Annotated in this window: 59 protein-coding genes (1 of these 59 running past the window's edge); 48 read left to right on the top strand and 11 right to left on the bottom strand. The window is 68.8% G+C overall.

The features are described 5' to 3' along the window. The 20 genes from FK531_RS15675 to FK531_RS15580 all read left to right on the top strand — a co-directional run. Positions 1–558: the 3' end of a cytochrome P450 gene (locus FK531_RS15675; RefSeq protein WP_142100965.1), read on the top strand. It extends 894 nt beyond the left edge of the window; 558 of the gene's 1,452 nt are visible here — the last part of the coding sequence; its start codon lies off the left edge, out of view; the stop codon is at positions 556–558. 3 nt (positions 559–561) lie between these two features. After that, the gene (locus FK531_RS15670) at positions 562–756 is read left to right on the top strand and encodes a ferredoxin (protein ID WP_142100963.1); all 195 of its coding nucleotides are present in this window, start codon (positions 562–564) and stop codon (positions 754–756) included. Positions 757–802: 46 nt separating this feature from the next. Beyond that, complete coding sequence (locus FK531_RS15665) at positions 803–1,354, top strand: Cif family virulence factor (protein ID WP_142100961.1); 552 nt, start codon at positions 803–805, stop codon at positions 1,352–1,354. Beyond that, positions 1,348–2,622, top strand: a complete 1,275-nt coding sequence (locus FK531_RS15660) for a hypothetical protein (protein ID WP_142100959.1) — start codon at positions 1,348–1,350, stop codon at positions 2,620–2,622. The genes FK531_RS15665 and FK531_RS15660 overlap by 7 nt, the downstream gene beginning before the upstream one ends. Before the next feature lie 31 nt (positions 2,623–2,653). Next, positions 2,654–4,285: an acyl-CoA synthetase gene (locus FK531_RS15655; protein WP_142100957.1), complete on the top strand. Its 1,632-nt coding sequence runs from the start codon at positions 2,654–2,656 to the stop codon at positions 4,283–4,285. A 23-nt stretch (positions 4,286–4,308) separates the two neighbouring features. Beyond that, positions 4,309–5,589, top strand: a complete 1,281-nt coding sequence (locus FK531_RS15650) for a cytochrome P450 (protein ID WP_142100956.1) — start codon at positions 4,309–4,311, stop codon at positions 5,587–5,589. 64 nt (positions 5,590–5,653) lie between these two features. Further along, positions 5,654–6,394: an MlaE family ABC transporter permease gene (locus FK531_RS15645; protein ID WP_142101381.1), complete on the top strand. Its 741-nt coding sequence runs from the start codon at positions 5,654–5,656 to the stop codon at positions 6,392–6,394. A 4-nt stretch (positions 6,395–6,398) separates the two neighbouring features. Continuing rightward, a complete protein-coding gene (locus tag FK531_RS15640; protein ID WP_142100954.1) occupies positions 6,399–7,250 on the top strand; it encodes an MlaE family ABC transporter permease in 852 nt (283 codons plus the stop codon). Between the two features lie 9 nt (positions 7,251–7,259). Continuing rightward, positions 7,260–8,429 carry an MCE family protein gene (locus FK531_RS15635; protein ID WP_142100952.1) on the top strand — a complete coding sequence of 390 codons (1,170 nt, stop codon included), beginning with the start codon at positions 7,260–7,262 and terminating at the stop codon, positions 8,427–8,429. After that, a complete protein-coding gene (locus FK531_RS15630; RefSeq protein ID WP_142100950.1) occupies positions 8,426–9,448 on the top strand; it encodes an MCE family protein in 1,023 nt (340 codons plus the stop codon). The genes FK531_RS15635 and FK531_RS15630 overlap by 4 nt, the downstream gene beginning before the upstream one ends. Beyond that, positions 9,445–10,467: an MCE family protein gene (locus FK531_RS15625; protein ID WP_246098196.1), complete on the top strand. Its 1,023-nt coding sequence runs from the start codon at positions 9,445–9,447 to the stop codon at positions 10,465–10,467. The genes FK531_RS15630 and FK531_RS15625 overlap by 4 nt, the downstream gene beginning before the upstream one ends. Further along, complete coding sequence (locus FK531_RS15620) at positions 10,467–11,726, top strand: MCE family protein (RefSeq protein ID WP_142100949.1); 1,260 nt, start codon at positions 10,467–10,469, stop codon at positions 11,724–11,726. The genes FK531_RS15625 and FK531_RS15620 overlap by 1 nt, the downstream gene beginning before the upstream one ends. Further along, a complete protein-coding gene (locus FK531_RS15615) occupies positions 11,723–12,838 on the top strand; it encodes an MCE family protein (protein ID WP_142100947.1) in 1,116 nt (371 codons plus the stop codon). The genes FK531_RS15620 and FK531_RS15615 overlap by 4 nt, the downstream gene beginning before the upstream one ends. Beyond that, complete coding sequence (locus FK531_RS15610; RefSeq protein ID WP_142100945.1) at positions 12,835–14,154, top strand: MCE family protein; 1,320 nt, start codon at positions 12,835–12,837, stop codon at positions 14,152–14,154. Before FK531_RS15615 ends, FK531_RS15610 begins: the two co-directional genes overlap by 4 nt. Further along, positions 14,121–14,690, top strand: coding sequence for an Rv1363c family protein (locus FK531_RS15605; RefSeq protein ID WP_181762986.1), 570 nt, complete (start codon positions 14,121–14,123; stop codon positions 14,688–14,690). The genes FK531_RS15610 and FK531_RS15605 overlap by 34 nt, the downstream gene beginning before the upstream one ends. Next, a complete protein-coding gene (locus FK531_RS15600) occupies positions 14,687–15,169 on the top strand; it encodes an Rv1363c family protein (protein WP_246098195.1) in 483 nt (160 codons plus the stop codon). The genes FK531_RS15605 and FK531_RS15600 overlap by 4 nt, the downstream gene beginning before the upstream one ends. Positions 15,170–15,294: 125 nt before the next feature. Next, the gene (locus FK531_RS15595; protein WP_142100943.1) at positions 15,295–15,729 is read left to right on the top strand and encodes a hypothetical protein; all 435 of its coding nucleotides are present in this window, start codon (positions 15,295–15,297) and stop codon (positions 15,727–15,729) included. A 231-nt stretch (positions 15,730–15,960) separates the two neighbouring features. Beyond that, entirely contained in the window at positions 15,961–16,395 is a 435-nt protein-coding gene (locus FK531_RS15590) for a hypothetical protein (RefSeq protein ID WP_142100941.1), read from the top strand. A gap of 81 nt (positions 16,396–16,476) precedes the next feature. After that, positions 16,477–16,809, top strand: coding sequence for a hypothetical protein (locus tag FK531_RS15585; protein ID WP_142100939.1), 333 nt, complete (start codon positions 16,477–16,479; stop codon positions 16,807–16,809). A 91-nt stretch (positions 16,810–16,900) separates the two neighbouring features. Beyond that, on the top strand, positions 16,901–17,854 hold the full coding sequence (locus FK531_RS15580) for an alpha/beta fold hydrolase (protein WP_142100937.1): 954 nt from the start codon (positions 16,901–16,903) through the stop codon (positions 17,852–17,854). Positions 17,855–17,927: 73 nt separating this feature from the next. Here the strand turns inward: FK531_RS15580 and FK531_RS15575 are convergent, their stop codons facing one another. From FK531_RS15575 to FK531_RS15560, 4 genes are all read right to left on the bottom strand, one after another. Then, positions 17,928–18,491, bottom strand: coding sequence for an FHA domain-containing protein (locus FK531_RS15575; RefSeq protein WP_142101373.1), 564 nt, complete (start codon positions 18,489–18,491; stop codon positions 17,928–17,930). Between the two features lie 99 nt (positions 18,492–18,590). After that, on the bottom strand, positions 18,591–19,352 hold the full coding sequence (locus tag FK531_RS15570; RefSeq protein WP_181762985.1) for a CPBP family intramembrane glutamic endopeptidase: 762 nt from the start codon (positions 19,350–19,352) through the stop codon (positions 18,591–18,593). 104 nt (positions 19,353–19,456) lie between these two features. Next, on the bottom strand, positions 19,457–20,296 hold the full coding sequence (locus FK531_RS15565; protein ID WP_142100933.1) for an SDR family NAD(P)-dependent oxidoreductase: 840 nt from the start codon (positions 20,294–20,296) through the stop codon (positions 19,457–19,459). Next, positions 20,293–20,826 carry a nuclear transport factor 2 family protein gene (locus FK531_RS15560; protein ID WP_246098194.1) on the bottom strand — a complete coding sequence of 178 codons (534 nt, stop codon included), beginning with the start codon at positions 20,824–20,826 and terminating at the stop codon, positions 20,293–20,295. The genes FK531_RS15565 and FK531_RS15560 overlap by 4 nt, the downstream gene beginning before the upstream one ends. A gap of 140 nt (positions 20,827–20,966) precedes the next feature. Here FK531_RS15560 and FK531_RS15555 point away from each other — a divergent pair, with 140 nt between their 5' ends. Next, positions 20,967–21,635, top strand: coding sequence for an O-methyltransferase (locus FK531_RS15555; protein WP_142100931.1), 669 nt, complete (start codon positions 20,967–20,969; stop codon positions 21,633–21,635). 7 nt (positions 21,636–21,642) lie between these two features. Here FK531_RS15555 and FK531_RS15550 read toward each other — a convergent pair whose 3' ends face one another. Next, positions 21,643–22,302 (bottom strand): TetR/AcrR family transcriptional regulator, encoded by a 660-nt coding sequence (locus FK531_RS15550; RefSeq protein ID WP_246098193.1) that lies wholly within the window; start codon positions 22,300–22,302, stop codon positions 21,643–21,645. Positions 22,303–22,417: 115 nt separating this feature from the next. On the opposite strand from FK531_RS15550, the gene FK531_RS15545 reads away from it, so the two are divergent. Together FK531_RS15545 and FK531_RS15540 are read left to right on the top strand one after the other, a co-directional pair. Further along, a complete protein-coding gene (locus tag FK531_RS15545) occupies positions 22,418–23,842 on the top strand; it encodes a DHA2 family efflux MFS transporter permease subunit (RefSeq protein ID WP_142100929.1) in 1,425 nt (474 codons plus the stop codon). Between the two features lie 173 nt (positions 23,843–24,015). Further along, positions 24,016–25,215: an RtcB family protein gene (locus FK531_RS15540; protein ID WP_142100927.1), complete on the top strand. Its 1,200-nt coding sequence runs from the start codon at positions 24,016–24,018 to the stop codon at positions 25,213–25,215. A 14-nt stretch (positions 25,216–25,229) separates the two neighbouring features. Here FK531_RS15540 and FK531_RS15535 read toward each other — a convergent pair whose 3' ends face one another. Then, positions 25,230–25,694: a ferritin-like domain-containing protein gene (locus FK531_RS15535; RefSeq protein ID WP_142100925.1), complete on the bottom strand. Its 465-nt coding sequence runs from the start codon at positions 25,692–25,694 to the stop codon at positions 25,230–25,232. Next, complete coding sequence (locus FK531_RS15530; RefSeq protein WP_142100923.1) at positions 25,691–26,203, bottom strand: hypothetical protein; 513 nt, start codon at positions 26,201–26,203, stop codon at positions 25,691–25,693. The genes FK531_RS15535 and FK531_RS15530 overlap by 4 nt, the downstream gene beginning before the upstream one ends. A gap of 124 nt (positions 26,204–26,327) precedes the next feature. Here FK531_RS15530 and rimP point away from each other — a divergent pair, with 124 nt between their 5' ends. From rimP to truB, 11 genes are all read left to right on the top strand, one after another. Continuing rightward, complete coding sequence (gene rimP, locus FK531_RS15525; RefSeq protein ID WP_142100921.1) at positions 26,328–26,951, top strand: ribosome maturation factor RimP; 624 nt, start codon at positions 26,328–26,330, stop codon at positions 26,949–26,951. A gap of 4 nt (positions 26,952–26,955) precedes the next feature. After that, entirely contained in the window at positions 26,956–27,987 is a 1,032-nt protein-coding gene (gene nusA, locus FK531_RS15520; RefSeq protein ID WP_142100919.1) for a transcription termination factor NusA, read from the top strand. A 44-nt stretch (positions 27,988–28,031) separates the two neighbouring features. Further along, complete coding sequence (locus FK531_RS15515) at positions 28,032–28,385, top strand: YlxR family protein (RefSeq protein ID WP_142100917.1); 354 nt, start codon at positions 28,032–28,034, stop codon at positions 28,383–28,385. A 157-nt stretch (positions 28,386–28,542) separates the two neighbouring features. After that, on the top strand, positions 28,543–31,437 hold the full coding sequence (gene infB / locus FK531_RS15510; RefSeq protein ID WP_142100915.1) for a translation initiation factor IF-2: 2,895 nt from the start codon (positions 28,543–28,545) through the stop codon (positions 31,435–31,437). Positions 31,438–31,515: 78 nt separating this feature from the next. Beyond that, a complete protein-coding gene (locus FK531_RS15505; RefSeq protein WP_142100914.1) occupies positions 31,516–31,806 on the top strand; it encodes a DUF503 domain-containing protein in 291 nt (96 codons plus the stop codon). 133 nt (positions 31,807–31,939) lie between these two features. Next, positions 31,940–32,422, top strand: coding sequence for a 30S ribosome-binding factor RbfA (gene rbfA, locus FK531_RS15500; protein ID WP_142100912.1), 483 nt, complete (start codon positions 31,940–31,942; stop codon positions 32,420–32,422). An 8-nt stretch (positions 32,423–32,430) separates the two neighbouring features. Continuing rightward, positions 32,431–33,429 (top strand): DHH family phosphoesterase, encoded by a 999-nt coding sequence (locus tag FK531_RS15495; RefSeq protein WP_142100910.1) that lies wholly within the window; start codon positions 32,431–32,433, stop codon positions 33,427–33,429. A 9-nt stretch (positions 33,430–33,438) separates the two neighbouring features. Further along, positions 33,439–34,785, top strand: coding sequence for an MATE family efflux transporter (locus tag FK531_RS15490; RefSeq protein ID WP_142100908.1), 1,347 nt, complete (start codon positions 33,439–33,441; stop codon positions 34,783–34,785). Positions 34,786–34,790: 5 nt separating this feature from the next. Then, positions 34,791–35,717, top strand: a complete 927-nt coding sequence (locus FK531_RS15485; protein ID WP_142100906.1) for a metallophosphoesterase family protein — start codon at positions 34,791–34,793, stop codon at positions 35,715–35,717. Then, entirely contained in the window at positions 35,714–36,379 is a 666-nt protein-coding gene (gene npt / locus FK531_RS15480; protein ID WP_142100904.1) for a 4'-phosphopantetheinyl transferase Npt, read from the top strand. The genes FK531_RS15485 and npt overlap by 4 nt, the downstream gene beginning before the upstream one ends. Positions 36,380–36,390: 11 nt before the next feature. Next, positions 36,391–37,311, top strand: a complete 921-nt coding sequence (truB, locus tag FK531_RS15475) for a tRNA pseudouridine(55) synthase TruB (protein WP_142100902.1) — start codon at positions 36,391–36,393, stop codon at positions 37,309–37,311. Between the two features lie 103 nt (positions 37,312–37,414). Here the strand turns inward: truB and FK531_RS15470 are convergent, their stop codons facing one another. Both FK531_RS15470 and FK531_RS15465 read right to left on the bottom strand, forming a co-directional pair. After that, the gene (locus tag FK531_RS15470; protein ID WP_142100900.1) at positions 37,415–37,609 is read right to left on the bottom strand and encodes a hypothetical protein; all 195 of its coding nucleotides are present in this window, start codon (positions 37,607–37,609) and stop codon (positions 37,415–37,417) included. Further along, positions 37,606–38,295, bottom strand: coding sequence for a metal-dependent transcriptional regulator (locus FK531_RS15465; RefSeq protein ID WP_142100898.1), 690 nt, complete (start codon positions 38,293–38,295; stop codon positions 37,606–37,608). Before FK531_RS15465 ends, FK531_RS15470 begins: the two co-directional genes overlap by 4 nt. Positions 38,296–38,423: 128 nt before the next feature. Between FK531_RS15465 and FK531_RS15460 the strand changes: the two genes are divergently transcribed. From FK531_RS15460 to FK531_RS15415, 10 genes are all read left to right on the top strand, one after another. Next, complete coding sequence (locus FK531_RS15460) at positions 38,424–39,404, top strand: bifunctional riboflavin kinase/FAD synthetase (protein ID WP_142100896.1); 981 nt, start codon at positions 38,424–38,426, stop codon at positions 39,402–39,404. 105 nt (positions 39,405–39,509) lie between these two features. Continuing rightward, positions 39,510–39,779: a 30S ribosomal protein S15 gene (gene rpsO / locus FK531_RS15455; RefSeq protein WP_142100894.1), complete on the top strand. Its 270-nt coding sequence runs from the start codon at positions 39,510–39,512 to the stop codon at positions 39,777–39,779. 329 nt (positions 39,780–40,108) lie between these two features. Next, entirely contained in the window at positions 40,109–42,370 is a 2,262-nt protein-coding gene (locus tag FK531_RS15450) for a polyribonucleotide nucleotidyltransferase (RefSeq protein WP_142100892.1), read from the top strand. A gap of 186 nt (positions 42,371–42,556) precedes the next feature. Continuing rightward, positions 42,557–43,735 (top strand): nitrate/nitrite transporter, encoded by a 1,179-nt coding sequence (locus tag FK531_RS15445; protein WP_290367631.1) that lies wholly within the window; start codon positions 42,557–42,559, stop codon positions 43,733–43,735. 24 nt (positions 43,736–43,759) lie between these two features. After that, the gene (locus FK531_RS15440; RefSeq protein ID WP_142100888.1) at positions 43,760–47,446 is read left to right on the top strand and encodes a nitrate reductase subunit alpha; all 3,687 of its coding nucleotides are present in this window, start codon (positions 43,760–43,762) and stop codon (positions 47,444–47,446) included. Position 47,447: 1 nt separating this feature from the next. Beyond that, positions 47,448–49,106: a nitrate reductase subunit beta gene (gene narH, locus FK531_RS15435; protein WP_142100886.1), complete on the top strand. Its 1,659-nt coding sequence runs from the start codon at positions 47,448–47,450 to the stop codon at positions 49,104–49,106. Further along, positions 49,103–49,783: a nitrate reductase molybdenum cofactor assembly chaperone gene (gene narJ / locus FK531_RS15430; RefSeq protein ID WP_142100884.1), complete on the top strand. Its 681-nt coding sequence runs from the start codon at positions 49,103–49,105 to the stop codon at positions 49,781–49,783. The genes narH and narJ overlap by 4 nt, the downstream gene beginning before the upstream one ends. Before the next feature lies 1 nt (position 49,784). After that, positions 49,785–50,516, top strand: coding sequence for a respiratory nitrate reductase subunit gamma (gene narI, locus FK531_RS15425; RefSeq protein ID WP_142100882.1), 732 nt, complete (start codon positions 49,785–49,787; stop codon positions 50,514–50,516). A 55-nt stretch (positions 50,517–50,571) separates the two neighbouring features. Beyond that, positions 50,572–51,915, top strand: a complete 1,344-nt coding sequence (locus FK531_RS15420; RefSeq protein WP_142100880.1) for a M16 family metallopeptidase — start codon at positions 50,572–50,574, stop codon at positions 51,913–51,915. A gap of 18 nt (positions 51,916–51,933) precedes the next feature. Further along, positions 51,934–53,040, top strand: coding sequence for an alcohol dehydrogenase catalytic domain-containing protein (locus FK531_RS15415; protein ID WP_142100878.1), 1,107 nt, complete (start codon positions 51,934–51,936; stop codon positions 53,038–53,040). A gap of 17 nt (positions 53,041–53,057) precedes the next feature. On the opposite strand, the gene FK531_RS15410 is transcribed toward FK531_RS15415, so the two are convergent. Together FK531_RS15410 and FK531_RS15405 are read right to left on the bottom strand one after the other, a co-directional pair. Continuing rightward, positions 53,058–53,876, bottom strand: coding sequence for an ABC transporter ATP-binding protein (locus FK531_RS15410; protein WP_142100876.1), 819 nt, complete (start codon positions 53,874–53,876; stop codon positions 53,058–53,060). Continuing rightward, the gene (locus FK531_RS15405; RefSeq protein ID WP_142100874.1) at positions 53,873–54,574 is read right to left on the bottom strand and encodes a FadR/GntR family transcriptional regulator; all 702 of its coding nucleotides are present in this window, start codon (positions 54,572–54,574) and stop codon (positions 53,873–53,875) included. The genes FK531_RS15410 and FK531_RS15405 overlap by 4 nt, the downstream gene beginning before the upstream one ends. A gap of 228 nt (positions 54,575–54,802) precedes the next feature. Between FK531_RS15405 and FK531_RS15400 the strand changes: the two genes are divergently transcribed. From FK531_RS15400 to FK531_RS15385, 4 genes are all read left to right on the top strand, one after another. Continuing rightward, positions 54,803–55,687, top strand: coding sequence for an SAM-dependent methyltransferase (locus FK531_RS15400; protein ID WP_142100872.1), 885 nt, complete (start codon positions 54,803–54,805; stop codon positions 55,685–55,687). Between the two features lie 51 nt (positions 55,688–55,738). Continuing rightward, positions 55,739–56,482, top strand: a complete 744-nt coding sequence (gene dapB / locus FK531_RS15395; RefSeq protein ID WP_142101367.1) for a 4-hydroxy-tetrahydrodipicolinate reductase — start codon at positions 55,739–55,741, stop codon at positions 56,480–56,482. Further along, positions 56,479–56,952 (top strand): hypothetical protein, encoded by a 474-nt coding sequence (locus tag FK531_RS15390; RefSeq protein WP_142100870.1) that lies wholly within the window; start codon positions 56,479–56,481, stop codon positions 56,950–56,952. The genes dapB and FK531_RS15390 overlap by 4 nt, the downstream gene beginning before the upstream one ends. 156 nt (positions 56,953–57,108) lie before the next feature. Beyond that, positions 57,109–57,671 (top strand): DUF222 domain-containing protein (locus tag FK531_RS15385; RefSeq protein WP_142100868.1); only part of this gene is annotated, 563 nt, incomplete at its 3' end.

Below are 57,671 nucleotides of genomic sequence, written 5' to 3'. Positions count from 1 at the left end.
TACTCCGACGGTGCGGACATCAGTTTCCATGCGCTGCGCCAGATCCCGGTACTCGAGTCGGTGATCAAGGAGACGCTCCGACTGCACCCGCCACTGATCATCCTGCTGCGGGTGGCCCGCGGCGACTTCGAGGTCGGCGGCTACCAGATTCACGAGGGCAATCTCGTCGCGGCGACCCCGGCGATCTCGAACCGGATCGCCGAGGACTTCCCGCAGCCGGACCAGTTCGATCCCGGGCGCTACATCGACCCGAACCAGGAGGACATCGTCAACCGGTGGACCTGGATCCCGTTCGGGGCGGGCAGGCACCGCTGTGTCGGGGCCGCGTTCGCGCAGATGCAGCTCAAGGCGATCTTCTCGATCCTGTTGCGGGACTACGAGTTCGAGATGTCGCAGCCGTCCGACTCGTACCGCAACGATCACAGCAAGATGGTCGTGCAGCTGCAGCAACCGTGCCGGGTGCGTTACCGCAGGCGGACCTCGCGTGCCGCATCGGTGGGTGCCGGTGCAGCCGCCCCGGCAGGTTGCCCGGTCGCACACACCGACCGCGAGGGGTGAGTCGTGCGTATCGAGGTGGACCTGGACCTGTGCCAGGGCCACGCGGCCTGCGAGATGGAGGCGTCCGAGGTGTTCTCGGTGCCCAGCCGCGGGAAGGTGAACCTGCTCGACCCGTCGCCGCCGGAATCGGCGCGCGCGGACGTGGAGAACGCCGTCCGGTACTGCCCGACGCAGGCCCTGCGGATCGTCGAGGACTGACGCGAACCACACGAAGACTTCACACACTCGAGGGAGACGATTGACGATGACCGGATTCGACCGCGCCGAGCTCGACGAGATGGTTGAGCGCTGGATCGACGCGAACAAGAAGGCCGAGGCGGCCGGCGACTGGAAGCCGTTGGCGGACATGTACACCGAGGACGCGACCTACGGCTGGAACTACGGCCCGAAGCAGGACTTCATGGCGGTCGGACGCGAGGAGATCCGGGAGGTGGCGCTCGGTCTGGAGATGAACGGGCTTGAAGGCTGGGAGTACCCGTACCAGGACTTCGTCGTCGACGAGCGCAGCGGCAACGTGATCGGGCTGTGGAAGCAGATCTCCGACGCGAAGCGCGAGGACGGCAGCAACTACGCCGTGTACGGCATCGGCGGCAGCTGGTTCCGGTACGGCGGGAACTTCCAGTGGTCGTGGCAGCGCGACTTCTTCGACTTCGGCAACGTCTCCGCGCTGTTCATGGAGATGATCCAGAACAACGCGCTGTCGAAGGGCATGCAGTCGCGGATCCAGCGATCGCTCTCCGGCGAGCACCTGCCCGGCTGGTACCCGGTGGGCAAGGCGCCGGTTCCGCTGTGGTGAGTCCGGTGACGCGTCCGCAGCGCTCGTTCGCCGACCTGTCCCGGCACGACCTCGCGACCCTGGTGCCCGAACTGCTGCTGTGCGGCCAACTCATCGACCGGTCCGGGATGGCCCACCTGATCGTGGAATTCGGCCGCGACGGCATGGGGCAGGTCGCGATCGAGGAGTGGCAGGCGTCCAGTCCTTGGTACACGCGCCGGATGCAGAGGGCGTTGAACTACGAGGGCGACGACGTGGTGACCATCTTCAAGGGTCTGCAGCTCGACATCGGGGCGCCGCCGCAGTTCATGGACTTCAGGTACCGGGTCGACGACCCGCAGCACGGCGAGTTCTGGCTCGATCACTGCGGCGCGCTGATGGACGTCGAACCGCTCGGAGACGAGTACGTGAAGACGATGTGCCACGACATCGAGGACCCGACCTTCGATGCGACCGCGCTGGCCACCAATCCGCACGCCCAGGTGCGGCCGATTCACCGGCCACCACGCAGGCCCGCGGACCGCAACCCGCACTGCGCGTGGACGGTGATCATCGACGAGGCGCACGTGCCGCCGGTGATGGAGTCGCACACCGAACAGATCGGCCGAACCGCTGCAGTCGCCGTCGAGTTGAGCCCGATCGACACCGCGGGCGAGGGCAACCACGACTACTCAGGACCGCTGCTCGCCGACGTCAGGTTCTCGGACTTCTCCCAGTCGGCGCTGGTGCGTATCGCCGAGGAGGTGTGCCTGCAGCACCACCTGCTCGCGCTCGGATTCCTCCTGGCGGTGCGCAAGCGAGTCGACGAGGACAAGGCCCTCGAGATCACCCGCAAGCAGCTGACCGGGATCGCGGGCGTGGCCGCGCAGCGCATCCGCGACGCGCTCGGCCTGCCCGCCGATCTCGAAGGACTCGCCACGGTGCTGTCGCTGCACCCGCTGCTGGGCCCGAAGCAGTACGTGGACAGCGAGATCCGATTCGACGGTGACAGTCTCGCGTTGTGGATCGGCCGGCGCGGCCTCGTCGACGCCGACGGCGGTTGGCCGACCCTCCTCGACGGCGAACACCTCGAGCCGCTGCACGCGTTGGTGCGGGGGGTGAACCCGCACTTCACTGTGCGGGTGGTGACCGAGGAGCCGGACGGCCTGCTCGTCGCGGTCGACACCGCCGCCGAGCCGGCACCCGAATGCGTCGAGGTCGCGATCACCAAGGTCAGCACCGGCGCGGGATTTGTGTTCGAAGATCGTGGAATTCCCCTTCCTCTCTACGTAATTCGCCGCTCCACGTAGTCTGAGCGGCCGACCCATGTAAGGACCTCGCATGGCCTACACGTTCGCCGACCTGTTCGAGCATTCGGTCGACGCGATGCCGGACCGTCTTGCCCTGATCGCCTCGGGGGAGGAGGTCACCTACCGCGAGCTCGAGGAGCGCGCCAACCGGTTGGCACACCACCTCGAGACCGCCGGATTCGGTGCGGGTAGCCACATCGGCATCCACATGCACAACTCGATCGAGACGATGGTCGCCGTGCTGGCGGCCTTCAAGATTCGGGCGGTGCCACTCACCGTGAACTACCGGTACACCACGGACGAGTTGGTGTACCTCTACGACAACGCCGACCTGGACGCGCTGGTGTTCCATCGCGGATTCGCCGAGCGGGTGGCCGAGGCGCTGCCCCAGGTCCCGCGGATCCGGCACCTGGTCGACGTCCCGGACGCTCTCGCGACCGGAACCGAGCCCTCACTGCCCGGTTCGGTCCGCTACCAGGACGCGCTCGCGGCGGCCTCTCCGGAACGTGGTTTCGCCGAGCGCAGCGGCGACGACGTCTACATCCTGTACACCGGCGGCACCACAGGCAGGCCCAAGGGCGTCGTCTGGCGTCAGGAGGACATGTGGCGGGTGCTCGCGGGCGGACTGGACTTCTTCACCGGTGAGCCGATCGCCGACGAGTACCAGCAGTCCCGGACGGGGGCGGCCGGGGAGCCGATGCGGATGCTGATCCTGCCGCCGCTGATCCACACCTCGGCGCTGATGCCGACGTTCACCGCGCTGCTCGCCGGCAATGCGGTGATCTACGACCCGAGGTTCGACGCCGCCCGCACGTGGGAGCTGGTGGGCAGGCATCGTCCGACCGCGATGGTCATCACCGGCGATGCAATGGGCAGGCCGCTGGTGGAGGCGCTGCGCGGCGCCGGCGCGGACACCTCCAGCCTGGCCGTGGTGGCCTCCGGCGCCGCACTGTTCTCCGGTTCGGTCAAGGATGCCTTCTTCGAGGCCCTCCCGAACCTGATGATCTCGGATTCGGTCGGATCCTCCGAAACCGGTTTCGGGGGAATCGGGTTCGCGACCAAGGGGCTCGAGCAGCACGGCGGACCGAAGGTGGGTTCGCACCGCCACACCGTCGTCGTGGACGACGAGAACCGGGTGCAGGCACCGGGATCCGGAGCCGAGGGCTGGCTCGCCAAGATCGGACCCGTGCCGCTCGGGTACTACAACGACCCGGTCAAGTCCGCGGAGATCTTCCGTGAGGTGTTCGCAGACGGTCGTTCTCAACGGGCAGTGGTCACCGGGGACCGCGCCCGGATCGAGGACGACGGCTCGGTGACTCTGCTCGGTCGCGGCAACATGGTGATCAACACCGGAGGCGAGAAGGTGTTCGCCGAGGAGGTCGAGGCGGTGGTGAAGGCCCATTCCGACGTCTACGACGCGATCGTGATCGGCGTGCCCGACGAGCGGTGGGGCAACCGGGTGGCCGTCGTGATGCGCGCGCGAGACGGCCTGCCCGACTTCGAGAGCATCGAGAAGCATGCCCGCAGCCAACTGGCCGGCTACAAGATTCCGCGGTCCTTCTGGATCGTGCCGGAGGTCGAGCGGACGCCGAGCGGCAAGCCGGAGTACCGGTGGGCCAAGGACCACACCGCCGCGCACGCACCCGATCACCGAATCGACTGACTTCCCACACGAAAGGTCCAGCCATGACCGAGTTGAACGCACCGACGCTCGACCTGCCGACGGGCTTCGACGTCACCGACCCGAAGCTGTACGGCGAGCGAGTTCCGTTGGCAGAGTTCGCGCAGCTGCGGCGCTGCGCCCCGGTGTGGTGGAACGCCCAGGAACCGGGGACCGGTGGATTCCACGACGGCGGTGCCTGGGTGGTGTCCCGCCACGCCGACGTGCGTGACGTGTCGCGGCGGCCGGAGGACTTCTCCAACAACGTCAACGGGGCGATCCCGCGGCATCAGGACGACATCTCCGCCGAGGAGTTGGAGGTGACCAAGCACGTCCTGATCAACAAGGACGCACCTGAGCACACCCAGCTGCGCAAGCTGGTCTCCCGGCTGTTCACACCGCGATCGGTGGAGTCGATGCGCTCGGCGCTGGACGAGCGCGCCGAGCGGATCGCGTGTGCGGCGGTGGCGAACCCGAGGGGGGACTTCGTCACGGAGGTGGCCAGTGAGCTTCCGATGCAAGCGATCTCGGAGCTGCTCGGAGTTCCGCAGGACGCACGTCGGCAGTTGTTCGACTGGTCGAACCAGATGACCGGTTACGACGACGAGACCCTCGAGGGCGCGTCGCGGATGGCGTCGGCGCAGATCCTCGGCTATGCCTACCAGTTGGCCGAGGCCAGGCGCGAGGACCCGACCGAGGACATCATCTCGCAGCTGGTGCACGCGGACGTGGACGGCGAGGCACTGACGCCGGAGCAGTTCGGCTTCTTCGTCATCATGCTCGCGGTGGCAGGGAACGAAACCACCCGCAACGCGACGACGATGGGGATGATGGCGTTCCTCGAGCACCCCGAGCAGTGGGAGCTCTACAAGCGGGACCGCCCGAAGACCGCCGCCGACGAGATCATCCGCTGGGCGTCCCCGATCACCTCGATGCAGCGGACGGCACTGGTGGACACCGAGATCGGTGAAACCGAGGTCAAGGCGGGACAGCGGGTGGTACTCCTGTACGGGTCGGCGAACTTCGACGAGGAAGTTTTCGAGAATCCGAACGTCTTCGACATCACCCGGGATCCGAACCCGCACCTTGCGTTCGGCGGTACCGGACCGCACTACTGCATCGGCGCCAACCTGGCGCGGATGGAGATCGACCTGATCTTCAACAAGATTGCGGACCACATGCCCGACATCACCAAACTCGGCGATCCCAGTCGACTGCAGTCCGGCTGGATCAACGGGGTCAAGAGTTTCGAGGTCGACTACGGCACCGGAGGGTCCGCCGGCGGCCGCTGTCCCGTGGCGCACTGACCCGCGGGGGAGCGGATCACGAGGAGGGGGAGGGCGCGTGGTGAACACGAAGTTGACGGGGCCGATGCGTGAGCTCGGCCAGTTCTACCGGATGGGTGCCGACGTCGCGGTCGGCTTGGTACGCACACGCTTCCAGCTCCAGGAGTTTCTCGAACAGAGCTGGATGATCGCGCGGGTGTCGATCGTGCCGACGGTCCTGGTGGCGGTGCCGTTCACCGTGCTGGTGAGCTTCACCCTCAACATCCTGCTGCGAGAGATCGGGGCGGCGGACCTCAGTGGTGCGGGGGCTGCGCTCGGCGCCGTCACCCAGGTCGGTCCGGTGGTGACGGTGCTGATCGTCGCCGGCGCCGGGGCCACCGCGATCGCCGCGGATCTGGGCTCGCGAACCATCCGCGAGGAGATCGACGCGATGGAGGTGCTCGGCATCGACCCGGTCAACCGCCTGGTGATCCCGCGGGTGGTCGCCTCGACGGTGGTGGCGCTGCTGCTCAACGGCTTGGTCTGCGTCATCGGGATCGCCGGCGGATTCGTCTTCTCGGTGTTCCTGCAGGGCGTCAATCCTGGCGCGTTCGCGGACGGGATCACCCTGCTCACCGGGCTTCCCGAGGTCGCGCTGTCGATGGTCAAGGCCGCGCTGTTCGGGCTGCTCGCCGGGTTGGTCGCCTGCTATCGCGGACTGTCGGTGCGGGGCGGGCCGAAGGGCGTCGGGGAGGCAGTCAACGAGACGGTGGTCTACGCGTTCATGGCGTTGTTCGTGGTCAACACCATCGTCACGGCGGTGGGTATCCGACTGACGGCGGGGTGAGCAGGTGGCATTGGCACATCTCGGCAAGTTCGGCGCGACGAGGGCGCGGGTGGCGCGGGCCTCGCGGTCGGTCGACGACATCGGTCGCCAGGCGGTCTTCTTCACCCGGGCGATCGCCTACATCCCGTGGGCCGTACGCAAGCACCCCAAGGAGGTGCTGCGCCTGATTGCCGAAATCAGCATGGGGACTGGCGCGCTGGCGCTGATCGGTGGCACGGTGGCGGTCGTCGGGTTCCTGACCCTCGCCTCCGGCGGCACCATCGCGATCCAGGGATTCAGTTCGCTGGGCAACATCGGTGTCGAGGCGCTCACGGGATTCTTCTCCGCATTCATCAACGTGCGGATCGCGGCGCCGGTGATCGCCGGCATCGGACTGTCGGCCACGATCGGCGCGGGCTCGACCGCACAGATCGGGGCGATGCGGATCAGCGAGGAGATCGACGCGCTCGAGTCGATGGCGATCAGTTCCGTGCCGTACGTGGTGAGTACGCGCGTCGTGGCCGGCATGCTCGCGATCCTGCCGCTCTACTCGCTCGCGCTGGTCGCGTCCTTCCTTGCGGGCCGGTTCACCACGGTGGTGATCTTCGGGCAGTCCTCGGGCCTGTACGACCACTACTTCACGACGTTCCTCGATCCGGTCGACGTGGCGTGGTCGTTCGTGCAGGTGCTGGTGATGGCGATGCTGGTGATGTTGATCCACACCTACTACGGCTACAACGCCGCGGGCGGACCGTCCGGGGTGGGCACGGCGGTGGGTCGAGGGGTCCGGCTGTCACTGATCTGTGTGGTCGCGGTGACGTTGCTCGTCTCGTTGGCGATCTACGGCGGTTCCGGCAACTTCAACCTGTCCGGCTAGGGGAGACACGTGCACAGGTACGGATACAAGCTCGCCGCGCTGGCACTGGTGGTCACGGTGGCCGGCGTCGTCGCCTTGTCGGTGGCGCTGTTCAACCAGTCCTTCACCGACCGCGTCCCGGTCACGGTGCTCGCACAGCGGGCCGGCCTGGTGATGGATCCCGGCGCCCGCGTGAAGATGGCGGGCGTCACGGTCGGCACCGTCGAGTCCATCACGCCGACCGACGATGCGACCGCGAAACTTTCCCTGCTCGTCGATCCCGATGCACTGCAGTCGATTCCGGCCAACGTCGACGTGCAGATCACCTCGAACACCGCCTTCGGCGCGAAGTTCGTCAGCATGTCGGCTCCCGCCGCGCCCACTACCGACCGGCTCGCCGCAGGTGCGACGATCGACGCCTCGCACGTGACCGTCGAGCTGAACACGGTGTTCGAGAAGCTGACGTCGGTTCTTCGCACGGTCGATCCGGGGAAGCTCGACTCGACCCTCGGTGCGATCTCGACCGCCTTGCAGGGACGCGGCGAGCGCCTCGGCGACGCGCTGGGGAAGGCGGACTCCTCACTCGCCGAGTTCTCCACCGCGCGCGGCGCTCTCGACCAGGTGCTGACGGCGCTGCCGCCGGTGACCGACACCTACGCCGCCGTGGCACCGAACCTGATGGCGTCGCTCGGCTCGCTCACCACGACAGGCAACACCGTCCTCGACCAACGGAAGAACATGGATCTGTTGCTGCTCAACGTGACCGGGCTGGCGAACACCGGTCGTGAGGTCCTCGGCGCCAACTCCGACGGCGTCGCGAACGTGCTCTCGTTGCTGAAGCCGACGACGGCGTTGCTCCAGGAATACTCGCCGGCAATCCCGTGCATGTTCCACGGACTGCAGGAGAGCAAGAAGATCGGCGACGGTGCGTACAACGGCCAGCCCGGAATCAAGATGTCGATCGGACTGATCGCGGGCACCGAGCCGTACCACTACCCGGACGATCTCCCCAAGGTCGCCGCCACAGGTGGACCGCACTGCATGGGACTGCCGTTGCGTGACTCGAACGTCAACGCGCCCTTCCTCGTGACCGACATCGGTGTCAATCCCTTTGCCCCGGAACGTCAGCCGAACGGCGGGCAGCCGGCCACGTCGGTGCCGAATCTGATGAGCTACCTGTTCGGGACGGCGGTCCGATGAAGATCAAGGGCTATGCGGTCAAGTTCGGGATCTTCGTCGTCGTGATGGTCCTGGTGAATGCCGGCCTGATCCTGGTGTTCGGGCAGATCCGCGGTGGCGGGGCGAACACGTATGCGGCCGAGTTCGTCAACGTGTCGGGTCTGAAGTCGGGCGACAAGGTGCGCATCGCGGGGGTGCCGGTCGGGGCTGTCAGTTCGGTCGCATTCGGCGAGAACCACCGCGCGCAGGTGGAATTCACCGTCGACTCCGGCGACACTCTGACCGTCGCGACCCGGGCCGCGGTCCGGTATCAGGACCTGGTGGGCAACCGGTACCTCGAACTGCTCGACGGGCCGCGGGGCGCTGAGCCGCTGCCCGAGGGTGAGACCATCCCGATCGACCGCACCGCGCCCGCACTCGATCTCGACGCCCTCCTGGGCGGGTTCCGGCCGCTGTTCCAGGCGCTCGATCCGGAGCAGGTCAACGCCCTGTCGATGTCGTTGCTCGAGGTGTTCCAGGGCCAGTCCGGGACCGTCTCGTCGGTGCTCGCACACACCGGTTCGATCACCAACACGCTCGCCGACCGCGACGAACTCATCGGCCGCGTGATCGGCAACCTTGACGGGGTGCTCAGTGAATTGCGCGGTCGCGGTGGACAGTTCAGCGACACCCTCGACCATCTGCAGCAGTTGGTCAGCGGGCTCGCGTCGGACCGGGAGGTGATCGGCACCGCGGTGACCAGCGTGAACACGGCGACCGGCACGCTCGCCGACCTGCTGACCGAGGTCCGGCCGAACCTCGCCGGCACCGTGTCCAGGCTCGACACCAGCCTGGAGCCGCTGATCGAGCAGCAGGGCGAACTCGACCGCATCTTCGCGTCGATGCCGTCGAACTACCGGCAACTGATCCGGGTCGGTGCGTACGGATCGTTCTTCAACTTCTACCTCTGCGGCATTGCACTGAAGGTCGACGGTGCCGACGGAAAGCCGATGACGGTCAACCTGGCCGACCAGAAGACCGGGAGGTGTGCGCCGCGATGAGGAACATGGTGGAGAGCCAGGCGGTTCGGGTGGGCGTGGTCGGCCTCGCCGTCACGGCGGCGGTGGTGCTCACCGCGCTGCAGTACCAGAACCTGCAGTTCTTGAAGTCGGGTGCGGGATACAGCGCGGTGTTCGAGGACGCGAGCGGCTTGGCCGCGGGTGACGAGGTCAACTCCGCCGGGGTGAAGATCGGCACTGTCGAGAGGATCGGTGTCGAGGGCGGCCGCGCCCGGGTGGACTTCACCCTGGACGCCGCGGTGGGGATGGGTGAGAGCACCGCGGCGGCGATCACCACCATGTCGCTGCTCGGCAAGCGCGCCGTCACCCTCGACCTGGAAGGGGACGGCCGGGTGCCGGTCGGGGGCCAGATTCCCCTCGAGCGCACCAGATCCGCGTACTCGTTGCCGGAGGTACTCGGCGACCTGACCACCACCGTGCAGGACATCCATCTGGACCAACTGTCGGCCTCGCTCGACGAGGTCGGGAAGGTGATGGCCGACAGCGCCCCGAACCTGCGGCCCGCCCTCGACGGGGTCACGCGGATCTCCGACAGCCTCAATCGCCGGGACGAGACGTTGCGGGCGCTGCTCGCCGATGCGAACAAGGTGGCGGGGGTGCTCGCCGAGCGCGGACCGCAGGTCAATTCGCTGCTCGTGGACGGCAATGCATTGCTCGGTGAACTCGACCGCAGGCACGGAGCGCTGGCGGAGGTGATCACCAACGTCTCGGCGGTGTCAACCCAACTCAGCGGCCTGGTGCACGACAACCAGGCGCAGCTGACCCCGGCCCTGGACAAGCTCAACACGGTGGTCGGCATCCTGCAGAAGAACCGGGACAACTTGGCGCAGGGCATCGACGGGCTCGGCACCTACGTGGGGACGCTCGGCGACACGGTCGCCAGTGGTCCCTTCTACTACGCGTACGTGCAGAACCTGATGCCTGCGCAGTTCACCCAGCCGCTGATCAACGCGATGTTCGGGTTACCCCCCGCGCCGCTGCCGATTCCGGAGGTCCGTTGATGTTCACCTGGCGCAGGTTGACGTTCACCGGAGTGGGGCTCGCTGTGGTGGCCGCGGTGCTGGCCACCGGTTACGTTGCGGTGCAACACTTCCGCTACTACCAGGTCACCGCTTACTTCACCTCGACGACGGGACTGTACGTCGGCGACGACGTGCGGGTGGTCGGGGTGGATGTCGGTCGGGTCACCGAGATCAGTCCCGACGGCAACCGGATGCGCGTGCAGTTGAAGCTGGCCCGCTCGGTGCCGGTCGCGGCGGAGGCGAAGGCGCTGATCGTCGCGCAGTCTCTGGTCTCGGCGCGGTTCGTGCAACTGACGCCGGCCGTGACCGACGACAGCAGGCCTACCCTCGGCGACGGGGCCGAGATCGGTCTCGACCGGACCGCCGTGCCGGTCGAGTGGGACCAGGTCAAGGAACAACTCGGGCGCGCCGCGGACGCCTTGGGGCCCAAGGGGAACGACCGGGGTGCCGCGGCCAACCTGCTCGACGCGGCGGGAACCGCATTGCAGGGCAACGGAACCGCCCTGGGCAACAGCGTGACGGAGCTCTCACGGGCGATGAGCACCCTGTCCGACAGCGGTGGCGACCTGTTCGGCACGATCCGCGGCCTGCAGACCTTCACGACCGCCCTGGCCGCCAGTAACGAGCAGATCGTGCAGTTCCAGGGCCGCCTCGCCACGGTCACGGGCCTCCTGGCCGACAGCCGCACCCAGCTGGCGCCCGCCCTCGCCGACCTGGACACCGCGATCGCCGACGTGCAGCGGTTCGTCACGCAGAATCGCAGCGGACTGACCGAGCAGGTACGCAAGCTGGGGGACGTCTCCCAGGTGCTCGTCGACAAGAAGGACGGACTGGAGAAGATCCTGCACATCGGCCCGACGGCGCTGTCGAACTACTACAACGTCTACCGCCCGGCCCAGGGGGCGATGGTCGGCGTGCCTGCCTTCCAGAACATGGGCAACCCGATCGACCTGATCTGTGGCGGAATCGCCGGACTCGCCAACGAGACCTCCGCCAAGGGCGCGGAGCTGTGCGCGCAGTACCTCGGGCCGCTGCTGAACACCGTCCGGGCCAACTACCCGGATCTGAGCATCAACCCGACGCGTGCGCTCGGCGCCACCCCGGATCAGTTGGTGTACAGCGAACCCCAGTTGAAGCCGGCGGCGGCGGCGGCGGCGACTCCCACCCTGGCCATGCCGACGGTGCCGGTGCCGCCGAACCTGGCCCAGCTGATGACGCCCGGGAAGGCGACTAGATGACCGTGCGCGCGTGGGGGATCGGCGGCGGCACTCTGGCCGCGATGGTGCTGGTGTCGGGGTGTCAATGGAGCGGATTGAACTCGGTTCCGCTGCCGGGCGCCGCCGGACGCGGCCCGGGTAGCTACGAGGTGGTGATCGAGATGCCCGACGTCACCTCGATCAGTCCGAACTCGCCGGTGCTCGTGGGTGATGTCACCGTTGGCAGCATCCGGTCGATCGAGACGGAGGACTGGCACGCGAAAGTGACGGTGTCGCTGGACGAGTCGGTGCGGCTGCCCGCGAACGCCACCGCCCGGATCGGGCAGACCAGCCTGCTCGGGTCCAAGCACGTCGCGCTGGCGCCGCCGACGGGCGTGCCGCCGGAAGGCACGCTGACCGCCGGCTCGGTGATCCCGCTGGCCTCGGCGGGCGTGTACCCGACCACCGAGGAGGCGCTGACCGCGCTGTCGGTGGTACTCAACGGTGGCGGACTCGCCCAGGTGCACAGCATCGCCACCGAGCTGAACAAGGCGATGAGCGGCCGGACCGACTCGGTGCGGGACCTGCTGTCGCAGATGGACTCGCTGGCGGACACGCTGGACAGGCAGCGGGGTGCGATGGTGACCACGATGGCGAACCTGGACGGGTTCGCCGGCGAGATCAACGGCCAGCGGGACGTCCTCGGCAAGGCTCTCGAGACTCTGGATCCGGCGATGGCCGAACTGGCCGGGCAGCGCGCCCAGCTGACGACGGCCCTCGACTCGGTGGGCAAACTGGGGAACGTCGGGACCGACCTGGTCAACCGGACCAGGGCCGACCTGTCTGCGAACCTGGCCGCCCTGGAACCGACGCTGCAGCGGGTGGTCGACACTGGGCCGGACCTGATCAATAATCTCGGCAACCTGAGCACGTTCCCGTTCCCGCAGACCACTATCGACCAGGGCATGCGAGGCGACTACACGAACCTGTGGGCGTTGATCGACCTCACCACGCCCCGTCTGCGGTCCGGGCTCGGGTTCGGTACCCCGCTCGGTCCGCCGCAGGCCCCGGTCGCTGCCGGTGGTCAACCCGTGAATCCGTTGACCGCGCCGCTGCAGACGGCGGCGCCCGCGACGACAGGGGCGCGGCGATGATCCTCACACCACTCGTTCGCAGGCAGTTGACGATCTTCGCCGTGCTCGCGGTGATCGGGATGACCGCGGCCGCGATCTCGTACCTGCGGGTCCCGACGATGCTGGGCATCGGGCGCTACTCGGTGACGGTGGAGCTGCCCAATGCCGGTGGCCTGTACCGCAACGCGAACGTCACCTATCGCGGCGACACGATCGGTCAGGTGCGGTCGGTGCGGCTGGACCCGGATGCGGTGCGGGCCGAATTGTCGCTGCAGAGTTCGGTTCCCGTGCCGAGCGCCGGACTGACCGCCGCGGTGCGCAGTGTGTCCGCGATCGGCGAGCAGTACGTGGACCTGCAGCCGAGCACCGGCGACGGGCCGTTCCTGAGCGACGGCGACGTGATCGGCAAGGGGCAGGTCACCATTCCACAGGAGATCGGCCCGGTCCTCGATCAGGCGAAGGCGATGCTGGCGTCGGTCCCGCAGGACAAGCTGCGTTCGGTGATCGACGAGTCCGCCGCCGCTTTCGGGGGCAAGGGGCCCGACCTGGCACGGTTGCTCGACTCGACCACCTCGTTCGTCGACCAGATGTCGGGAGCGACAACGCCCGCGACCACCCTGGTCCAGCAGCTGGCACCCCTGCTCGACACCCAGGTGGTGACCGGCGACCAGATCCGGCAGTGGGCTGCCAACGTCGCACACGTCAGCGGCCAGCTGGCCGTCGCGGACGGGTCGGTGCGGGGCATCCTCGACAAGGGCCCGGGTTTCGCCACCGAGGCCGACTCGCTGTTCCAGGACCTGCGTCCGACCCTTCCGGTCCTGCTGGCCAACATGACCAGTACCGCGCAGGTCGCGGTCACGTACAACTCCGCGCTCGAGCAGGTGCTGGTGATCCTGCCGCCGCTGGTGGCGGCCCAGGAGACCGTCGTACAGCGCGGGCAGGAGGACGGCGCCGCCAACGTCAACTTCCACCTGCAGGCACAGGATCCGGCGGCCTGTTCGACCGGGTACCTGCCCGCCGACCAGCGGCGTGACCCGAGCCAGACGAGCGTGCCGGACACGCCGCCGGACCTGTTCTGCAAGGTGCCGCAGGACTCGAAGTTCGCGGTGCGTGGGTCCAGGAACATCCCGTGCATGGAGGTGCCGGGCAAACGGGCCCCCAGTCCCGACATCTGCCGCAGCGCAGCACCGTACGTGGCGTCCGGGACCAACGCGCCGGACGAGCTCTACACAGGCCCGGACGGTGTCGGCTACCAGCACACCGACCTCGCGCCCGCCGCGGGTCAGACCGGGAAGGATCCGGCATGGCAACACCTGCTGACACCTCCGAATCCGTGACTACCGACGTGACGGCTGAGGCGGCCACCGACCCGGCGCCCCGCGGCAGCGCCGGTCGTGCGCGACGAATCACGCTGCGGGTCTTGCTCGTTGCCGCGTCGGTCGGACTGGTGGCAACGGTGGTCCTCGGCGGCGTCGCACTGCGCTCGGATCGGGCGCGGGAGGCGCACCGGCAGGCCCTGGTGGACGCGGCGAGCGAGGGGGTGCTCGCGCTGATCGACGTCCACACCGCGACCGCGGACGCGGATGTGGACAGGCTGAGGTCGCTGAGCACTGGCGCCTTCGCCGACGAGTTGAACGACGGGGGTTCGGGTTTCGTCAAGTCGATCCGGGACTCCGTGGTGAACTCGGACGGTCGGGTCGACGAGGCCGCGCTCGCGAGCGAGTCCGGCGCCTCGGGGGTGGTAGTGGTGGCGGCGTCAGCGCAGGTCTCCAACGCGGCCGGTCCGGCCGCGGGCCGGACCTATCGCCTCCGGGTCGGAGTCGACGAGGTGGACGGGCGGCTGCTGATGTCGAGCGTGGAGTTCGTGCCGTGAGGCGCGCTGTCCTCCGTCGCGCGGCGGTCGTCGTGGTGGCGTTCGCGCTGATGGTGTCGGGTGGTGTGCTGGTGTGGGCGCATCGGCACTCGGTTGCGGTCGAGGCGGCGCGCGTCGAGGCGATCGCGGCCGCGCCGGGTCGCGTCGAGGCCCTGCTGAGCTACAACGCACCCACGGTGGACCGGGACCTCGACGCCGCAGCCGGGGGTGCGACGGGGTCGTTCAAGGACGGCTTCGTGGAGTTCGGCACGAAAACCGTTGCGCCCCAGTCGAAAGAAAAGGGAATCAGCACCAAGGCGCGCGTGGTGGATGTCGGATTCATCAGTGGCGCAACAGATCACGCAGAGCTGCTGTTGTTCGTCGATCAGATCACGACCAGCGTGGCGCAACCGGCCCCGGCGACCACGTCGAGTCGGGTGCGAGTGGGTGTCGAGCGGGTGGACGGGCAGTGGCTGGTCAGTGAGTTGACGCCGGTGTGAGGGGGTGAAAGGCCACTCGCAGGGGTGAGGTTGTCGCCACCTTGGGTGCCTATCGGCGGGGTAGTCGGGGAAGGAAGCTTGTGTGACCGAGCACGACCAACCCCCGCCGAACGAGGAGACAGACAATGTCGAACACCATCAAGCGCGCATTCGCTACCGCAGCCATCGCCGCATTCGCCCTGGCCGCCGGAGCGGGCATCGCCTCCGCTGACGCGAACGGCGGTGCAGGCGCACCCGGTGGCGCAGGCGGAACCGCGCAGTCCGGCAACGCCCAGTCCGGTAACGGTGGCAATGCCACCGGTGGTGCCGGTGGCTCCGGCAACGTCGGTATCGGCGGCGTGAACATCGGCAACGGTAACCAGGGTGGCGTGTCCTCCGGCAACGGCGGCGGAGCGATCGGCGGCAACAGTGGCAACGCCAGCAGTGGTGCGGCCAACGGCGGCGCCGGCGGTGCGGGCGGGGCCGGCGGTGCGGGCGGGACCAACAACCCGACCACCAACAACACCACCACGACAACCACCACTACGCAGGGCTGCCCCTTCTACTGGCCCTTCTGCTGAGACTGGGCATCGACGTTCCAACCCGAGCGGGCCGGCACTCCACCGAGTGCCGGCCCGCTCGGCGTCGTCGACCGTGCCGATCGGGAGCGCGGCGGGAACCCCGAGAGGGGGGTGAAGGGCCACTCGCAGGGGTGGGGTTCTCGCCCCCTCGGGTGCCTATCGGCGGGAGCTGCGAGGGCGGAAGCTTGTGTGACAGAACGAAATCAACCCCACCGAACGAGGAGACAGACAATGTCGAACACCATCAAGCGCGCATTCGCTACCGCAGCCATCGCCGCATTCGCCCTGGCCGCCGGAGCGGGCATCGCCTCCGCTGACGCGAATGGCGGTGCAGGCGCACCCGGTGGCGCAGGCGGCAGCGCCCAGTCCGGTAACGCCCAGTCCGGTAACGGTGGCAATGCCACCGGCGGCGCCGGTGGCTCCGGCAACGTGGCCATCGGCGGGGTGAACATCGGCAACGGCAACCAGGGTGGCGTGTCCTCCGGCAACGGCGGCGGAGCGATTGGCGGTAACAGTGGCAACGCCAGCAGTGGTGCGGCGACCGGCGGCGCCGGTGGTGCGGGCGGGGCCGGCGGTGCGGGCGGGACCAACAACCCGACCACCAACAACAACACCACCACGACGACCACCACGCAGGGGTGCTCGTTCGTCTGGCCCTTCTGCTGACCGAGCCGGATCGCCCGACACGGGGCCGGCACCACGTCACACGGCGGGTGCCGGCTCCGCCTCACCACGAAGGGAACGACCATGCTTGTTTCGAGAACAGTGCTCGACACGACGATCGTCCGGCGCGGCGTCGTCGCTGCAGCCGCGACCTTCCTCATGTTGTCGGCGGGCGCGGGCATTGCTGCCGCACATACGACGGGCCCGGACTTCGGATTCGGCTCGCCCGGCGGCAGTGCGCCCGTGAACGGCGCACAGCCGACCGGCGCAGGCCCGACCGGCGCCGCCGGATCGAACGGAAACGTCGCCATCGGTGGGGTCAATGTCGGCCCGATTGCCGTCGGCGGTATCGGTGCCGGCCCGGGCGGGGTGAACCTCGGCGGACCGAACCTCCCGGGGCTACCTCCCGTGAAATAGGAACCGAGTGTAAGGAACCGCGGCGTCGTCCCGATATGCAGGTACACGTGCAGGTACACGCCAGTTCAGCAGGCTATGTGAGGAGGACACCATGTCGAACACGGTCACCCCCGGGCGTCGGGTCACGGTCCTTGCCGACGACGGCGTCCCACTCGCTGTCCGCGAGTTCGGCAGCCCGGACGCCCCGGTCACCGCGGTTTTCGTGCACGGGCACTGCCTGCGTTCGGAATCCTGGTACCTGCTGCGCGCATTCCTGGACCGCGCCTGCGGACCCGACGTTCGGATGGTGTTCTACGACCACCGCGGCCACGGCGAGTCGGGGCACGCCGCACCGTCCACCTACACGATCGACCAACTCGGGCGCGACCTCGATGCGGTGCTCGCCGCGGTGGTCCCCAGCGGACCGGTGGTGCTCGTCGGACACTCCATGGGCGGGATGACCGCGCTCGCCTATGCGCGGCAGAACCCGTCGCTGGTCGGGTCGCGGCTGGCCGGGATCGCCTTGATCTCCACCGCCGCGAACGGCCTCGCCGAGGCGGGACTCGGTCGTCTGCTGCGCAGTCCCGCGCTGTCGCTGTTCCACGCCGCGGTGCGCTGGGCGCCGCGCGTCACCGCCGGTTCGAAACGGGCGAGCTGCCGACTGTGCACGGGCGTGGTTCGCGTCGCGGGCACCGGCAACCGCAACCTCGACCCCAGAGTCGTCGCACTGGCAGCGGCAATGGTCAACGACACCTCGGTGGTGACCATGTCCAGCTTCCTCAAGTCGTTCGCCGAGTTCGACGAATCCGGCTCGGTGCCGGCGCTGGCGGGCATTCCCGCCGTCGTGGTGTGCGGCTCGGCCGACCTGATGACGCCCTTCGCACACTCCGCGGCGCTGGCGGCGCGGCTGCCTGGCGCCGAGTTGGTCCGCATCGAGGGGGCCGGACATTCGGTGATCCTCGAACGGGCGCAGGAGGTCGCTGTCGCGATCGGTGCGCTGCTCGTCAGGGCCGCCGGTGACGGCGCAGCGCCCGCCCCGGCGATGCGGCTGGCCACCGCAGGCTGAGCCCCAGGTCCCCAGGTCCCCAGGTCCCCAGGTCCCCTGGACTACAGGTCCCCAGGACTACAGGTCTCCACGACTACAGGTCTCGGGCGTTGACGACCCCGCTGTGCATGGCTCGCTCGGCCAGCCGCACCCGTTTCTGGTTCTGCGGCAGGTCCTCGACGCCGAACTTGGTGAACAGTGCGCGCAGGTGCGTCTTGACGGTGTCCACGCTGAGGAACAGTTCCGCCGCGATCTGCTGGTTCGACGCCGGATTGGCGAAGGCTGCGCCGTGCTTGTACGGCCGGCACAGTGCCATCAGCACCGACCTTTGGGTTTCGGTGAGCGAGCGAACGTTCGGCGTGCTCGCGGCCACCATGGTGGCCTCGTCGATCGCGGCGCCGAACTCGTCGTAGGTCAGCAGCGTTCCTCCGATCCGGATGCTGTCGCCGTGCCGAAGCCGGCGCCTTCCGGAGATCCGGTCGCCGTTGACGAACGTCCCGTTCCGCGACAGCCCGTCGTCGACGATCGTCCAGTGCGTGCCGACGCATTCGAGCACTGCGTGCAGCCGGGAGACCTCCTCGTCGGTGGTCAGTGGCAGCTCCGACGCGGGCGATCTGCCCACGGTGACCCTCGGCCGCCCGGGGTCCAGGGCGAGCATCTGCTGCCGACCCTGTCCGTCGGAGTAGACGAGTCGGCACTCGGTGACGCGCTCGATGGTCACGGTTCCATCGTGCTCCGGGCAGCGGGGAGGCGCCAGTCAGACCGTGACGGGAGCCGCATGCGGCCGGTAGTCGCGGATCGTCAGGCGGACCAGCAGCAGCGTCGACAGCACGGTGGCGGCGACCAGCACTCCGGACAAGCCTGCGGTGCTCGACGAGGTGTGCTCGCTCGCGAGGGAGGAGAAGTCCCACACCGCGTGCAGCAGCATCGCCCACACCAGGGAGCCGGTGATCCGGCGGACCATGTAGAGCGTGGTGCCGATGACGAATGTCGCCGCCACCTGCAGCGCAGTGTCCCGTCCACTCTGGCCGTCGAGGGCATTGGTGGCGTGCATGAGGCCGAATGCCGCGGAACTGAGCAGCCACACCCACACCTCGCCGAGCCCGCCGCGGTAGCCGACGACTGCCAGCCCACGACAGATCAGCTCCTCGGTGAAACCGACGATCAGCACGCCGACCGCGAGGGTGAGGAGGTAACCGCCGCTCATGGGGCCGAAGTCGGTTCCCGTCAGGGAGACCACCGCGGTCAGGAGCAGCAGCGCGGGCGGCAGGATCGCCCATCGCCTCGTGCAGCGCCGTGCCTCGGTCATGGCCGGCCGCCACCACCCGAACCACGTGGTCAGCAGCGCGGCGAACACCGCGCCGACGCCGATCGGATACACGATCCCGTTCAGCAGGTTGTCGGTGCTGTCGGCGATCGTCGTGTAGTCGACGTGGAAGAACGGCTTCGTCAGGAACCCGAGCACGACGTACGCGAGCACCACGCCGATCCCGATCCACGGTCTGGGAGTCACACGCACGGCGGTCCCCTCTCTTCGGCGTACGGACATCGATCGTCGCAGTGATCGGTGCGTTCGGCACGTCGGGAGAGGGGACCGTGGTGCGGCTGACGTATCGGGCCTGCTCAGTAGAGCGTGCCACCGCCGAAGGCGGCGCGGTGCGACACCGGTTGGCGACCGTCCACATCGGTGACGCCGTACTCGAGTGCCGTCTCCGCGGTGATCTGGGTGTGACCGCTGCGCTTGCCGACCTCCGGGTCGTTCGCCAGCGCGACGACTACTCGGCCGATGAACTCGGGCGTCTCGGCGTCGTCGAGGGAGAAGCCCTCGAAGCTCTTCATGCCGCTCGCGACCATGCGTTCGTTACGGACGAGACCGGGCCAGAAGCTCAGCGCGGTGACGCCGGTGCCCTTGAGCTCGACGGCCATGTCGGCGGCCATCTTGTCCAGGCCCGCCTTCGACATGCCGTACAGCACCGAGTGCAGGTAACCGCGAGTGCCGAACGACGAGATGTTGCCGATCAGGCCCGAGCCACGCGGCACCATCAGTTTCGCGGCCTCGACGCTGGCGACGTAGTGCGCCCGCAGACCCAGGCCGATCAGCGCGTCCCAGTCACTGATCGGCCGCTTCCAGAACGGCTGCGAGAATCCCGCGTATCCGTCGGACGGGCCCGCCCAGACGTTGTTGATCAGCAGGTCGAGTCGGCCGCCCTGCTCTTCGGTGATGCGGCCGAACAGCTTCTCGATCTGGCCGTCGTCGCTGTGGTCGCACTGAACCGCGATGCCGCGTCCGCCGCGCTCGGTGACCTCCTCCGCGGTGCGGTCGAGGGCGCCCCCGGTCCCGACCTCGCCACGGGCGGTCACGTACACGGTCCAGCCGTCCGAGCCCAGGGCGAGGGCGATGCCCTTGCCGACGCTGCGGCTCGCGCCGGTGACCAGGGCGACGCGGTTGTTCTCGGTGCTCATCGCGCCACCTCCGCGAAGGTGCCCTCGCTGATCACGGCGTCGGCGGGCAACGGCCGCACCATGGACCACGTCTCGGTGAAGTGGCACTTGGACATTCGCCACCGTCCGTCCTCGAGGCGGTACTCGTCGTCGTACTCCCCGGTCATCAGCTTCTCGGTGCGGTCGAGCAGGTTCAGCTGCCGGAACCGCAGCGTCCACCGACCGGCCGCGGTGCCGACGCCTGTCAGCGTGATCTCCGGGTGCATGCCGTGGTGCATGTCGAAGATGACGTGCTTGCCGTCGACCGTGTGCAGCGCGACCTTGGTGAAGATCTCCGCCATCGGGTCGGCGTCGTCGAACGCCCCCATCCGGCCGTAGTCGATGCTCGCACCGGAGGCGACGAAGCAGTCGCGAAACGTCCTCGGGTCCTTGCCGTCGCAGGCTCGCCAGTACCGGTACTTGAGCGACTTGATCGCCTCGATCTGCTCGAGGGCGTCGATGCGTCGGGCGAGGTGTTCATTGGTCTGTTGCAGCTCGTTGGCGTTCGGCAAGGGCTGATCCCGTCTTCGTCGTCGGTAGCGGTACTCGAATCGAGCCTAGGGTGTCGCCGGTCACAGTCGCAGCTACTTCCCGCCCAGTGGTCCACCAGTTCGCTCGCGGGCTCGATCGAACAGGAGCAGACTCGGATTCCATGGACTCGCAGCAGCCGGACGCCGCCGCCGTCGACGACTACCTGGTCGGCAGACTCGTCGGCCCGGATCCGGCGCTGGACGCCGCGCTCGCGGCCAATCATGCCGCGGGACTGCCCCACATCGACGTGGCGCCGAACCAGGGCAAGCTGCTCGCGCTGTTGGCCCGAATGTGCGGCGCGCGAAGGGTTCTCGAGATCGGCACCCTCGGCGGCTACAGCACCATCTGGCTGGCCCGCGCGGTGGGGGAGTGGGGTGCGGTGGTGACTCTCGAGTTCAGTCCACGGCACGCCGAGGTGGCGCGCGCGAACCTCGACAACGCCGGCGTCGGAGCTCGAGTGGAAGTGCTGGTGGGGCCGGCGCTGGACACGCTGCCCGCGCTGGTCGACGGCGGCCCGTTCGACCTCGTGTTCATCGACGCGGACAAGGAGAACAACCCGGCGTACGTGCGTTGGGCGCTGCGGCTCGCCCGCCCGGGGACGGTCGTCGTCGTGGACAACGTGGTGCGCGGGGGAGCGGTCGCCGATCCGGAGACCACGAACGCACAGGCGCGCGCGAACCGCGAGATGCTCGACCTGATCGCCGCGGAACCACGGCTGGACGCCACCGCCCTGCAGACGGTCGGGTCGAAGGGGTGGGACGGGTTCGCGATCGCGCTCGTGACCGACTGAGAGTGGCTCAGCCGCGCGTGGCGGCGGCTGCGTTCGCCATGGCGGCGGATCCCTCGATGGCGGCATGGAGAGTCTCGCCGAAGGCGCACTCGGACAGCTCGGCGAGCGCGGGATCCTCGTCGAAATGCTCTGGGGCCTGAATCGCGAGCAGGGTGTTGAGGAGCATGCCCTTCGCGATGAACTCCCGGGCCTTCTCCGGTGTGCATCCGGTGCGGGTGCGGATCTGGGTGTAGATCTCGGACATCGCGGCCCTGGCCTGTGCGCCGATCTCCGGTGTGCCTCCGGCCGAGAACCCGTGCATCATCACCAGCAGTCGATCGCGATCGGAGATCAGGTCGCCGTATGCGGCGCCGAGTCTGGTCCAGAATTCCTCGCTGTCGGGGTCGACGCCGCCCGGCTCCGCGGCGATCTGGTCCAACTCGAGGTCGAATGCCGTCACGATGCTGTGCAGTGCGCGTGCGAACACCTCGCGGAACAGTTCGGCCTTGGTGCCGAACATGCGCACGACGTAAGGCTGGGAGACGCCGGCCTCCTTGGCCACGGCATCGGTGCTGGTGCCGGCGTAGCCGCCGCGAGCGAACGCCCTGGACGCGGCGACGAGGACGAGTTCCCGACGATCTGCCGCATTCATCCTGGTGGTGGTGCGGGGACCACTTGTCGCAGACATGTTGACAGGTTATCACTCGATGCCTTAGCGTCGGGGAAGTTAAGTAATCATTCGATGCTTACATCCAGTCTCTGCAACTCAGACATCCACTGCGTACTCCGTCCGAGGAGAAGTGATGACCACGATTTCCGACCAAGTCGACGTACTCGCGCCGCCCGCGCAAGGACGTCGCCGGCGCACCGTCCCGATCTGGCTGGCCCTGGTCGCGGCCTCGCTGCCGATGTTCATGGCCACACTCGACAACCTGGTGATGACCAGTGCACTGCCCGTGATCCGGGCCGATCTGAATGCGTCCGTCGGACAGTTGCAGTGGTTCGTCAACGCCTACACGCTGGCGTTCGCCACGCTCATGCTCTCCGCCGCCACCCTCGGCGACCGCTGGGGCAGGCGGCGACTGTTCCTCTCCGGCATCGCCGTCTTCACGGTCGCGTCGATCGGGTCGGCGCTCTCGACCACCCCCGCCATGCTGATCGCGTCCCGGGCGGTCCAGGGTGCGGGCGCGGCCGCGATCATGCCGCTCTCGTTGGCTCTGCTCGCCGGGGCGGTGCCCGCCTCGAAGAGGGCGATGGCCATCGGTGTGTGGGGCGGCGTGTCGGGCCTCGGAATCGCACTCGGCCCGGTGATCGGTGGCGCCGTCGTCGACGGGGTGTCCTGGCAGGCGATCTTCTGGCTGAACGTGCCGGTCGCGCTGGTCGCGGTGCCGCTCGCGCTGTACGCATTGGAGGAGTCCCGTGGCCAGCGTCAGCGGCTCGACCTGCTCGGCGTGCTCCTCGCGGGAGTCGGGGTGTTCCTCGGTGTCTGGGGGATCGTGCACGGCAACGACGACGGCTGGGCCTCGGCGCGGACTGTCGGCGTCCTCGCAGCAGCAGTCCTCGCGTTGGCCGCGTTCGTACTCCGGGAACTGCGTACCGAGAACCCGGTGGTGCCGATGCGACTGTTCCGCTCGCGCAGCTTCTCGATCGCCAACGTCATCAGCTTCGCCTTCACACTGGGAATGTTCGGCGCGGTGTTCCTGCTGGCGCAGTACCTGCAGATCGTGATGGGGTACACGCCGTTCCAGGCCGGTCTGCGCACGCTGCCGTGGACCGCCGCGCCGATGGTGGTCGCACCGATCGCGGGCATCCTGGCATCGCGGGTGGGACTGCGGGTGCTGCTGGTCAGCGGTCTCGCGCTGCAGGCCGCCTCGTTGGTGTGGATGTCGATGCTGCTCGAGCCCGGCGCGACCTACGGCGAGATGATCCCGGCCTTCGTGATGGCGGGCGTCGGGATGGGGTTGACCTTCGCGCCCAGTGCCACCGCGGTGCTCACCGACATGGCCGAGATCGACCACGCCACAGCGAGTTCCGTGAACTCCACCATTCGCGAGATCGGGGTGGCGCTCGGTGTCGCGACGCTCACGGCCGTGTTCTTCGGACAGGGCGGCAACCTGACGCCGGCCGGCTACACCGACGGGCTCCAGCCGGCGCTGCTGGTCGGTGCCGCCTCGGTCGTCGTCGGGATGGTGGTGGCCATGGCGATGCCGAGGAAGGCGCGCGACTGATCCGGATTCCTCTCACACTCCGTGGCCCGAATGCGCGAAATCTGCCGTTCGGGCCGCGGAGTGTGCGCGAAGTCCGGTGGGAAAATAGAGATGACGCGAGCGCACGACCGTGGCATGGTCGCACCCTGACCCGCGCCGGGAGCCGCCCGGCCGCACAGCCGACAGGAGTTCCGATGCCACCCCGCGAGGCGGGCCACAAGCTGCTCAACTGGGCGTCCCAGATCGAGGACGGCACCCTGGAGCAGGCCAGGCAGACCGCCGCGATGCCGTTCATCCACCCGCATGTCGCGCTGATGCCGGACGCCCACCTCGGCAAGGGCAGTGCCGTCGGGACCGTCATCCCGACCCTCGGCGCGGTGATTCCAGCCGCGGTCGGGGTCGACATCGGCTGCGGCATGATCGGCGTCCGCACCGCGTTCACGAAGGACGACGTCGACGGACGGATCACCCGGACCCGGGTGGGTCTCGGCGCGCTGCGCGTCGCGGTCGAACGCGCAATCCCGCTGTCGCCCGGCCACTACAACACGGAGCTCGGCCAGTGGGACTTCACTGCGGCAAAGATCGCGGAACTCGAACGACGGGCGGACGACGAGGGCGTCGACCTCGTGCACTCCCCGAAGTGGCGGCAGCAGCTCGGATCTCTGGGCGGCGGAAACCATTTCATCGAGCTGTGTCTCGACGAGACCGACCGGGTGTGGTTGTTCCTGCACAGCGGCAGTCGCGGTGTCGGCAACAAGATCGCGCAGCACCACATCGCGGTGGCACAGAGGATGTGCGCACAGTGGCATGTCGTGCTGCCGAACAGGGACCTGGCGTACTTGGCGGAGGGGACCCCCGAGTTCGAGCGCTACCTTGCCGATCTGGGTTGGGCACAGCGCTTCGCCTTCCTGAACCGGGCCGAGATGATGGACCGCTTCGGCGCCGTCTTCGCACGGTGGATGGGCGCCGGCGACCACCGCGAGACGGAACGAATCAACTGTCACCACAACTACACCCGGAAGGAGCGGCACGCCGGCCGGGACGTGTGGCTCACCCGCAAGGGTGCGGTGGACGCGCACCAGGGCGCCACGGCGATCATCCCCGGGTCCATGGGTACCCACTCCTACGTCGTCACGGGCCTCGGCAGCGTGGCCGGCCTGTGCTCGGCTCCGCACGGTGCCGGGCGTCGGTTCTCGCGAACTGCCGCGCGCAAGAGGTTCACCCAGGGTGACCTGCGGGCCCGGATGGCGGGCATCGAGTACCGCGACAGCGCGGAGTTCGTCGACGAGATCCCGGATGCCTACAAGGACATCGGCGTCGTGATGGAGGACGCCCGCGACCTGGTCGAGATCCGGCACGAACTACGTCAGATTCTCAACGTCAAGGGAACCTGAGGCCGCTGCGCAGGTCAGGGCTGACCGGGGAACGGCACAGTCGGGGGAGCGACGCCGAGCACCGCTCGCCACCGCGCGCCGCGCAGCGCGGCCTCGGTGAGGGCCTCGACGCCCATCGCCCGGGTCGGCTCGGACTGGGCCCGCTCGATCACCGACCGCCACGCGACCGCGGTGTCCGCTTCCACCTGGGCGGCCAGCTGGATCGCGGTGGTCGGGTCGGTCACCGGGAACGGGAGTGTGTAGCCCGTCTCGGCGCCGGGGGCGGCGACGCTGGCAGCGGCCAGGGCGTCGGTGGTCGCGTCGCGCTGGACCCGATGGGCCGCCGCGTCGGCCGAAATCTGCGCCGCGCGTGTGGGATTCGAGAACGCTGCGATGACGCCGTAGGCGTAGACGGCGGCGTGCTCGGCCTTGAGTGCGTCGACGAGGGACTGCTGCTCGGGGCCGACCGTCGCAGAGGTGGACGTGGTGGGAATGGTCATGGCAGCAACACCGCCTGCTGCGCGGCGACGGCCGCGCTGATCGAGCCGAGCAGTCCGGCGCGGTAGCCGTCCAGCCGGCGGGCGAGATCTGCTGCACCGCGCTGCGATTCGGCGAGCTGGGTGCGCAGTTGGTCGACGGTGCCCGGCGGCGCTGCGGGTGCGGTCGTCGGAGCACCGGTGGTGGTGGAGGTCGCGGTCGCACCGGCCGCACGGGCGATCTCCGCCTCGAGCGCGTCCGCGTGCGCCGTTCGCTCGTTCGCGACGACGGCGAGTGCTCCCGCGCGGTCGGGTGCGAGGGCGGCCGCCGCGGTGGCCGCGGCCGCGTCGCGTCGCGCAGCGTTCGCGGGAATCAGCAGGGGATCCGGCTCGGCGGGTCCGTCGTCTCCGTCGGAACCCGCGCAGCCCGCGGTGACTCCGGCGGCAGCGAGGCCGAGAACCGCGGCGCCGACCCGCAATGCGGCGCGCCGGGACAGTGATGACGAGGCGACGGCTGCTGGCACGCGCACCATCTTGTCAGGTGCCGGATCGAGCGCGCGGACCCAGGCTGGTCACCGAGCCGCCAAATGCGCGATATCCTTAGTGTTCGCGCTGCAGGCTTGTGATCCGACCACAACTGAACGAGGAGCTCTACTGATGCCGGTTCCGTCGAAGGAGAGGGTGTTCGAGCTCCTCTCCGATCTGGTGCACCGCCAGGGATACGACCTGGAGGGCGTGTCGGTCACGCAGGCCGGCAAACACAGTGTGGTTCGGGTCGTCGTGGACAGCGACGCGGGCCTCGAACTGGATGCGGTCGCCGAACTGAGTCGTATCGTTTCCGAGGCCTTCGACGCCGCACCCGAATTCGGCGAGACGCCGTACACCCTCGAGGTCACCTCTCCCGGTATCGACCGACCGCTCACCGAGCCGCGGCACTGGCGGCGAGCACGCGGTCGCAAGGTGCTCGTCGAGATAGGCGACGAGAAGGTCACCGGACGGGTCGGTGCCCTCGGTGAGGGTGTCGTCTCGTTGGTGGTGCCGGGCAAGGGCGGTCCGACCGTTCGCGAGATCGCACTCGGCGATGTCGTGAAAGCGGTAGTGCAGGTGGAGTTTTCGCCGCCGAACGCCAAGGAGCTCGAGCTGGCCGGCGGTGTGGCGGAGGGGCGCGTTGTGCCCACCGAGATCGGCGACGACACCGAGATCGGCGAGGACGCCGACGACGACGGCACGGACGAGCCGGGCGCGAACGAGACAGACGAAGAATTTCAGGTAGAGGGGTAGACAAGTGCATATCGAAATGTCGGCGCTGCGGGCGATCGAGGACGACAAGGGCATCCCGGTCGACACGATCATCGAGACCATCCAGAGCGCCCTGCTCACCGCCTACCGTCACACCGAGGGCCACCAACCGCACGCGCGGATCGACGTGGATCTCAAGACCGGCGACGTTCGGGTGATGGCCCGCGAGGTCGATGTCGACGGCAACCGGGTCGGCGAGGAGTGGGACGACACCCCGGAGGGTTTCGGCCGGATCGCCGCGACGACCGCCCGTCAGGTGATCCTGCAGCGACTGCGCGATGCCGAGCACGAGAAGAGCTTCGGTGAGTTCTCGACCCACGAGGGTGAGATCGTCGGCGGTGTCATCCAGCGCGACACGCGCGCGAACGCCCGCGGCATGGTCGTCGTGCACATCGGTAGCGAGGCCACCGGCGCGGAGGGGATGCTTCCTGCCGCCGAGCAGGTCCCCGGCGAGACCTACGAGCACGGCGAGCGGATCAAGTGCTACGTCGTCGGCGTGACCCGCGGCCAGCGGGGACCGCAGATCACCCTGTCCCGGACCCACCCGAACCTGGTGCGCAAGCTGTTCGCGCTCGAGGTGCCGGAGATCGCCGACGGATCGGTGGAGATCGTGGCGGTCGCGCGGGAGGCGGGCCACCGGACCAAGATCGCCGTCGCGTCGCGGGTGCAGGGGCTCAACGCGAAGGGCGCCTGCATCGGCCCGATGGGTCAGCGCGTGCGCAACGTGATGAGCGAACTGGCCGGCGAGAAGATCGACATCATCGACTACGACGAGAATCCGGCCCGGTTCGTCGGCAACGCGCTGTCGCCGTCGAAGGTGGTCTCGGTCACGGTGGTCGACGCCGAGGCGCGCGCCGCCCGAGTGGTCGTGCCGGACTTCCAGCTGTCGCTGGCGATCGGCAAGGAGGGCCAGAACGCCCGGCTGGCCGCGCGTTTGACCGGCTGGCGGATCGACATCCGCAGCGACGCCGCGCCCGCCTCCGACGCGCCGTCCGGACCTGCGCCGACGCGCGTCTAGGGGCGGCATGCACGGTTCGGTCGACAACAGCGGTAGAGTGGTCAATGGCTCAGCATGAGTTTTCGGCGCAGACGCGTGCGCGCTCCGGTTTTCCGGTGCGTACCTGCATCGGTTGTCGGAAACAAGCGCTGGCCGCTGATCTGCTGAGGATCGTGGCACGTCAGGTCCAGCCGGAGGGTTGGGTTCTGGTGCCCGACCCCAGGCGCAGGCTCCCCGGTAGAGGTGCGTGGTTGCACCCCGACCGGAAGTGTCTGATCCAGGCAGATAAGCGCCGAGCATTCGGCAGAGCGCTGCGAGTGTCCGGAAGCCTGGACACGGCGGCCCTCGACATCGAGTTCGGTGGTCCTGCGATCGCCGATCCCGCGGTCGAGCCGCACCCACAACAGAGCGGTATGTAGGACAGCGCGGTACTTAGAACAGCGCAGTACCGCTCGAGAAGAGTCAGGCAAACACACTCATGAGCACACCGTGAAGCACCAGCGATGATCGTCCATCGGAGTTAACCCGAGGTCGTGCGGGCACCAAGCCGCGCTCGACCTCTCAGTGAGGAGAGCAGTGGCAGGCAAGGCCCGCGTGCACGAGTTGGCCAAGGAACTCGGTGTCACCAGTAAGGAACTACTCGCAAGGCTCAAGGAGCAGGGCGAGTTCGTGAAGTCGGCGTCCTCCACCGTGGAGGCGCCGGTAGCGCGGCGGTTGCGGGAGTCGTTCCCGTCCGCCAAGTCGTCGGCAGCTGCCGCCGAGGCGGGCTCGACCGCCACGGCGCCCAAGCCCGGCGGCCCGCGCCCCGGCCCCAAGCCGGCGGCACCCGCTCCGGCGCCGGCCCCCGCCCCGGCAGAGGCTGCACCCGCAGCGGCAGCGGCCCCGACCGCACCGGCACCCGCCCCGGCGGCTCCGAAGGCAACCCCTTCGGCTGCGCAGCCCGGACCCCGTCCGGCCGCTCCTGCGCCGGCACCCGCCCCGGCGGCACCGGTTGCCCCCGCGGCCAGTGCAGCGCCGGCACCCGCACCCGCCCCGGCGGCTCCGGCCGCCGCAGGTCCGAAGCCGGGCGGCCCGCGCCCCGGCCCGAAGGCGCCGCGCGTCGGTAACAACCCGTACTCCTCGGCCCCGGCCGAGCGTCCCGCGCCGCGTCCGGCCCCGGGTGCACCCCGTCCGGGTGCCCCGCGTCCGGCTCCCGGCCAGGGCGGTCCCCGCCCGGCGCCCGGCGCACCGCGTCCGGCCGCAGGTCAGGGCGGCCCGCGTCCGGCTCCCGGTCAGGGTGGCCCGCGTCCGAGCCCCGGCTCGATGCCCCCGCGCCCGAACCCGGGTGCCATGCCCGCACGGTCGGCTCGTCCGGCACCCGGCGCAGGTCGTCCCGGCGGTCCGGGCGGTCGTCCCGGTGGTCCGGGTGGTCGTCCCGGCGGCGGTGGCGGTGGCTACCGCGGTGGCGGCGCCCCCGGTGCCGGTGCAGGCGCAGGCGCTCCCGGTGGAGCTCCCGCAGGTGGATTCCGTGGTCGTCCCGGTGGCGGCGGTGGTCGTCCCGGCCAGCGTGGTGCCGCGGCAGGCGCGTTCGGTCGTCCCGGTGGCGCCGTTCGTCGAGGCCGTAAGTCGAAGCGGGCGAAACGCGCCGAGTACGAGAGCATGCAGGCTCCCGCGGTCGGTGGCGTCAGGCTGCCCCGCGGCAACGGCGAGACCATCCGTCTCGCCCGCGGCGCGTCGCTGTCCGACTTCGCAGACAAGATCGACGCCAACCCCGCAGCACTCGTGCAGGCGCTGTTCAACCTCGGCGAGATGGTCACGGCCACCCAGTCGGTGAACGACGAGACCCTCGAGCTGCTTGGCGGCGAGATGAACTACGTCGTGCAGGTCGTCAGCCCGGAGGACGAGGACCGCGAGCTGCTCGAGTCGTTCGACCTCACCTACGGCGAGGACGAGGGCGGCGAGGAAGACCTCGAACAGCGTCCGCCGGTGGTCACCGTCATGGGTCACGTCGACCACGGCAAGACCCGACTGCTCGACACCATCCGTAAGGCGAACGTCCGCGAGGGCGAGGCCGGCGGCATCACCCAGCACATCGGCGCCTACCAGGTGCTGACCGAGCTGGACGGCAACGAGCGTCTGGTGACCTTCATCGACACCCCCGGTCACGAGGCCTTCACGGCCATGCGTGCCCGTGGTGCCAAGGCCACCGACATCGCGATCCTCGTGGTCGCGGCCGACGACGGTGTCATGCCGCAGACGGTGGAGGCGATCAACCACGCCCAGGCGGCCGACGTGCCGATCGTGGTCGCGGTGAACAAGATCGACAAGGAGGGGGCGAACCCCGACAAGATCCGCCAGCAGCTCACCGAGTACGGCCTCGTCACCGAGGAGTACGGCGGAGACACCATGTTCGTCAACATCTCGGCCAAGCAGGGCACCAACATCGATGCCCTCCTGGAAGCGGTGCTGCTGACCGCGGACGCCTCCCTGGATCTGCGCGCCAACCCGGACATGGACGCACAGGGTGTTGCCATCGAGGCGCACCTCGACCGTGGCCGCGGCCCGGTGGCGACCGTGCTCATCCAGCGCGGAACGCTGCGGGTCGGCGACTCGATCGTGGCGGGCGACGCCTACGGCCGCGTTCGTCGCATGGTCGACGAGCACGGCGAGGACGTCCTCGAGGCGCTGCCGTCGCGTCCGGTGCAGGTCATCGGCTTCACGTCGGTGCCCGGCGCAGGCGACAACCTGCTCGTGGTCGACGAGGACCGGATCGCCCGGCAGATCGCGGACCGTCGCAATGCGCGCAAGCGCAACGCGCTGGCCGCACGCAGCCGCAAGCGGATCAGCCTCGACGATCTCGATGCAGCGCTCAAGGAGACGAGTCAGCTCAACCTCATCCTCAAGGGCGACAACTCGGGCACCGTGGAGGCGCTCGAGGAGGCCCTGCTCGGCATCCAGATCGACGACGAGGTGCAGTTGCGCGTCATCGACCGCGGTGTCGGTGGCGTGACCGAGACGAACGTGAACCTGGCCTCGGCCTCGAACGCGATCATCATCGGCTTCAACGTCCGCGCCGAGGGCAAGGCGACCGAGCTGGCGAACCGCGAGGGCGTCGACATCCGGTACTACTCGGTGATCTACCAGGCCATCGACGAGATCGAGAAGGCCCTCAAGGGCATGCTCAAGCCGATCTACGAAGAGGTCGAGCTGGGCAAGGCCGAGATCCGCGCGATGTTCCGGTCGTCGAAGGTCGGCAACATCGCCGGCTGCCTGGTCACCTCCGGGTCGATCAAGCGCAACGCCAAGGCCCGCCTCGTCCGCGACAGCGTCGTGGTTGCGGAGACGGTCACCATCTCCTCGCTCAAGCGGGAGAAGGACGACGTCACCGAGGTCCGCGAGGGCTACGAGTGCGGTCTGACGGTCACCTACAACGACATCAAGGTCGGTGACGTGATCGAGGCGTACGAGCTGCGCGAGAAGCCGCGCGACTGAGTATTCGGGAGGCCGGTGTGGGTCCCGCGGGCCGAGCAGGCCCGCGGGACCCACACCGCGACCACCACGGGAGGCTAGTTGTACCTCGGTGCTCTGGAACTGGACATCTTGCTCGGCGACGTACGGTCGCTCAAGGAGAAACGTTCAGTGGTCAAACCGGTGATTGCCGCGCTGACCAAGTTCGGGGTCTCGGTCGCGGAGACCGGTGAGCACGACCGTTACCGGCGCTCGCTGATCGGTGTCGCAGTGGCCAGTTCCGACGTGGACCACCTCAACGAGGTACTCGACACCTGCGAGCGGCAGGTGGCCGCTCGACCCGAGTTGCAACTGCTTGCGGTGCGGCGCAGGATCTTCGGTCCGGAAGACTGACCCGGATTTCCTGCCTCGACCCCGCGGCGAAACAATGGAACGAACTTGACGGCACAGCCGTCGTTTGGCATTGACGGCTCCGCCGTCGTTTTGGGATTGACGGCAGCGCCGTCGTTAGGAAGGGACTTCGGTCATGGCAGATCCGGCGAGGGCGCGAAAGCTGGCCAAGCGCATCTCGACGATCGTCGCAACGGCGATCGCCGACAAGGAGATCAAGGATCCCCGGCTGGACTACATCACGATCACCGACGCGAAGGTGACCGCTGATCTGCACGACGCGACGGTGTACTACACCGTCCGCGGCGTCGACCTGGAGACCGAGCCCGACGTCGAGGGCGCCGCCGCGGGCCTCGCCAAGGCGACGGGCGCGCTGCGCTCCAAGGTCGGAGCGGGCACCGGCGTGCGGTTCACGCCGACGCTGACGTTCGTCGCGGACACCGTCCCCGACGCAGCGCGGCACATGGAGGAACTGCTCGCCCGGGCCCGGGCCGCCGACGACGAGGTGGCCAAGGCCAGGGAGAACGCAACTCACGCCGGAGAGGCGGATCCGTACAAGGAACCGCGGGCGGCCGAGGACGACGAGGACGAACCGGTCGGCTCGGGCGAAGCCGACTAGGCCCGGCGATGACCGAGACAGCGCCGACCCCCACCGCCGACAACTCAGCCGAGATCGATCTCGCGGCTGCGATAGCACTCCTGTCCGAGGCCACCTCGGTGACGGTGCTCTGCCACGTCCAGCCGGACGCGGACACCATCGGCAGCGGACTGGCCCTCGCGCTGGTGCTCGACCGGATGGGGACGCCGGTCCAGGTGTCCTTCGCACGACCCGAGGTGCTGCCGGAGTCCATGCGCACCCTGCCCGGGGTGAACCTGCTGGTGGCGCCCGACGACGTGCCTGCCGAGGTGGACCTGCTGGTGACGGTGGACTGTGGCAGTCGAGGCAGGCTCGGTGACCTGGCGGATCGGCTCGACGGTGCCCGTCGGACCCTGGTGATCGACCACCACCGGTCCAATACCCGCTTCGGCAAGTACAACCTGATCGACGACAGTGCCGAGGCCACCACCGCGGTGCTGGCCCGACTGTTCGACGCCTGGGGCGTGGAGATCGACCGCGACCTCGCACACTGCCTCTACGCCGGCCTGGTCACCGACACCGGCTCGTTCCGGTGGGTGCAACCCGGCACGCACGAGCTGGCCGAGCGACTGATCGACACCGGGATCGACTCTGCGGCGATCACCCGGCGACTGCTCGACACCCATCCGTTCGCCTGGCTGCCGATGCTCTCTTCGGTTCTCGGTACCGCTCAGTTGGTCCCGGACGCGGTCGGTGGCCGCGGCCTGGTCTACGCGTTGATCCGGTACGCGGACACCGCGGGGTTGGGTGCCGAGGAGATCGAGAGCGTCATCGACATCGTGCGTACCACCGCGCAGGCGGAGGTCGCGGCGGTGCTCAAGGAGAACGAACCCGGCCGGTGGGCGGTCTCGCTGCGGTCGAAGGCGGCAGTGGACGTCTCCGACGTCGCCGCCCGGGTCGGCGGCGGCGGACATCGGTTCGCCTCCGGCTACACCCACGATGGCGACGACGAGAGCGTGATTGCCGAGCTCCTCGGCGTGCTCGGGTGAGATCCGGACTTGGCTGACCCTGCCGCCCGGCGGAATCCCGAGCCCTCCGCCAGGCGGATTGTGGGCCTGGCGCTGCCCGCGCTCGGCGTGCTGGCTGCGGAGCCGCTGTACCTGCTCTTCGACATCGCGGTGGTGGGGCGCCTCGGCGCGCTGGCACTGGCCGGACTTGCCGTCGGGGGACTGATCCTCGCGCAGGTCAGCACCCAGCTGACGTTCCTCTCGTACGGCACCACCGCCAGGGCGTCGCGCAGGCACGGGTCGGGTGACGAGCGCGGCGCCGTCGAGGAAGGCGTGCAGGCCACCTACCTGGCGGTCGGGATCGGCCTCGCCATCGTCATTGCCGTGCAGTTGCTGGCTCGGCCGGTCGTCGACGTGATCGCCGGCGGCGGTGACATCGCGACGGAGGCCCTGCAGTGGTTGCGGATCGCCGTGTTCGGCGCACCGCTGATCCTGGTCGCGATGGCCGGCAACGGCTGGCTGCGTGGGGTACAGAACACGCTGCGGCCCTTGCGTTTCGTGCTCGCCGGCCTCGCCGTCTCCGCGGTGCTGTGCCCGATCCTGGTGCACGGCCTGCTCGGTGCGCCGCGGTGGGAACTCGCCGGGTCTGCGGTCGCGAACGTGGTCGGGCAGTCGGTCACCGCGACCTGTTTCGTTGCGGCGTTGTTGCGGTCCGGGGTGTCGCTGCGTCCGCGACCGGACGTGATGCGGGCGCAGGTGGTGCTCGGCCGGGACCTGATCCTGCGCAGCCTCGCCTTCCAGGCCTGCTTCCTGTCCGCGGCCGCGGTCGCGGCCCGATTCGGCGCCGCGGCGGTCGCCGCCCATCAGGTGGTGCTGCAACTGTGGAACCTGGTCGCGCTCACCCTGGACTCGCTGGCGATCGCCGCCCAGACGTTGGTCGGGGCGGCGCTCGGCGCCGGTCACGCGGCGCAGGCACGGGGGCTCGCGCGGCGGCTGACCGGATGGTCGACGGTGTTCGCGCTCGCCCTCGCCGCGGCGTTCGCGCTGGGGCACACGGTGATCCCGCCGCTGTTCACCGGCGACGCGGCAGTCCTGGGCCAGATCGACGTCGTCTGGTGGTTCTTCGTCGCGATCATGCCTGTCGCCGGTGTGGTCTTCGCGCTGGACGGCGTGCTGCTCGGCGCAGGGGACGCCGCCTTCCTGCGGAACGCGACCCTCGGTTGCGCGGTGGTCGGGTTCCTGCCGCCGATCTGGCTGTCCCTCGAATTCGACTGGGGTCTCGCGGGAATCTGGTCGGGGCTTACGGTGTTCATGGTGCTGCGGATGCTTGCCGTCGTGTGGCGGACGAGTTCGGGGCGCTGGACCGTGGTCGGCGCCGACATTCAGGCGGGAAGGTAGTGAGCGTGACGCGAAAGTTGTGGGCGGTGAGCGACACCCATGTCGGTCATCGCGGGAACCGTCCCATCACCGAGGACTTGTACCCGGAGTCGCCGCAGGACTGGCTGATCCTCGCCGGGGACGTCTCGGAGAAGACCGACGACATCGCGTGGGCGCTGAAGCTCGCGCGCAGCCGGTTCGAGAAGGTCATCTGGGTACCCGGCAACCACGAGCTGTGGACCACCGCGAAGGACCCGGTGCAGATCCACGGCGTCGCCCGCTACGACTACCTGGTGAACATGTGCCGCGAGCTGGACGTGATCACACCGGAGGACCCGTACCCGGTGTGGGAGGGCGAGGGCGGTCCGGCGACGCTGGTGCCGATGTTCCTGCTCTACGACTACAGCTTCCGGCCCGAGGGCACCACCACGAAGGAGAACGCGCTGGCGTTCGCGCGCGACAAGAACGTGGTCGCCACGGATGAGTTCCTGCTCTCGAGTGAGCCTTTCGCGACCCGCGACGCGTGGTGTCACGCGCGGGTGGAGTCGACCAGGGCGCGGCTGGACGCGCTCGACCTGTCGATCCCGACCGTGCTGATCAACCACTTCCCTCTGGTGCGGGAGCCCACGCGGGTGCTGTTCTACCCGGAGTTCTCGCTGTGGTGCGGCACCGAACTGACCGCCGACTGGCACACCCGCTACAACGCGATCTGCAGCGTCTACGGGCACCTGCACATCCCGCGCACCACCTACTACGACGGTGTCCGCTTCGAGGAGGTCTCACTCGGCTACCCGCGTGAGTGGCAGCGACGTGGGCTGCCCGAGCAGCTGTTGCGGCAGATCCTGCCGGTGCCGGACTACCCGCCGGGCACGCTGAACAAGTGGGGCGGGCACTTCAAGGTCACCCCCGAGCAGGAGGCCGAGTTCGACGCGATGAGGGCGGCCCGCGCGTGATCGAGTCGATTCTGCCGAACGGCGTCGCGTACGCCGAGTTGTTCGAGGACCCGCCGGGGCTGACCGCGCTGCCCCAGGAGGAGGCGCTGATCGCGCGGGCGGTCGACAAACGCCGACGCGAGTTCGTCAGCGTCCGGCACTGCGCCCGCGAGGCGATGGCGAAGCTCGGAGTGGATGCCGCGCCGATCCTCAAGGGCGACAGGGGTGTTCCGCTGTTCCCACGCGGAGTGGTGGGGAGCCTGACGCATTGCGACGGCTACCGCGGCGCGGTGCTCGGGTACTCGATGCAGGTGCGGTCGGTCGGCATCGACGCCGAGCCGCACGGACCGCTGCCGGACGGTGTGCTCGACGCGGTGAGCTTGCCGGAGGAGCGGGTCGAGATCGCCGCGAAGTCGGATGACCGGGTGCACTGGGACCGGCTGCTGTTCTGTGCGAAGGAAGCCACCTACAAGGCGTGGTTTCCGCTGACCGGGCGGTGGCTCGGCTTCGAGGACGCCCGGATCACGCTGGCATTGTCCGAGGGGAGCGATGGCGTCACCGGCACCTTCCACTCCGAGTTGCTTGTGCCCGGCCAGACCACCGACGGCCCGCCGCTGAGTTCCTTCGACGGTCGCTGGCTGGTCGCCGACGGCCTCGTCATCACCGCGATCACTGTCCAGTAGTCTCGAATCCCGTGCCTTCTCACCGCAAACCGTCCTCCGGCCTCGACGGCGCCGGGCTGTTGATCATCGACAAGGACGCGGGCATGACCAGCCACGACGTTGTCGCGCGCTGCCGCAAGATCCTGCACACCCGGAAGGTCGGGCACGCCGGCACCCTGGACCCCATGGCGACCGGTGTGCTGGTCCTCGGCATCGAGCGGGCCACCAAGCTGCTCGGGCTGCTGTCGCTGACCACGAAGGGGTACTCGGCGACGATCCGGCTCGGCCAGTCGACCACCACCGACGACGCCGAGGGCGAGGTGCTGACCTCGGCGGATGCCTCCGGCGTCGCCGACGAGGAGATCGCCGCGGTGATCGCGACCCTGACGGGCGACATCGCCCAGGTCCCGACGCGGGTCAGCGCGATCAAGGTGGACGGGCAGCGCGCGCACAAACTGGTCCGCGCCGGTGAGGAGTTCGAACTCGAAGCCCGCCCGGTCACCGTGGACCGGTTCGACGTCACCGCTACCCGGCGGTCCGGTGATCAGGTCGACCTCGATGTGGAGGTCGAATGCTCGTCCGGCACCTACGTCCGGGCGCTGGCCCGGGATCTCGGGGCCGCGCTCGGCGTCGGTGGACACCTGACGGCGCTGCGGCGGACCCGGGTCGGCCCGTTCACCCTCGAGCACGCGCGCACCCTCGAACAGTTGGCCGAGGATCCGGCGGTGAGCCTGGACATCGACCATGCCGCGCAGACCGCGTTCGCGCACCGGCAGATCACCGCCGAGGAGGCCGAGTCCATCAGTCAGGGGCGTTGGCTCGAGCCGGTCGGCATCCCGGGCACCTACGCCGCGATCGACCCGGACGGGCACACCATCGCGCTGCTGCAGGAGCGGGGCCGGCGCGCGAGTTCGGTGATGGTGGTACGCCCGGCCACCCTGCGTGGACTCTAGGAGCAGCCGAGCGTGCACACAGCTTTCGTCGCCGTCTCAATCCTGCTGCGCGCACAGAACGCGTGAGACGGAGACAGTGCAGGTGTGCAGGGTTTCTGTCGGATCAAGGGGTGCGGGGCGCAGACGATGATCGCTCCCGACGGGCTGACCGCCAGTCGAGCAGGAACCAGACGAGCACCACCGCGTACAGGACGGTCCACCAGCTGCGATCGGCGATCCCGGACACCAGCAGAAACATCAGCGCGGCCAGGAACACGCCGCGAAAGAGCGAGGACGCGAGGGTGGGGCGTGCGCTCACGGCTCGACGAGCCAGATCGCGGCGGCGGCCGGATTGCCGAGTTCCACGGTGTCGCCGTCGCCGAGCCGCACCGACACGGTGCCCGCGAAGTCACGACGCTCGAGCACTGTGACCGTCAGGTCGAGGGCGATGCCGACCGAGTCGAAGTACCGCAACATCGCCGGGTCGGCGTCGGAGATCCGCGCGATCCGGCCGTACTGGCCGTCGCCGAAGTCGCTGAGTTGCCGGGCCGACGGGGAGGGAATCGACCCGTCGGGCGCCGGGATGGGGTCGCCGTGCGGATCGCGTTCGGGGTGACCGAGTTTGGCGTCGATCCGCGCGATCATCAGGTCCGAGACGGCGTGTTCGAGCACCTCGGCCTCGTCGTGCACCTCGTCCCAGCCGTAGCCGAGCTCGTTGACCAGGTACGTTTCGATCAGTCGATGTCTGCGGACCATCCCGACGGCGGCCGCCCGACCGCGGTCGGTCAGCGAGATCGAGCCGTACCGCGCATGGTCGACGAGGCCCTGATCGGCGAGTTTGCGAATCGCCTCGGACACGGTCGAGGCCGACACCCCGATCCGTTCGGCGAGCATTTTCGTCGACACCTGCTCGCCGGACCACTCGCCCGCGGTCCAGATCACCTTGAGGTAGTCCTGCGCGACCGTGGTGAGTGTCCCGGCGCCGGCGGCCTTCGCGGTCGTCATGGCTGGTTCAGTCTTACGTTCGCCCACGGTGTCGAGCTTAGGCAATGCGGGCCCGGTGCGCCGCCACGACACTCGCCTACCGGAATCCGAAGGTGACGCCTCTCGCCGGGGGCCGTAGGCTGCGATGCGTGCAGAGGTGGCGAGGTCTCGACGATGTGCCTGCCGATTGGGGGCGTTGTGTACTCACGATCGGCGTTTTCGACGGCGTGCATCGTGGTCACGCGCAGCTGATCAGCCGTGCGGTGAAAGCGGCCAGTGAGCGCGGAATCCCTAGTGTGCTCATGACTTTCGATCCGCACCCGATGGAGGTCGTGCGGCCGGGCAGTCACCCGGCGCAACTGACCACACTCGCCCGGCGCGCCGAGCTGGCGGAGGAGCTGGGCATCGACGTCTTCTGCGTCATGCCGTTCACCACCGAGTTCATGAAGCTCACCCCGGAGCGCTACGCCCACGAGATCCTGGTCGAGCGACTGCACGTCGCGGAGGTCGTGGTCGGGGAGAACTTCACCTTCGGAAAGAAGGCGGCAGGCACGGTCGACATGCTCCGTCAGATCGGTGGCCGCTTCGGATTCGCGGTCGACGGGGTCAACCTGCTCGCCGAGCACACCGTGACGTTCTCGTCCACCTACATCCGCTCCTGCGTGGACGCCGGCGACGTCGCCGCCGCGTCGGAAGCGCTGGGACGGCCGCACCGCGTCGAGGGCGTGGTGGTGCACGGCGACGGCCGCGGACGCGAACTCGGCTTCCCGACCGCCAACATCGCGCCGCCGATGCATTCGGCAATTCCCGCCGACGGGGTGTACGCGGCCTGGTTCACGGTGCTCGGTCCCGGTCCGGTGATCGGTACCGTCGCGCCGGGGGAGCGGCACCTCGCCGCGGTGTCCATCGGCACGAACCCGACCTTCTCCGGCCGTACCCGCACGGTGGAGGCGTTCGTCCTCGACGGCGAGGCCGACCTGTACGGCCAGCACGTGGCGGTCGACTTCGTCGAACGCCTGCGTGGCATGGAGAAGTTCGACTCGGTCGAGGCGCTCATCGTGCAGATGGGCCGGGACGCCGAACTCGCCCGTGACCTCCTGACCCGGGCGGACCTGCACCACCGCGGTTGACGCCCGGTTCGTCCTGGTAGGATGGCTTCTCGGTGTGTGCTGCGGTCCGCGGTGGCCACACCGGCTAGTCACAGTGCGCGGACGTCAGTGATCAGGAGATTCACAGTGGCGTTGACCACCGAAGAGAAGAAGGCCGTCCTCTCGGAGTACGGCTTGCACGAGACCGACACCGGTTCGCCGGAGGCGCAGGTGGCCATGCTCACCAAGCGCATCGTCGACCTCACCGAGCACCTGAAGACGCACAAGCACGATCACCACTCCCGCCGCGGCCTGCTGCTGCTGGTCGGACGCCGTCGTCGTCTGCTGAAGTACGTCCAGAAGGTTGACATCGCGCGGTACCGCTCGCTGATCGAGCGTCTGGGTCTGCGTCGATAACCACTCGACGCGCACCATGAACATCCCGGTAGCCAGCGAGGCGAATGCATAGACTGAGCCTCGTTGGCTACCGGTGTTTGTACGACCATGATTTTTGTGTGACCAGCTAGTGCAGTACCAGCAGTACCCGGATCTACGAGATCCAGCCGTACGTACCTGCCGCCGCGGCGTCGGTCTTCGGTAGTGGCCACTCGGCCGGGTCGTGACGTCACGACCGCCGGAGGGCTTCGATCGATGGCCGCCTCCGGGCAGAGGTACGCCGCCGCGTCCAGGAGGGATGCGACGGCCACGCGGATACGGCGAAGACGAGAGGGAAGAGAAGAGAAGAGATGACAGTCAATTCCGCAGTAGAGGTCGACGAAGGCGTGTTCGAATCCACCGCCACGATCGACAACGGGAGCTACGGCACCCGCACCATCCGTTTCGAGACCGGCCGCCTCGCGCAGCAGGCCGCCGGCGCCGTCGTCGCGTACCTGGACGACGAGACCATGATGCTGTCGGCCACGACGGCCAGCAAGCATCCCAAGGAGCACTTCGACTTCTTCCCCCTCACGGTGGACGTCGAGGAGCGTATGTACGCCGCGGGCCGCATTCCCGGCTCGTTCTTCCGTCGCGAGGGACGTCCGTCCACCGACGCGATCCTGACCTGCCGCCTGATCGACCGGCCGCTGCGCCCGTCCTTCGTCGACGGTCTGCGCAACGAGATCCAGGTCGTCGTGACGATCCTGAGCCTGGACCCGAAGGACCTCTACGACGTCGTCGCGATCAACGCGGCCTCCGCGTCCACCCAGATCGCAGGCCTGCCGTTCTCCGGTCCCGTCGGTGGCGTCCGCGTCGCGCTGATCGTCTCGGACGACAACAAGGCCGGCCAGTGGGTCGCGTTCCCGACCGTCGAGCAGCTCGAGAACGCCGTCTTCGACATGGTCGTCGCCGGTCGTATCGTCTCCGGCTCCGGTGACGACGCCGACGTCGCGATCATGATGGTCGAGGCCGAGGCCACCGACAACGTCATCGAGAAGATCGCGGACGGCGCGCAGGCCCCGACCGAGGCGATCGTCGCGCAGGGCCTCGAGGCCGCCAAGCCGTTCATCGCGCGTCTGTGCGAGGCGCAGCAGGCGCTCGCCGCCAAGGCCGCGAAGCCCACCGGCGACTACCCGGTGTTCCCGGCCTACCAGGACGACGTCTTCGCCGCCGTGGAGAAGGCTGCCGCCGAGAAGCTCAGTGCCGCACTGACCATCGCGGGCAAGCAGGAACGCGACGACAAGACCGACGAGGTCAAGGTCGAGGTGCTCGAGCAGGTCGCCCCGAGCTTCGAGGGGCGCGAGAAGGAGATCGGCGCGGCGTTCCGCTCGCTGACCAAGAAGCTGGTCCGTCAGCGGATCCTCAAGGACCACTTCCGCATCGACGGTCGCGGCATCACCGACATCCGGTCGCTCTCGGCCGAGGTCGCCGTGATCCCGCGGGCGCACGGCTCCGCGCTGTTCGAGCGTGGCGAGACCCAGATCATGGGCGTCACCACCCTCGACATGGTCAAGATGGCGCAGCAGATCGACTCGCTGGGCCCCGAGACCAGCAAGCGGTACATGCACCACTACAACTTCCCGCCGTACTCCACCGGTGAGACCGGTCGCGTCGGTTCGCCGAAGCGTCGCGAGATCGGCCACGGCGCCCTCGCGGAGCGCGCCCTGATGCCGGTGCTGCCGAGCCAGGACGAGTTCCCGTACGCGATCCGTCAGGTGTCGGAGGCGCTCAGCTCCAACGGTTCCACCTCGATGGGCTCGGTCTGTGCCTCGACCCTGTCGCTGCTCAACGCCGGTGTGCCGCTGAAGGCCCCCGTCGCAGGCATCGCGATGGGCCTGGTCTCCGACGAGGTCGACGGCGAGACCCGCTACGTGGCGCTGACCGACATCCTCGGCGCCGAGGATGCCTTCGGCGACATGGACTTCAAGGTCGCGGGCACCAAGGACTTCGTCACGGCGCTGCAGCTGGACACGAAGCTCGACGGCATTCCGTCCCAGGTCCTCGCCGGCGCGCTGTCGCAGGCGCACGACGCCCGCACCACGATCCTCGAGGTCATGGCCGAGGCCATCGACACCCCGGACGAGATGAGCCCGTACGCCCCGCGCGTCACGGCCATCAAGGTGCCCGTCGACAAGATCGGTGAGGTCATCGGCCCCAAGGGCAAGATGATCAACTCCATCACCGAGCAGACCGGTGCGAACATCTCCATCGAGGACGACGGCACCGTGTTCGTCGGTGCCACCGATGGTCCGTCTGCGCAGGCCGCGATCGACATGATCAACGCCATCGCCAACCCGCAGCTGCCCAAGGTGGGCGAGCGATTCCTCGGCACGGTCGTCAAGACCACCGCCTTCGGGGCGTTCGTCTCGCTGCTCCCGGGCCGCGACGGACTGGTGCACATCAGCAAGCTGGGTAACGGCAAGCGGATCAACAAGGTCGAGGACGTGGTCAACGTGGGCTCCAAGCTCCGCGTCGAGATCGCCGACATCGACAACCGCGGCAAGATCTCGCTCGTTCCCGTCGAGGACGAGGCCGCCGAGGCCCCGGCCGAGAAGGACGCCGACGCCTAGTTCGTCGAGTTCGACACGAGGTGCCCCCGACCGCTACAGGTCGGGGGCACCTCGCGTTTCGCCGCCGTGACCGGAAAGTTGCGCCTCGAATGCGAGTTTCGCGCTGCGAGGTCCGGTTCCGAGTGCTTTGCTGGACCCGTGAACTCAGGGACACCTGTATTCGACAAATCGGCCCAGGTTCGGAACTTGGTTCTGGCGACCTGGACGTCGACCATCTGCTTCTGGGCCTGGAACATGATCGGGCCGATGTCCACCACCTACGCCGACCGGCTTGATCTGAGCAGTTCGCAGGCGTCGATGCTGGTGGCGACGCCCATCCTGGTCGGATCGCTCGGTCGGATCGTGACCGGCCCGCTCACGGACCGGTACGGCGGCCGCGTGCTGTTCATCTTCGTCGCACTCGCATCGATAATCCCCGTGCTCGCCGTCGGGTTCTCCGCCGAGGCCGATTCGTATGTGATGCTGCTCGTTTCCGGTTTCGTGCTCGGCGTCGCGGGCACGGTGTTCGCCATCGGCATCCCGTTTGCGAAATCCTGGTACGAGTCGAGCCGGCACGGTTTCGCGACCGGCGTGTTCGGTGCCGGCATGGTCGGCACCGCGCTGTCGGCGTTCTTCACCCCACGCTTCGTCCGCTGGTTCGGGTTGGTCCCGACCCACGTGATCATCGCCGTCGCGCTGGCGGTCACCGCGGGCCTGTGCGTGGTCCTGATGAAGGACTCGCCGGAGTTCACCGCGAACTCCGAACCGGTGGTGCCGAAACTCGTCGCGGCCGCGAAGCTCGGTGTGACATGGGAGATGTCGTTCCTGTACGCCATCGTGTTCGGCGGGTTCGTGGCGTTCAGCAACTACCTGCCTACCTACATCAAGACGATCTACGACTTCTCGGCGGTCGACGCGGGCACCCGCACTGCCGCGTTCGCGCTGGCCGCGGTGATCGCCCGGCCGATCGGCGGATCGCTCTCGGACCGCATCCCCCCGAAATGGGTCGTGCTGGCCTCGCTGGCCGGTACCGGGGTCCTCGCGGTGGTGGCGGCCTTCCAGCCGCCGCCGGACTTCTGGTCGGCCGTCACGTTCATCGCGCTCGCGATCTTCCTCGGCATCGGCACCGGCGGCGTCTTCGCCTGGGTGGCGCGGCGCTCGCCCGCCAAGAGCGTCGGCAGCGTGACCGGAATCGTCGCGGCCGCAGGCGGTCTCGGTGGCTACTTCCCGCCGCTCATCATGGGTGCGACCTACGACGAAGCCGACAACAACTACACGGTCGGCCTGCTGCTGCTGGCGCTGACCGCCGCTGCCGCGCTGGCGTACACCGCGTTCAAACTCTCCAGCCACGAACCCGAGGCCGTGACGGCGCAGCAGAAGTCCTGACCGATCCGACGCGAAGGAGATCACGTGGTAGCCAGCACCGGTACCGGAGGTTCGGCGGAGGACCTGCTGCTGCGGAGCGGGCGGTTCTTCGCTCCCGGCCAGTTCTCCCCGGACCTGCGCACGGTGACCCGCGAAGGCGGCCGCGAGGGCGATGTCTTCTACCGGGACAGGTGGAGTCACGACAAGGTGGTGCGGTCGACGCACGGCGTCAACTGCACCGGGTCCTGCTCGTGGAAGATCTACGTCAAGGACGGGATCATCACCTGGGAGACCCAGGAGACCGACTACCCTTCGGTCGGCCCGGACCGGCCCGAGTACGAGCCGCGAGGGTGCCCGCGTGGCGCGGCGTTCTCCTGGTACACGTATTCGCCCACCCGCGTGCGGTATCCGTACGGCCGCGGGGTACTCGTCGAGATGTACCGCGAGGCCAAGGCGCGTCTCGGCGACCCGGTCGAGGCCTGGGCGGACATCCAGGCCGACCCGGAGCGCCGCCGCCGGTACCAGCAGGCGCGCGGCAAGGGTGGACTGGTGCGGATCACCTGGGACGAGGCCACCGAGATGGTGGCCGCCGCGCACGTCCACACGATCAAGACCTACGGCCCGGACCGGGTGGCCGGGTTCTCGCCGATTCCCGCGATGTCGATGGTCTCGCATGCCGTCGGGGCGCGCTTCGTCGAGTTGCTCGGGGGGGTGATGACGTCGTTCTACGACTGGTACGCCGACCTGCCCGTCGCCTCGCCGCAGGTGTTCGGCGACCAGACCGACGTGCCCGAGTCGGGGGACTGGTGGGACGCGTCGTACCTGCTGATGTGGGGTTCGAACGTGCCGGTGACCCGGACACCGGACGCGCACTGGATGGCCGAGGTCCGCTACCGCGGCACCAAGGTGGTCACGGTCAGCCCCGACTACGCCGACAACACGAAGTTCGCCGACGAGTGGATGCCGTGCGCGGCGGGCACCGACGGGGCTATGGCGATGGCAATGGGCCACGTGATCCTCAAGGACCACTTCGTCGACCGTCGGGAGCCGTTCTTCGTCGACTTCGTGGCGCAGTTCACCGACCTGCCGTTCCTGGTCAAGCTCGAGGAACGCGACGGCGCGTACATCGCGGGCAAGCACCTGATGGCCGCCGACCTCGGCGACGACTCGGAGGGCGCGGCGCTCAAGCCCGCCCTGATCGACGGCCGAACCGGCGAACCGGCAGTTCCCCACGGCTCACTCGGTTTTCGCTACACCGAGTCCGGTATGGGCAAGTGGAACCTCGACCTCGGCGACATCGCGCCACAGCTGACGGTCGCCGACGGGACCGGGCATCCGGAGTCGGTGGAACTGCTCATGACGGGTTTCGACACCGTCGACGGCACGGCCGAGGTGCGCCGTCGCGGCGTGCCGGTGCGCAGGGTCGGCGGACACCTCGTGTGCACCGTCTACGACCTCATGCTCGCCCAGTACGGCGTGAGCCGGCCGGGGCTGCCCGGTGTCTGGCCGACAGGCTTCGACGACCCGAGTGAGCCGTACACGCCCGCCTGGCAGGAGGCGATCACCGGCGTCAGTGCCGAGCAGGTGGTTCGGATCGCCCGCGAGATGGCGCGTAACTCGCAGGAGTCGGGCGGTCGCACGATGATCATCATGGGCGCGGGCATCTGCCAGTGGTTCCACGGTGACGCGACCTACCGGGCGGTGCTCTCGCTGTTGCTGCTGACGGGCGCGATGGGTCGCAACGGCGGCGGCTGGGCGCACTATGTCGGGCAGGAGAAGGTGCGCCCCATCACCGGGTACACCACCCTCGCGATGGGTCTGGACTGGAACAGGCCGCCGCGCACGATGACCGGCACGTCCTACTGGTACACGCACACCAACCAGTGGAGCTACGACGGCTACCGCGCGGACGCGCTGTCGAGCCCGCTCGGCCGCGGACGGTTCAAGGGCAAGCACACCATGGACGTGCTCGCGGCCTCCACCGCGATGGGCTGGTCGCCGTTCTTCCCGCAGTTCGACCGGTCCAGCCTCGACGTGGCGGACGAGGCGGAGGCTGCCGGCGTCGACGTGCCGAATTATGTTGCGCAGCAGCTCGGCTCGGGAGCGCTGAAGCTCGCGGTCACCGACCCGGACAACCCGCGCAACTGGCCACGGGTGCTCAGCGTGTGGCGTTCGAACCTGCTCGGCTCGTCGAGCAAGGGCAACGAGTACTTCCTCAGACACCTGCTGGGCACCACGTCGAACCTGCGTGCCGAGCGCACCCCGGAAGCGTTGCGCCCCGTCAGCGTCACCACCCGCGACGAGGTTCCCGAGGGCAAACTCGACCTGGTGATGTCGATCGACTTCCGGATGACGTCGACCACCCTCCTCTCGGACGTGGTGCTGCCGGCCGCGACGTGGTACGAGAAGGCGGACCTGTCGAGCACCGACATGCACCCCTACGTGCACGCGTTCACCCCGGCCATCGACCACCCGTGGGAGTCGCGCTCGGACTTCGAGGCGTTCCAGGCGATCGCGACGGTGTTCAGCCGGCTCGCCGCGACGCACCTGGGTGTGCGCAGGGACGTCGTGCTCGGCACCCTCACCCACGACACCCCGGGGGAGACCGCGTATCCGGGCGGCACCGAGAACAACTGGCTGGCAACGGGTGCGGTGCCGGTCCCGGGCAAGACGATGGGCCCGGTGGCCGTGGTCGAACGCAACTACCCGGCGCTCGTCGAGATGTGGTCCTCGCTGGGGCCGTTGGTGGACAAACTCGGGATGACGACCAAGGCGATCACCTTCCGTCCCGACCGCGAGGTACGCGAGCTCGCGGCCGCGCACGGCGTCATGAGCAGCGGGGTCGGTGCGGGCCGTCCCGCACTCGACACCGACGTGAAGATGTGCGACGCGATCCTCAAGCTGTCCGGCACCACCAACGGCAGGCTGGCTGTGGAGGGTTTCAAGGAACTCGAGAAGCGCACTGGGCGCCCGCTCGCGCACCTGGCCGAGGGCGACGAGGAGAAGCGAATCACCTACGCCGACACGCAGTCTCGGCCGGTCCCGGTGATCACCAGTCCGGAGTGGTCGGGCAGTGAGTCGGGTGGGCGTCGCTACGCTCCGTTCACCCAGAACATCGAGCACCTCAAGCCGTTCCACACGGTGACCGGGCGGATGCACTTCTTCCTCGACCACGACTGGCTCGAGGAGATCGGCGAACAGCTGCCGGTGTACCGCCCACCGCTCGACCTGGCAAAGCTGTTCGGCGAGCCCCAGATCGGGGCCGAAGGCGAACTCGGACTGGCGGTGCGGTACCTGACACCGCACTCGAAGTGGTCCATCCACTCCGAGTACCAGGACAACCTGCTGATGCTCTCGCTCTCGCGAGGTGGGCCGACGATGTGGATGTCGGCGATCGACGCACAGAAGATCGGGGTCGCCGACAACGACTGGATCGAGGCGGTCAACCGCAACGGAGTGCTGGTGTGTCGGGCGGTCGTCTCGCACCGCATGCCCGAGGGTGTCGTCTACGTCCACCACGTGCAGGAACGCACCATCGACGTACCGCTGTCGGAGACCACCGGCACCCGCGGCGGCATCCACAACTCACTGACCCGGGTGCTGGTCAAACCCTCGCACCTGGCGGGTGGCTACGCCCAGAACAGCTACGCCTTCAACTATCTCGGCCCCACCGGAAACCAACGTGACGAGGTGACCGTGGTTCGCCGCCGGTCGCAGGAGGTGACGTACTGACATGAAGGTCATGGCACAGCTGGCGATGGTGATGAACCTGGACAAGTGCATCGGCTGTCACACTTGCTCGGTGACCTGCAAGCAGGCGTGGACCAACCGGTCCGGCACCGAGTACGTGTGGTTCAACAACGTCGAAACCCGTCCGGGCCAGGGCTACCCGCGAACCTACGAGGACCAGGAGCGGTGGAGGGGCGGCTGGGAGCGCGACAGTCGGGGGCGGCTGCGACTGCGCGACGGCGGACGGTTCAAGAAGCTCTCCCGCATCTTCTCGAACCCGAAGATGCCCTCGATCAACGACTACTACGAGCCCTGGACGTACGACTACGAGAACCTGACGAACGCCCCTCTGGGCGAACACATTCCGGTCGCCCCGCCGCGGAGCCTGATCAGCGGCAAGCGGATGAAGGTGGAGTGGTCGGCGAACTGGGACGACAACCTCGGTGGATCGCCGGAGATCCTCGCCGGCGATCCGGTGCTGAAGAAGGTCAGCGACAAGGTCAAGCTCGAGCTCGAGCAGACGTTCATGTTCTACCTGCCGCGGATCTGCGAACACTGCCTGAACCCGGCGTGCGTGGCGTCCTGTCCGTCGGGTGCGATGTACAAACGTGAGGAGGACGGCATCGTCCTGGTGGACCAGGACAAGTGCCGAGGGTGGCGGATGTGCGTGTCCGGATGTCCCTACAAGAAGGTCTATTTCAACCACAAGACCGGCAAGGCCGAGAAGTGCACGTTCTGCTACCCCCGCGTGGAGGTCGGGCTGCCGACGGTGTGCGCGGAAACGTGCGTGGGCCGGTTGCGCTACATCGGACTGATCTTCTACGACGCGGACCGGGTCCTCGAGGCGGCTTCCGTGGAGGACGACAAAGATCTCTACGAGGCGCAACTCGACGTGCTGCTCGACCCGAAGGACCCCGAGGTGATCGCGGGCGCCCGTGCGGAGGGCATCCCGGACGGCTGGATCGAGGCCGCGCAGCGCTCGCCGATCCACGCGCTGATCAAGGACTTCCGCGTCGCGCTGCCCCTGCATCCGGAGTTCCGCACCATGCCGATGGTCTGGTACGTGCCGCCGCTCTCACCGGTGGTGGACGCGGTCAGTCGCGACGGCCACGACGGCGAGGAGCTCGGAAACCTGTTCGGTGCACTGGAATCCCTGCGGATCCCGATCGAGTACCTCGCGGAGCTGTTCACTGCCGGTGACACCGAGGTGGTCTCGGGTGTGTTGCGCAGACTCGCGGCGATGCGGTCGTACATGCGCGACATCAACCTCGGGCGCGAGCCGCAGGAGCACATTCCCGCCGCCGTCGGGATGACCGAGGAGCAGATGTACGAGATGTACCGCCTGCTCGCCCTCGCGAAATACGAGGAGCGCTATGTGATTCCGTCGGCTTATGCGGCGGAGGGGCACCGGCTCGAGGAGACCGCGACCGAGTGCGCGCTCGACTTCGACGGTGGACCGGGCATGTACGACGACGCCTCGGGACCGTTCGGCGAGGCGAGCGGGGGACCGGTTCCGGTGGCCGTGGAAACCTTCCACGCGCTACGGCAGCGTCAGACGAGTGAGTCGATGGGCGTGGGCGAGGGCAGTCCGTCCCGGGTGAACCTGCTCAACTGGGACGGCAACGGCAGGCCGGACGGCATGTTCCCCGGAGGTCCTCGGTGAGGCTGCGCCGCCGCGCAGCCGCGGACCGGACCGGGAAGCGGCTCGTCTGGCAGGCGTCCTCACTACTGCTGGCGTATCCCGATGCGCGGCAGCCGGATCGGTTGGCGACGATCCGGCAGGTTCTCGGGTTCCTGCCGCCCGAGGACGCCGATCGCCTCGGCGTGACGCTCGGGTACCTGCAGTCGACCGACCCGATCGAGGCGGCCACCCGGTACGTCGACACCTTCGACATGCGCCGCAAGACCACCTTGTTGTTGACCTACTGGACGGACGGCGACACCCGGAACCGGGGCTCGGCGATGCTCGCGTTCGCCGATGCCTACCGCGCGGCGGGTGCGCGGCCGCCCGAGGGTGAGACTCCGGACCACCTGGCCGTCGTACTGGAATTCGCGGCCACCGTCGACGCCGAGGCAGGAGAGCGGCTGCTGGTTGCGCACCGAACGGCCGTCGACATGCTCGCGTCGGCTCTGCACGAGTCGGGCTCGCCGTACGCCGCCGTGCTGGACGCGGTGAGCCGCACGCTGCCCGCGGCCACCGCGCGCGACGAACAGCGCGCCCGCGAGTTGGCGATGGCCGGGCCGCCCGCCGAAGCGGTCGGCCTGCAGCCGTTCACGTTGACCGTGCCCCCGCGTAGAACCGACGCGACCCGCATCCCCCGTAGGGAAGGAACTCGCTGACATGTCGGCCGGAGAGATCTACTGGGACGTCGTTCCCTACGTGACACTCGCGATTCTGGTGGTCGGGACGTGGTGGCGCTACCGCTACGACAAGTTCGGTTGGACGACCCGCTCCTCGCAGCTGTACGAGAGCAGGCTGCTGCGGATTGCGAGTCCGCTGTTCCACTTCGGGATCCTGGTGGTGATCCTCGGGCACGTCATCGGCCTCGTCATCCCCGAGTCGTGGACCGAGGCGATCGGCGTCAGCGAACACATGTACCACTGGGGTGCGGCCGTACCCGGCGTCATCGCGGGTGTCGCCACGCTGGTCGGCGTCGGCCTGCTGATCTACCGTCGCCGCTCGACCGGCCCGGTGTTCTCGGCCACCACCGTCAACGACAAGGTGATGTACGTGGTGCTGGTCGCCGCGATCGTCGCCGGGCTGGCGACGACGACGATCGGTGCGTTCGAGGGCAACGAGGCCCTCAACTACCGGGAGACGGTCTCGCCGTGGTTCCGGTCGATCTGGTACCTGCAGCCGAAGGGCGATCTGATGACGCAGGCGCCGGCGTCGTTCCAGATCCACGTGACGATCGCGCTGGTGCTGTTCGCGCTGTGGCCGTTCACCCGGCTGGTGCACGCCTTCAGTGCGCCGTTCGGCTACCTGTTCCGGCCCTACATCGTCTACCGCAGCCGCGAGGCCGCGGGCAAGGGTGAACTGGTCGGCTCGCAGCCGCACCGCCGAGGCTGGTGAACTCGGGCGCGGCCGGAATCGGCGCTCGGCGCGGTGTGTACTGTGTGGACTTCTAATGGCAACGAAAGATCGCAGTCGCACGACCACACTCACCCGCAAGTCGAAGACCCGAACCCCGGCATCGGGCGTCCAGCGCACGGTGCTCCCCGGCGGCCTGCGGGTCGTCACCGAGCACATGCCCGGCGTCCGCTCGGCGTCCGTGGGTATCTGGGTGGGTGTCGGGTCGCGTGACGAGCAACCGTCGGTGGCCGGTGCGGCCCATTTCCTCGAGCACCTGCTCTTCAAGTCGACGCCGACGCGCAGCGCCCTCGAGATCGCGCAGGTGGTCGACGGGATCGGCGGCGAGCTCAACGCCTTCACCTCCCGCGAGCACACCTGTTTCTACGCGCACGTCCTCGACGAGGACCTCGCGCTCGCGATCGATCTGGTCAGCGACGTGGTCCTGCGCGGCCGGTGCCGGTCCTCGGACGTGGACGTCGAGCGGCAGGTGGTGCTCGAGGAGATTTCGATGCGCGACGACGACCCCGAGGACCTGCTCGGCGACGACTTCCTGACCGCGCTGTTCGGCGACCACCCGGTCGGTCGGCCGGTGATCGGCAGCACCGAGTCGATCGAGGCGATGACCCGGTCGCAACTGCACTCGTTCCATGTCCGCCGGTACACCCCGCAGCGGATGGTGGTCGCGGTAGCGGGCAACATCGACCACGAGCAGACCGTCGAGATGGTGCGACGCAGTTTCGCCGGGCACGTGCACGACGGCGCCGAGCCCGCGCCGCGACGCGAGGGCCGGTTGCGATTGCGCACCACTCCCGCGTTGAGCCTGATCGAACACGACGGGGAACAGGCGCACCTGTCGCTCGGCGTACGCGCACTCGGCCGGCACGAAGGGCATCGGTGGGCGCTCTCGGTGCTCAACACGGCCGTCGGCGGCGGCCTCAGTTCCCGTCTGTTCCAGGAGATTCGGGAGTCGCGTGGTCTCGCCTACTCGGTGTACTCCAGCGTGGACACCTTCGCCGACACCGGTGCGTTCTCGGTGTACGCAGGCTGCCAGCCGGACAACCTCGCCGAGGTGACGACGCTGATCCGTGAGGTGCTCGCGCAAGTGGCCTCGAACGGCATCACCGAGGCGGAGTGCGCGCGGGCGAAGGGGTCGATCCGCGGCGGAATGGTTCTGGGACTGGAGGATTCCGGCTCGCGGATGCATCGCATCGGCCGCGCCGAGCTGAACTACGGCAGTCACCGGAGCATCACCGAGACGCTGAAGCGGATCGACGCGGTGACCAACGAGGAGGTACGGGAGGTCGCGGCGATGCTGTTGACCCGACCGTTCGCCGCCTCGGTGGTCGGACCCTACAAGCGCAAGCGTGATCTGCCGGCGGTCGTGCGCGGCATCGTCTGAACGACCCGGAGGTAGCGGATGCGGATACGCGGAGCGGTACTCGAGGAGATCGGCCGTCCGCGACCGTTCGCGCAGTCTCGACCGATCAGCATCTCGGACCTCGAACTGGACCCGCCCGGACCGGGTGAGCTGCTGGTCCGGATCGAGGCCGCCGGGCTGTGCCACTCGGACCTGTCGGTGGTGGACGGCAATCGGGTGCGTCCGGTGCCGATGCTGCTCGGGCACGAGGCCTCCGGACGGGTCGAGGAGCTCGGTGCGGGGGTGTCCGACATCGCGGTCGGGGACCGCGTGGTGATGACCTTCCTGCCGCGTTGCGGCAAGTGCGCCGGATGCGGGACGGACGGCCGGATGCCGTGCAGTGCGGGCAGCGCCGCGAACAACGCGGGCGTGCTGCTCGGCGGTGGCCGGCGCCTGACCCGCGACGGCGGCGCGGTGCATCATCACCTCGGGGTGTCCGGTTTCGCGACGCACGCAGTGGTGGACCGTCGCTCGGTCGTGCCGGTGGGCGACGACGTTCCGCCGGAGATCGCGGCGGTGCTCGGCTGCGCAGTGCTGACCGGGGGCGGTGCTGTGCTCAATGCGGCACACCCGGCGGCGGGCGATTCGATCATGGTGGTCGGCCTCGGGGGAGTGGGCATGGCCGCGGTACTCGCAGCGGTCTCCCTCAGGCACGGCGAGGTGATCGGCGTCGACTCGATGACCGACAAGCTCGCCACTGCAACCGAACTCGGGGCCACCGCCGTGTACACGCCGACGGAACTGGCCGAGCGGGGCGTGCGAGCCGACATCGTGGTCGAGGCGGCGGGCAATTCCCGGGCGTTCGAAACCGCGGTAGCGGCGACCGCGCCGGGAGGCGTCACGGTCACCGTCGGGCTGCCGAACCCGGAGGCCCGGTCGTCGATCTCACCGCTCGCACTGGTGGCCGAGGCGCGCACGATCGTCGGCAGCTACCTGGGATCCGCGGTGCCGTCCCGCGACATTCCGGTCTATGCGCAGATGTGGCGCGACGGATGCCTACCGGTCGAGAAGCTGATCTCCTCGCGCATCGCTCTCGAGGACATCAACCGCGGCATGGACGAACTGGCCGACGGCCACGCCGTCCGCCAGGTGATCGTTTTCGACTGACCGGCAGGCACGCGCCGTCAGCCCGGCGCGGCCGCGACCGGCACGCCCGAGCGTGCCGTCCAGCGTCCGTGCTCGCGGCCGATGGTGACGGGGTGGTCGAAACACTCGCTGACCCGACTGGTGGTCAGCACGTCCGACACCGGTCCCGCGGCGAGCATCTGTCCGTCGCGCAGCAGCGCGGCGTGCGTCGTGGTCGTCGGGATCTCCTCCAGGTGATGGGTCACCAGGACGCTGGCCACCGACGGATGCTCGGTGCGCATGACGTCGAGAGCGGTCAGGAGCTGTTCGCGTGCGGCGACATCGAGACCGGTCGCGGGTTCGTCGAGGAGCAGCACGCTCGGCTCCGGCATGAGGGCACGGGCGATCAGCGCCCGGCCCCGTTCGCCCTGGGACAGGTTCGGCCACCTCGCGTCCGCGCGCGCGGTCATGCCGAGCAGGCCGATCAGAGAGTCGGCCCGGTCGCGTTGCCCCTGCGTCGGCTCCCAGCGCGCGAGAATCTCCGGCGTGCTGGTCAACCCGGTCAGGACCACGTCGGTGACCGTCAGCGGCGCGTCGAGCCGGTGCCGAGGATTGACGTGGCCGATGTGCGCGCGGAGTTCACGCATGTCCACCCGGCCCAGCTGGTGACCGAGGACGTGCACAGTGCCGTGGGTGGGGTGCTCCACCGCCCCGAGCAGACTCAGCAGCGTGCTCTTGCCGGCGCCGTTGGCGCCGAGCAGGACCCAGTGCTCGCCTGGCGAGATTCGCAGGGTGACGTCCCGCAGCAGGTACCGCCCGCCGCGCACCAGGTCGACGGAGTCGGCGGCGAGTACCGCGGTATCGGTTCGATCGGTCATCGTGCGCCGCCTTCCCGGAGCTGGGTCATGATCGTGTCGAGGTTCGCGCGGGTTGCCGCTTCCGCGCCATCCGGGTCGCCCCGCTCGAGTGCCGCGAGCAGGTCGTCGTGGGCGCACGAGGTGTCGGGCAGCTCGGGTTCTCCGGTGACCAGTTCGACCATTGCCGTGTGCAGCAGCGGCAACACCGAGGTGAACAGCGCGGACAGCACCTGATTTCCAGCGAGATCGACCACGCCACGATGAAAGTCGAGGTCGGCGGCGACGAAACGATCGGGCGCCGACTCCCGTGGTCCGTTGCTGTCGTGGCGCCTGCCGAGTCGGTCGCGCAACGCGGTGAGCTCATCGGGGCGTGCCCGTTCGGCCGCCAGCCGCGCTGCCTCGACCTCGAGCGCCGTGCGCGCTTCGCAGACCTCGAGCAGTCGTGCGCGCCGGAGCAGGCGTCCCAGATCGCCGTCGTCGTCGGGGGGCTCGGTGACGAAGGTCCCCACGCCGTGCCGGACGTCGAGCAGGCCGTCGCGGGCGATCAGGCGGATCGCCTCGCGGACAGACGAACGCCCGACGCCGAGTTCCGTCGCGAGTGCGGCCTCGTTAGGGATTCGTTGCGCGACGGCCCAGTCGCCGGCGCTGATGCGCTCGCGCAGCACCTGCTCGACGCGGGGCACCAGCGGGCCGGTGCGCAGGGGTACTCGATCGACCACCACATAGGTCCCTTCGACGTTCGTCCGGCTCCGAGGCTAGCACCGTCATCAGACGTCTGATGACTCGTCGCGTTGTGGATGTGCGGCGCATGCCCGGCGGGCTCGGCGAGGACTAGCCTGAGGACCACGCCATCCGATGCGCCCGAGACCTGGGCCGACGATCGACGCGCCGTGCCCGGGTGCGGGATCGCACCGGTCCTCGTCGGTCGGCACGAAGGGTGAGCGAGCATGCAGCAGGCAGAGTGGGACATCGTCACCGGTGTGGGCATCACCGCGCTCGGCGTCGCTGCGGGCCGCGCCATGGAGACGTGCCGGCAGGACGCACTGGTGTCCGATCCGTACGCCGAGGCATTCGTGCGCGCGGCGGCGCCGCCGGTTCCGATGCCGACCCGGATCGACGACGACACCGATCCCGACATCCCGTGGTCGGTCATGGCCACCTACACGGGGGTGCGGTCGCGGTACTTCGACGAGTACTTCGCTGATGCGTCCGCCGCCGGGGTGCGGCAGGTGGTGTTGCTCGCCGCCGGGTTGGACGTGCGGGCCTACCGGCTGGATTGGCCGGCCGGGACCGTCGTGTACGAACTGGACGCGCCGAAGGTGCTCGGGTTCAAGGACGGAGTGCTTTCGGACCGCGGGGCGACGCCCAGAGCCGAGCGTCGAACGGTCGCGGTGGACCTGCGCGAGGACTGGGCGAACGCGCTACGAGAGCGTGATTTCGATGTCTCGCGCCCGACCGCCTGGCTTGCCGAGGGGCTGCTGCCGTTCCTGCCGAACGAGGCGAAGGACAGCGTGTTCCGCCGCGTACACGAGCTGTCCGCGCGCGGCAGCCGGATCGCCGCCGAACACGTCGACGACGTCGGCGAGGTTCTGAAGCATGCGCGGTTCCACGACATGAGCGTCCGATTCGGCGTCGACATGCGGGACCTGTGGCCCGACCAGGAGGACTACCGGCCCGCCGACTGGCTCACCGAGCACGGCTGGGCAGTCGACGTCGTGCGGGCCGCGGAGGTGGCAGCGCGGTACGGACGCGCGCTCGACAACTGGACGCCCGACCCGGCCCAGTCCAGCCAGCTCATCACCGCCCACCGGGGTGACGGTGCGGTTGCGTAGGCTTGCCTCGACGTGCAACGCGATCGGACGGAGTGAGGGTCAAAAGTGACGGTGATTCGGGTCGGTGTCCTTGGTGCCAACGGCAAGGTGGGCCGCGCGATCTGCGAGGCGGTCGAAGCCGCGTCCGATCTCGAGCTCGTCGCGCAGGTCGACCAGGGTGATCCGATCGAGAAGTTCGTCGACGCCCGCACCGAGGTGGTCGTCGACTTCACCCATCCAGACGTGGTGATGAAGAACCTCGAGTTCCTGGTCGCCAACCGCATCCACGCCGTTGTCGGTACCACCGGATTCGACGAGCCGCGGCTCGCCCGGGTCCGCTCATGGGTCGACGCGAACCCCGAGGTGGGCGTGCTGATCGCGCCGAACTTCGCCATCGGCGCCGTGCTGTCGATGCGATTCGCCGAGCAGGCGGCGCGATTCTTCGACTCGGTCGAGGTCATCGAGCTGCACCACCCGAACAAGGCGGACGCGCCGTCCGGCACCGCGTACCGGACCGCGGCCCTGATCGCGGCGGCGCGGGCGAAGGCCGGCGTCGGTCCCAGCCCGGATGCGACCAGCACCGAACTCGAGGGCGCCCGCGGCGCCGACGTGGACGGCGTGCGAGTGCACTCGGTCCGGCTCGCGGGACTCGTTGCGCACCAAGAGGTTCTGCTCGGAACCCAGGGTGAGACGCTGACCATCCGGCACGACTCCATCGACCGCAACTCGTTCGCGCCGGGCGTGCTGCTCGGCGTCCGCGAGATCGGCGGTCGGCCGGGACTCACCGTCGGCATCGACCCTCTGCTCGACCTGTGAAGAACACCTCGACCAAGGTCGTCGTCACTATTGCGGCGATCATCTTCGCGCTGGCCTTCTACTTCGTGCTGCTCGGCCAGCGTGGTCTCGAGCTGGTCAAGGACGGCCGCGCGGTGCCGGTCGGGCTGGGCGTCGCGGTCCTGGTGCTGCCACTGCTCGGTATATGGATGGTCTTCGCCACGGTCCGGTCCGGCTTCCAGCACCAACATCTCGCCACCCGGATCCGCGAGGAAGGTCTCGAGCTCGACGTCACAGACCTGCCGAAGCGCCCGTCCGGTCGGGTGGACCGCGACGCCGCCGACGCGCTGTTCGCGCAGGTCAAGGCGGAATGGGAGGCCGACCCGGACAACTGGCGCAACTCGTACCGCCTGGCGCGGGCGTACGACTACGCGGGCGACCGCGGCCGCGCCCGCGAGACCATGCGTCGGGCGGTCGCGCTCGAGTCGGCTGAGCGGGCACAGGGGCGCTAGAGGACGCAGCCGCGATCAGCGTGTCGTCGGGAAGGTGCCGCCCAGTGCGGAGCCGCGGACGAGGACTGCGACTCCGACTGAGGGAGCATGCACGCTGCCTGCAGCGCCAAGTATCACGGCAGCTTTTTGTCGGTGCCTCGCGCTAGTGTTTCGAACATGTATTCGAGAGCGGGTGGGGGCGCGCAGGTAGCAGCACACCTGACCGACCTCGACGCCGCCGTCGACGGGTTGCTCACTTGTGGTTTGTCCGGGCTGTCGGATGCCGCGATCGTTGAGACGGTGCAGCGCCTGGAGATGTCGCTGCGCAAGGCTGCGGCGGTCGGGACCCGCCTGATCGTCGAATCCGTGGAACGGTCCCTGCCCGACAAACACGACTGCTCGACGATCAACACCTTCCTCATCGCGACCCTGCGCCTGTCGGCCGGCGACGCGGCCCGTCGGGTCGCGGCATCGAAAAAGGTCGGCACCTGGCACCACCCCACCGGCGAACAACTACCCCCCGACCTGCCCGCCACCGCCACCGCACAACGCGACGGCGCCATCGGCCCCGACCACGTCCACGAGATCCGCGGCGTACTCGGCAAAATCCCCCGCGCCGTCGACCCCGCCGCCGTGGAGGTCGCCGAACAGATCCGCCCCCAAGCACTTCGTGCAGGGAGGGACCCCCAGCCGAACTCGCCCGGTCCTCGACCCCGAAGGCGGTCGCCGACGCCGGGCAA

The sequence above is a fragment of the Rhodococcus spelaei genome, assembly GCF_006704125.1.
In the GTDB taxonomy this organism is placed as follows: Bacteria; Actinomycetota; Actinomycetes; order Mycobacteriales; family Mycobacteriaceae; genus Rhodococcus_G; species Rhodococcus_G spelaei.
This window is presented reverse-complemented; position numbering and strand designations above follow the sequence as displayed.

Bases quoted from the DNA above. Each gene is read 5' to 3' on its own strand.
- FK531_RS15665 (WP_142100961.1), top strand. From the start codon at position 803: ATGACCGGATTCGACCGCGCCGAGCTCGACGAGATGGTTGAGCGCTGG.
- FK531_RS15655 (WP_142100957.1), top strand. From the start codon at position 2,654: ATGGCCTACACGTTCGCCGACCTGTTCGAGCATTCGGTCGACGCGATG.
- FK531_RS15650 (WP_142100956.1), top strand. From the start codon at position 4,309: ATGACCGAGTTGAACGCACCGACGCTCGACCTGCCGACGGGCTTCGAC.
- FK531_RS15645 (WP_142101381.1), top strand. From the start codon at position 5,654: ATGCGTGAGCTCGGCCAGTTCTACCGGATGGGTGCCGACGTCGCGGTC.
- FK531_RS15630 (WP_142100950.1), top strand. From the start codon at position 8,426: ATGAAGATCAAGGGCTATGCGGTCAAGTTCGGGATCTTCGTCGTCGTG.
- FK531_RS15625 (WP_246098196.1), top strand. From the start codon at position 9,445: ATGAGGAACATGGTGGAGAGCCAGGCGGTTCGGGTGGGCGTGGTCGGC.
- FK531_RS15620 (WP_142100949.1), top strand. From the start codon at position 10,467: ATGTTCACCTGGCGCAGGTTGACGTTCACCGGAGTGGGGCTCGCTGTG.
- FK531_RS15615 (WP_142100947.1), top strand. From the start codon at position 11,723: ATGACCGTGCGCGCGTGGGGGATCGGCGGCGGCACTCTGGCCGCGATG.
- FK531_RS15610 (WP_142100945.1), top strand. From the start codon at position 12,835: ATGATCCTCACACCACTCGTTCGCAGGCAGTTGACGATCTTCGCCGTG.
- FK531_RS15605 (WP_181762986.1), top strand. From the start codon at position 14,121: ATGGCAACACCTGCTGACACCTCCGAATCCGTGACTACCGACGTGACG.
- FK531_RS15595 (WP_142100943.1), top strand. From the start codon at position 15,295: ATGTCGAACACCATCAAGCGCGCATTCGCTACCGCAGCCATCGCCGCA.
- FK531_RS15590 (WP_142100941.1), top strand. From the start codon at position 15,961: ATGTCGAACACCATCAAGCGCGCATTCGCTACCGCAGCCATCGCCGCA.
- FK531_RS15585 (WP_142100939.1), top strand. From the start codon at position 16,477: ATGCTTGTTTCGAGAACAGTGCTCGACACGACGATCGTCCGGCGCGGC.
- FK531_RS15580 (WP_142100937.1), top strand. From the start codon at position 16,901: ATGTCGAACACGGTCACCCCCGGGCGTCGGGTCACGGTCCTTGCCGAC.
- FK531_RS15575 (WP_142101373.1), bottom strand. From the start codon at position 18,491: ATGCTCGCCCTGGACCCCGGGCGGCCGAGGGTCACCGTGGGCAGATCG.
- FK531_RS15565 (WP_142100933.1), bottom strand. From the start codon at position 20,296: ATGAGCACCGAGAACAACCGCGTCGCCCTGGTCACCGGCGCGAGCCGC.
- FK531_RS15555 (WP_142100931.1), top strand. From the start codon at position 20,967: ATGGACTCGCAGCAGCCGGACGCCGCCGCCGTCGACGACTACCTGGTC.
- FK531_RS15550 (WP_246098193.1), bottom strand. From the start codon at position 22,302: ATGTCTGCGACAAGTGGTCCCCGCACCACCACCAGGATGAATGCGGCA.
- FK531_RS15545 (WP_142100929.1), top strand. From the start codon at position 22,418: ATGACCACGATTTCCGACCAAGTCGACGTACTCGCGCCGCCCGCGCAA.
- FK531_RS15540 (WP_142100927.1), top strand. From the start codon at position 24,016: ATGCCACCCCGCGAGGCGGGCCACAAGCTGCTCAACTGGGCGTCCCAG.
- FK531_RS15535 (WP_142100925.1), bottom strand. From the start codon at position 25,694: ATGACCATTCCCACCACGTCCACCTCTGCGACGGTCGGCCCCGAGCAG.
- FK531_RS15530 (WP_142100923.1), bottom strand. From the start codon at position 26,203: ATGGTGCGCGTGCCAGCAGCCGTCGCCTCGTCATCACTGTCCCGGCGC.
- rimP (WP_142100921.1), top strand. From the start codon at position 26,328: ATGCCGGTTCCGTCGAAGGAGAGGGTGTTCGAGCTCCTCTCCGATCTG.
- FK531_RS15515 (WP_142100917.1), top strand. From the start codon at position 28,032: ATGGCTCAGCATGAGTTTTCGGCGCAGACGCGTGCGCGCTCCGGTTTT.
- rbfA (WP_142100912.1), top strand. From the start codon at position 31,940: ATGGCAGATCCGGCGAGGGCGCGAAAGCTGGCCAAGCGCATCTCGACG.
- FK531_RS15495 (WP_142100910.1), top strand. From the start codon at position 32,431: ATGACCGAGACAGCGCCGACCCCCACCGCCGACAACTCAGCCGAGATC.
- FK531_RS15465 (WP_142100898.1), bottom strand. From the start codon at position 38,295: ATGACGACCGCGAAGGCCGCCGGCGCCGGGACACTCACCACGGTCGCG.
- FK531_RS15450 (WP_142100892.1), top strand. From the start codon at position 40,109: ATGACAGTCAATTCCGCAGTAGAGGTCGACGAAGGCGTGTTCGAATCC.
- narH (WP_142100886.1), top strand. From the start codon at position 47,448: ATGAAGGTCATGGCACAGCTGGCGATGGTGATGAACCTGGACAAGTGC.
- narI (WP_142100882.1), top strand. From the start codon at position 49,785: ATGTCGGCCGGAGAGATCTACTGGGACGTCGTTCCCTACGTGACACTC.
- FK531_RS15420 (WP_142100880.1), top strand. From the start codon at position 50,572: ATGGCAACGAAAGATCGCAGTCGCACGACCACACTCACCCGCAAGTCG.
- FK531_RS15415 (WP_142100878.1), top strand. From the start codon at position 51,934: ATGCGGATACGCGGAGCGGTACTCGAGGAGATCGGCCGTCCGCGACCG.
- FK531_RS15410 (WP_142100876.1), bottom strand. From the start codon at position 53,876: ATGACCGATCGAACCGATACCGCGGTACTCGCCGCCGACTCCGTCGAC.
- FK531_RS15400 (WP_142100872.1), top strand. From the start codon at position 54,803: ATGCAGCAGGCAGAGTGGGACATCGTCACCGGTGTGGGCATCACCGCG.